The sequence below is a fragment of the Asaia sp. A2 genome (assembly GCF_057319415.1).
This window is the reverse complement of the sequence record NZ_JBXWTO010000016.1, coordinates 1-57671: the sequence shown is the minus strand read 5'-3', so window position 1 is coordinate 57671 and position 57671 is coordinate 1. Positions and strand designations below refer to the sequence as shown.

The window sequence follows — 57671 nt, the reverse complement described above, 5'->3', positions numbered from 1 at the left end:
AAGAGGGGGCGGTGGCACCTAGATTGAAGGCGCGGGACTTTCACTGAGATAGAGACTTGTTTCTTCTTTTTGGAAAAAACTAAGCAATCTTTTGGTCTTTCTGTTATCTTCAAGCATAGATTTGGGGACAGGATAAGATAATGAATTATGATCCTGCTGTTTTGCAGAAAATACTGACAATACCGGAGCTGGCGGAATTTGATTTGTCCTTCAAGCCCATGTTCGGCGGGATCATGGGATATGCCGGCGGCAAGGTCTTTGCTTCCCTCTCCAATGTCGGCCTGGCCCTGAAGATGAGCGGCAAGGATCGTGAGGCTCTTCTGGCACTCCCCGGTGCCTGTGCCCTACGTTATGAACCGGAAAGCGCTCCCAGCAAGACCTATGTCGTTGTGCCGGAGTCTCTGCATACGCGTCCGGATGAGCTGAAAATCTGGGTAGAGCGCTCTATTGCGGCGCTTCCTGCAGCAAAGCCACGCCGCTAGGAAAGAAAGGCAGGGCGTTCGTGCTGTTGCCGTGTTCGGCTCGAGGTGAAATTTGCTGCTTTCCCGCAGGGGGGCGAGCCTCTTCGCTGACGGTCGATCACGCTGGGAGGTTGCAGGGCTTACCTATGCTCGCCATGATTATGAACTCTCTGACGCAGCCTTACATCTGGTCTTTGCAGAGTGTGTGTCAGCATCGCAGAAAAGACTGTGCAAAATCGTAACGGATGGGCACTCTTGCCTGATGCGCTGTTTCTTGCCTCTGACTGCTCTATTTTTTTCCTCTTCGACGATGGCGGCCACTGCGCCCTCCCCTGCGCCGAGTCCTGCCGAGATTGTCGATGCCGCGCCCGCCACAGCGTGGCGTGATGTGGCACCAGAGCGTTTGCTCATCATGAAGCTGGCCGATGGGGACCGCGTGGTGATCGAACTCGCGCCTGAATTTGCCCCTGTGCATGTGGCCAATGTCGTGCGTCTTGCCCGGTCCCATCAATGGGATGGCGGTGCGATCACCCGAGTGCAGGATAATTATGTCGTGCAGTGGCGTGTGCATGACAAGGCGTCCCCCTTACCCGAAGGGTTCGTGGCTCATCCGTCTGCCGAATATGAGCGGTCTCTTGAAGGGCTGGACTACACACGACTCCCTTACCCTGACCCCTATGCCGCAGAGTCCGGCATAGCATCGGGCTGGCTCGTCGGGCGCGAGGGCGCGCAGGTCTGGCCAGCGCAATGCTATGGTGTGGTCGGTGTCGGGCGGGACATGCCGCCCGACACCGGGGATGGGCGTGAACTCTATGTAGTCAATGGCGAGGCACCGCGTCAGCTTGATCGCAATCTGGCTGTCGTCGGGCGCGTGCTGCAAGGCATGGAGCATCTGAGCGCCTTGCCAAGAGGTGCCGGGAAACTCGGTTTCTATACTGATCCGCATCAGAATGTGCCGATCGCAAGCATGACGCTGGCTGCGGACCTCCCCTCTGGGGAGCGTCCGGTCTTTCAGGTAATGCGTGTCGAAAGCAGAAGCTTTTCACGCTATCTTGCTGCGCGCGCTGCTCGTCAGGATCCTTTCTTTGTGCGGCCTGCCCATGGAGTGGCCTTGTGCAACGCGCCGATCCCTGCTCGGGAAAAAACTGCAGATCATTCGTGACCCTGCACCTGATTTCAGGCTGACAATCGATCAAGGCCTGCTCACGCCGTCATATCTGGTTGCGCGGGTCATTTTTATGGGGCCATGCCATGCAGATGGTGAGGCTTCAGATGATCATTATAGCCGGCTCTCCAACACTGGAGCGTCGCCGAGGTAGTATCTTGCCGGGTGCTCTATCAAGCGGAGAAGAGGGCGAAGCCCTGAACGGTCGACCCGGGTGCAACAACGACCAGAAGCTCTCGATCAGGCTGTGTCTAAAATGTCTTGATGCAGCCCCATTTCCGTTATAGCGCCATTAATTCCTTTTTCGTATCGATGCGTATCGTTAATGCTTCTCTCTCTTCCGTTATTGATGGCGGAGGGTACCGTAGAGGCGCATTAACGTGTCATTCAGATTTCAAGCAGCATCCATATTCTTCATGGCCCTTTCAGGTTTGGCGGCAGGGCAGGCTTTGGCTTCCTCACTGCCCGATGGGTATCAGCCTACTGTCTCCGCACGCGTCGGTACGCTTGGTATCGGTCCCGAGGTCAGTATCCGTATTCCCAATTCACATTGGGGATTTCGCGGAAACATGAATTTCTTCACCTATAACGATTCTTCTATTTATCATCATCGCTTCACAAACAATGATCCTGCAACCGGCTATGATCTTGATGCGCAGTTCGGCGGGTCGTTCAGGTTCTTCAACGGCGGGCTGACTACCGATTTCTATCCTCTTGGTTCCGGTCTGCGCGTTTCGCTTGGTGTTTATGGTGTGGGTAACCGCGTTACGGCGCGCGCAACACCGACGGGTGACGCCCGCATAGGGCGTCGTATTTATGACGTGCAGGATGCCGGTAGCGTTTCGCTCAAGGCAATTCCCAATCAGGTCGCACCTTATATCGGGTTCGGTTACGCAGGCCGTATTGTGAGTAATATCGTCTTTTCGGTTGATGCCGGTATTCTGGCCGAAGGTAACCCCAAGGTTTCCATGACAACCGCAGGGCCGGCTGCTTCCCTGCCTTCATTCACAGACAGTGTTGAACGGGAGCGACGTCGTATCCAGCACGATGTCAATATTCCGGTCTATCCGGTTCTGGAACTTGGTCTGGGCTATCGTTTTTAGAGTTTAGGAAGAGCCCCAAATCCTGCCTTGCCAGTCTGATGAGCGGCTGACCGTCAAGGCAGGGTTTGTGTCGGTAACGCGACCAAGGCCGCCGGACTGGCTCCGATGGTCAGGTCAGGTTCTACGCTCGGCGCTGATTATAGACATCGACGCAGACGGCACCGAGTAGCACCAGTCCCTTGAGCACCTGCTGATAATCGATGCCAATACCCAGGATCGACATGCCGTTATTCATGAGACCCATGATCATGGCACCGATCACGGCGCCTCCAACGCGCCCGACACCACCATAGGCGGAGGCCCCGCCGATGAAGCAGGCGGCAATCACGTCAAGCTCGAAGCCAAGTCCGGCCTTGGGTGTGGCGGTGTTCAGCCTTGCAGCAAAGATCAGGCCGCCAAGAGCAGCCAGTACGCCCATATTCACGAAAGTGAGGAAGGTGAGGCGCTCGGTGCGTATGCCCGAAAGCGCTGCGGCGCGCACATTACCACCCACCGCGTAGATCTGCCGCCCCAGCGTGGTGCGGCTGGTCATGAAGCTGTAGAGCGCGATCAACATGGCCATGATGATCAGAACATTGGGCAGGCCACGATAGCTGGAAATCAGGGTTGCGAGATAAACGATGATCCCGAAAACGGCGATGTTTTTGCCGATGAAGAGCGGCATGGGCTCGACATCAATGTCGTTGCGCTGATAACGCGCCCGCGCCCGGACCGAGCCAAGCACCATGGCCGCCGCCACGATGACGCCCAGAATGAGCGAGGTCGGGTTGTAATGCCCGATTTTGGGCAGAAACTCGGGAATGAAGCCGGAGGAAAGCTTCTGGAAAACGGTCGAGAAAGGCCCGAGGGACTGGCCGCCCAGCAGGGCCAGGGCCAATCCCTTGAAAACCAGCATCCCTGCCAGTGTCACGATGAAGGACGGGATCTTGAAATAGGCTATCCAGTAGCCCTGTGCCGCCCCGATCAGCGCGCCAGTGGCCAGACAGGTCAGTGTCGTCACGACGACGTTGCAGTGCCATTGCACCATCAACACCGCTGCCACGGCCCCTGTAAAACCAGCGACCGAGCCGACCGACAGATCGATATGGCCCGAGATGATCACCAGCAACATACCCAGCGCCATGATGACGATGTAACTGTTCTGGAGCACCAGATTGGTCAGGTTCAGCGGACGAAGCAGGGTCCCGTTGGTCACGATCTCGAAAAACAGCCCGATCGCGACCAGCGAGATGAACATGCCGTATTCGCGCAGATTATTGCGGATGAACCGCCCCATTGCGCTATTGCCCAGCTTGTGGCCACCCGGTGCACCACCGGTGGGGCCGGTATCGCCAGCAGGAGAGAGCGGATTGCCGGGGAGGAGAATATGTTCGCTCATGGTTGTTACGTTCCCGCAGCGAGAGAGGAAACAGCGAGATTGGCTGTCTCGCCTGGAATGGTGGCAATCGGCATGGATTCAGATGTGCTGCGCACGATGGCGCGCATGATCTTTTCCTGACTGGCTTCCTCGCGGGTGAACTCACCTACAAAGCGCCCTTCATTCATCACGCAGATACGGTCGCATATGCCGAGCAATTCAGGCATTTCGGATGAAATGACCACGCAGCCCCGACCGCTATCGGCCATCTGCTGGATCAGGGCATAAATCTCGTATTTGGCCCCGACATCGATGCCACGCGTGGGCTCATCCAGAATGAGCACGTCGGGATTGGTGAAGAGCCATTTCGACAGCACCACTTTCTGCTGGTTGCCGCCCGAGAGCTTGCCCGCCATCTGCTGCACATCGGGCGAGCGTATGCGCATCTTGTTGCGATAATCCTGCGCGATACGCAGCTCGGCAATGTCATCAATGACGCCATGATGAGCGATGCCGCGCAGTTCGGCCAGGGAGATGTTGTGGCGTATCTCGTTGCTCAGATGCAGCCCGAGCTCCTTGCGATCCTCGGTGACATAGGCGAGCCCGACCGCAATGGCGCGGCTGACAGTAGAGACATCGACCGCCTTGCCGCGCATGGTGACATCACCCGATATACGCGTGCCGAAGGAGCGCCCGAACAGGCTCATGGCAAATTCCGTGCGCCCCGCACCCATGAGGCCGGCAATACCCACGATCTCGCCTGCGCGGACGTGGAAATCGACATGGCGTATGACCTGACGGTCGGGGTGGAGGGGGTGCCAGGCCGACCAGTCGTGAACCTCCATCAGCATTTCGCCAATGCGCGGCGTATGCGGTGGGTAGCGATGTTCCAGATCGCGATTGACCATGAGACGGATGATCTCGTCTTCATCCGCAGAGCCGTTGCGGCAGTCGATTGTGCCGACACTGCGCCCGTCGCGCAGTACGGTGATACGATCAGCCACGCGTGAGATCTCATTCAGCTTGTGCGATATAAGAATGGACGACAGCCCCTCTGCCTTGAAGGCAAGGAGCAGATCGAGCAGGGCTGCACTGTCACGCTCGTTCAGGCTGGCTGTTGGCTCATCCAGAATGAGCAGGCGCACCTTTTTCGAGAGCGCCTTGGCAATCTCGACGAGTTGCTGCTTGGCCACGCCCAGATGCGTGACGAGTGTTTCGGGTGCATCCGTCAGCCCGACCTGACGCATCAGATCACGTGCCCGCACACGCGCTACGTCGCGGTCGATCACGCCAAAGCGGCCCGGCGGGTGGGTAATGAAGATGTTTTCCTGCACCGAAAGCAGCGGAATAAGCGCCAGTTCCTGATGGATGATGATAATGCCAAGCGCCTCGGAGCCGTTGATATCGGCAAAGCGGCGCTCTTCACCATCGAACACGATCTGCCCGTCATAGCTCCCGGCGGGGTATACCCCGCTCAGGATTTTCATCAGGGTCGATTTGCCTGCGCCATTTTCGCCGCAGAGTGCATGAATCTCGCCAGGCTCGACCGAAAAACTGACATCGCTCAGCGCCTTTACGGGACCGAAACGCTTGGCGATTTTCCTCATTTCAAGAATGGGGCTCATGGCGCTACTCGATCTGGCTTGCGGTGTAATAGCCGCTGTCAATCAGGGTCGGACGGATGTTGGCCTTTGTCACCACAACAGGCGTCAGGAGATAGGCGGGCACGATCTTGACACCGTTATTGTAGCTCTTGGTGTCATTCACAGGCACGGTCTTGCCAGCCAGCATGGCATCGACCATATCGGCCGTCACGCCGGCGAGCTTGCGCGTGTCCTTGAAGATCGAGGAATACTGGTCACCCGCGAGGATGGATTTGACGGAAGGAATTTCGCAGTCCTGCCCGCTGACATAGGCCATCCGCGTGTCGCCACTGCCATAGCCTACGCCCTTGAGCGAGGAGATGATGCCAATGGAGATGCCGTCATAGGGCGACAGCACGGCGTCGAGATGACGGTCGGTGTAATAGGCGCTCAGCAGGTTATCCATGCGCGATTGCGCTGTAGCGCCGTCCCAGCGCAGGGTGGAAACCTTGTCCATGGTCTTCTGGCCGGACGGAATGACCAGCTTGCCACTATCCAGATAGGGCTTGAGCACCGACATGGCGCCATTGAAGAAGAAATAGGCATTGTTGTCGTCCGGTGAGCCACCGAAAAGCTCGATGTTGAAAGGCCCCTTCGCGTCGGGTAGCCCGAGTGCCTTTACCAGAGAACCTGCCTGGAGCACGCCCACCTGAAAATTATCGAAGGTGGCGTAGTTGCTCACATCGGGTGAATTGCGGATCAGGCGGTCATAGGCAATGACCTTCACACCACGCTGTGCGGCCTTGTGCAGTGTGTCGGATAACGTGGTGCCGTCGATGGCAGCGATCACCAGAACTTTGTCACCCTTGGCGACCATGTTCTCGATTTGCGAGACCTGATTGGGCACGTCGTCATCGGCATATTGCAAATCGGTATGATAGCCGCGCGATTGCAGGGTTTTGACGATGTTGTTGCCATCCGCAATCCAGCGCGCGGACGACTTGGTAGGCATGGCAATGCCGACGGTGGGCTTGTCGTCGGCATTGGCGCGCCCCAGACCGGCCGGGCCAAAAAGCGCGGTGGTAACGAGGGCAAGAGAGGCAAGACCGGTACTGATTCTGCTCATGACGTGACGTCCAAAATTCCGGTCACAAGCCGCGCTGGGCATGATGCGGGCTGCGACAGAGATAACGGCGGGAGAGAGAGGTCGAGATTTTATGAAAGGATGCGTCGGAAAGCTCTCGCGCTCCCCTAGGGCAGATTGATAAGCAAACCGACGCTCGAGAGAAAATCCGGCAGGGAGGGCGATCCCTGTATGCAAAAAGCCTTCTGCAAAGGTGATTATGTTACGCCTCACGAAACAAAAGAGTGTAACATGAAATGAGTTAATCATATCATTTTGACGTTATAAATAACATAATTAACGTTTCACGCTAACGTGATAAGGATATTCCGATACGGTCTTCTCGCCTGATGCCTGATGCCTGATGCCTGATGCCTGATGCCTGATGCCTGATGCCTGATGCCTGATGCCTGATGCCTGATGCCTGATGCGGTAGCAACCTGCATGTGGCGTCTGGGGATCTTTACGTTAACTACCGTAAAAAAAGAGTCTCTGGTCGGATGCGTAAATCGACCTGTTCTGCAAATTCTCAATGGAATTCTTTAAAAATTATGATTGGTAGAAATTATTGATTGATAACTACTTTGTAATTAGTAAACATTCAAAACGAGCGCACCGATATGTGAGCATAGTACAAACATATAATATTATTACCATTAATTATTGAAACATTCACTTATTTACTATACGAACATAATTTGTCTAAACATTAGTAAATCGACGCCCAGAGCGAAAGATACCAGATTCATGAATACATCTACTGATGCCCAGTTTGATGGAAGCCAGACCTATGCAATCGATGGCGGTATTTTCTTGATCAAGACATCTGATCTACCTACCAGCCTGTCATTTTATGAATATGAGCTGGATATTGGCGCCGAGGGCGGAACAGTTGATGTCGACGTCAACATGCTGACTGCCCCTGGGCAATACTGGGTGATCAACGTCAATTTGCCGCCGGGGAGCACCGGGGTGGATTTTTATTTTCGAGTGCTCAACAACGCGAACGACTCAATATGGGTCTCGACGAGTTATGATCGCCAGAGCAATACGACGAGCATGTTTTTTAGCACCAAGAACATGTCGGGCGAACCTTCCTATATTGAACTTGTTCTGCCTGGCCGTCCTTTCAGTAATTCTTATGGCCCCAATGGTTTTCTGCCGCCGGGTACCGAAATGTACAATGTGGGCCCGGCTTACTGCTTTCTTGAAGGTGCAATGATCGAGACAGATAGCGGTGAAGTGCGTGTCGAGAACCTTGTTCCCGGTCAGAAGGTCATGACCTACGACGCCCTTGGTTCACGACTGGGCTTGCGTGACATCACCTGGACGGGGCGGGATACGGGTACGATCGGGCATACCGGGCATGATGATCTCGACCATCGCCCCATCTGCATTCTGAAGGATGCGTTTGCCAGGGGCGTGCCGCATGAGACACTGCGTGTGACCCCCGAACACTGCTTCCTGATCGACGGTGTGCTGCTTCCGGCCCGGATGCTGGTCAATCACCGGTCTGTTTTCTATGTGACAGATGTGGTGCGCTATCCCTATTTTCATTTCAAGACCGAAGGTCATGCCATTGTCAGGGCGAATGGTGTCCTGACCGAAACCCTGCGTGATGATGTGCGCCAGTTTGTGCGTCGCAGTCCCGGAAGGAAGCCTGAAGATGCAGGGCTGAATGCGTTGACCGAGGCGGCGTTTGCGGCACCACTATGCACGGATCACGGGCTGGCCCGGATCATTCATACCCGTCTGGATGAACAGGCAACGGCCATGGGTTTGCAGGCGCACACCTGCATGAGAATGCTTGAGCATGATGCCGGACTTCATCTGGTTCTGGCAGATGGACGTCGCCTCGACCCGATCCGTCTCAATGAACGCTGGGCGGTGTTCTCTTTGCCTGCGGGTCAGAGTGCCATTCAGATCGTTTCACGCCATGCGCGCCCTTGTGACACACACGGCCCCTATCTGGATGACAGGCGCGACCTTGGGGTGCGCGTGGGCGAGGTCACCCTGTTCGGGTCTGACACAACGCGCTCTGTCACAGCCCATCTCGACAATCACGCTGTTCCGGGCTGGTATGATGAAGGGGCAGGCGTACAGTCGCGCTGGACGAATGGCCGGGCTTTGCTGCCCCTCGGTGAGGCGCTGGGTACACAGGCTCTTCTGACAATCGAGGTGCTGGAGACGGCGCTGTATCTCCAGGATTATTCGACAGGGACGGTCGCCAGCGAGCAGGTTGCGGCCTGACGTGAATCCGGATGGGACAGAAGGCAGAATCTCCTGCCTCTTGCCTCCCTGTCCTGCACGACATGGGCGGCATCAGGCATCGTGTTCTCGTGCCGCATGATCTCGGTGCAAAAGGCAGTCCACCTGTTGCTTCAGGGAGGCTGATCGTTCCCTGTTTCGCCATGGGTCAGAAAGTCGACAGGGCGAACAGGACAGGCGGCATGGCCAGACAGGGCCCTGCTGGACGCCATGAAAAATTGTCGAAAGGATATGCTCGGTCAGGGTGAGCACGTCCCGGTTGATGATGAGGCCAAGCAGAGGCCAGTGTCGTCTGACGGCAAGGCGTAACGGGTGCATGAGGAAACACTCCTCGTATCATCGAGACATATTATGGGGGGATGCGGGCGCGCGGGTCTCAGTGCCGAACCGGCCCCCTCGGTCTGGACGATGGGCGTGTGAAAGGCATCGGCAATCAGCCGGAGAGCGGTCGGGTGATGAGGCCCGACCTGTGCATCTCCTCATCCATCAGATTCGCTGCGAGATGGAAGGCGCGCCGGGCATGGGCGTAGGGCAGCCATTGCCCCATCATGTTCCATGGCATGCCGTTATTATAGGTCGCGATGGCCATAAGCGTGCTTCCGTTGCGCGCATCAATGGCCAGAAGTTCCTCGCTGGCACCCCCCGGTGCTGGCGGGGGAATGGGGGGCAAGCCGCCTCCTGCGGCGCCAGCCGCAAATCCGGCGATAATCGGCAAGGCATTATAGTACCATTGGCTGCGACGCAGATTGGTGATGGCTGCTCTGATGCGGATTGTGCCAGGCGGCAGGGTGGCAAGGCCGGTCTCGTTCAGAATCACCAGATCCTTGCCCAGCGTCTTGTGCAATTCGTCCTCGAAGGCCCGTATTACGCGTTGCTGTGCTTGAGGGGAGAGATGGGCGGCCTTGCTCGTCGGGCGCCATTGCACTGGCTCGATCACTGCATAACGGTAGATGACCCCGGCCGGTGCCTTGGGAGCAAAAACCAGATCATCACCGTGATTGTCAGGATGGGCCATCAGCCCATAGGTCTCAGGCGCAATGAAACCGGTCTTCGTGGTTCCCTGTCCGGCGCAGGCGGTCAGCGCCATCATGCCGGTTATCAGGACGGGATACAGTAAACCGGGGTTTATCCGCCGTGGTGAGGTGGGTTTGCGGGCCAGAGAACGGGTGAGGGAACGAATGGCGTAAGGCAGGCGAAACATGGTCAGGCGCGTCTCCCGGGCAGGAAAGGCGGCGCAATCTCCTGACAGACAGGGGACGAGCCGGGTGATTTCCCTCTTTCTGCCAGTCGCGTCTTTCTGCGTTATGTCCCGTCTGTGGCCATGTGGAAATATTGGCGTCTTTCAGTCGGAAGCGGGCAACAGAACACGCACACGCAATCCCCCTTCCGCCCGGTTATCGATGATGATATCGCCGCCCAGACCGCGCATGACGGTACGGGCCGATGTGAGACCAAGCCCAACCCCGCCAGTCTGCCGGTTGCGCGACTTGTCCAGCCGGAAATACGGTTCGAACACGGCATCGAGCGCGTCGGGTGGAATACCTGGGCCCTGATCGAGAATGGTGACGACCCAGCCCGTCGCCCGAATCCCTGCGGGTGATGCGTCTGTCATATCGCCTGGTGCGAGGGTGATTTGCGGCGGCGTTGCATATTTGATCGCGTTCTCGACCAGATTGGTGAAAACGCGCTTCATGGCGTGAACCGGACCGCGATATCCCACCCTACCCGGATTGTCGTAACGCACATCATGCCCCTGATCGCAGAAATCATAGGCGACGGTTTCAAGCAGCCCGGAAAGATCGAAAGCCGTCTGTGTTTCATGGGAGGCATCGTCGCGGAAGAACGACAAGGCGCCATCGATCATGGCCTGCATCTCGTCAACATCGCGAAACAGCAGTTTCTGTTGCGTCGGGCAATCAATGAACTCTCCGCGTAGTCTGATACGCGTGAGCGGCGTGCGCAGATCATGCGAAATGGCAGCAAGCATCGTGGTACGATCAAGGATGAACTTCGCAATACGCGCCTGCATGGCGTTGAGCGTCACCGCTACCTGACGGATCTCTCTGGGTCCCGCTTCGCTGACACGTGCATAGTTTGGCTGCGCATCGAGCCGGCGGACTTCGTGGGCCAGATATTCGATCGGGCGTGAAAGCTGGCGTGAGGCGATGAGTGACACCGCGATGATCCAGACAAACAGCATTATGCCTTCCAGCATGAGGCGCTGAAAGGCGTAAAGCCCCCAGAAACGCTGAAGGGCAACACAAAGCACCCAACTGCCGTCATCGAGCTGGATCCCGACGAAATACGCGTCGTGATACAGCGAACGGTCATAGGGCAGGCCGGGGAGGGTAGAGACAGGGTTATCTTCCTGAAACACCGCGATGGCAGGAGGCTTTTGCCCCAGAAACGGGCTCAGGAAATGCCAGCTCTCCTCAATCTCGCTGCGACGGTAATGTCCCGCGGCCAGAGCCTTCGCGAGCGGCGAAGCTTTTGGGTACCACCCGAAATGGATCTGTCTTGATTGCGCTGCTGCCAGCAGCGTTTCCCTGTCAGTGGCGGGGGCTACCCGCACCATGCGAAGCACGGCCCCAACCTCTCTCACCATACCGGTGGCTTCAATATCAGGCTTGCTCCACGGGCCGCCAAATTCGACAAAGACCGCGAGCAACAGCAGCGTTATCCCGGCGGCAAGGGCCACGGTGACAATCAGGCGGCGGGAGATGGTGTCCTGTGTGAAAACGCGATCAGGGGGAAGCCTCGCCCATCTCATCGTTTCACCGCAGCGGTGAACATATAGCCGCCATTGCGTACGGTGCGTATGAGGGTTGGATTTCTGGGATCGTCCTCCAGCTTGGCGCGCAGGCGGCTGACCTGCACGTCGATACTGCGATCAAAGGCGGCATGGTCGGGGCCGCGAGCCATATCCATCAGCTGGTCCCGCGTGAGAACGCGTTGCGGGTGTTCGACAAAGGTCAGCAGCAGATCGAATTCACCCCCCGAGAGCGGGACGAGCGACTGGTCCTGCGCGCGCAGTTCGCGACGGGCAACATCCAGAACCCAGCGACCAAAACGAAGGACAGGGCGCAGCGACGGGGTTGTCTCGCCCGGCGTGGCAGCACGACGCAGAACAGCCTTGACCCGGGCCAGAAGCTCGCGCTGGTCAAATGGCTTTGTCAGGTAATCATCGGCCCCGATCTCGAGCCCCACAATACGGTCAGTCAGATCGGCCATGGCCGAAAGCATGATGACCGGGATGCGGGATCGGGCACGCAGGCGCTGGCACAGGCTGAACCCGTCCTCGTTGCGAAGCATGATATCGAGAATCACCAGATCGACCGGCTGCCTGCCCAGAATGGCAAACATGGTCTCGCCCGTTTCCGCCGTGGAGACCTGATAGTGATGCTTTTGCAGAAAACTGCCGAGAAGGGTCAGGATATCCTGGTCGTCATCGACAAGAAGAAGATGAGGCATTGGGGTCATCCCTCGATCGTATCACGCAGGCTCGTCCCCATGATGTCAGCAACGGACATGATGTTTCAAGTTGCAAACAATCGGATAGAACGACGCTCCGGGTCACAGGGGAAAGGCGCGCGTCGCCCTGTCCTCTCCGAGCTTTGCATCTCCTTTGATAAACCTGCTAGGAAATGAGCGACGGTGCCTCGCAAGGGGTGAAAAGGGAAGCAGGTTCGTGCCATGTGCATCAGTCCTGCGCTGCCCCCGCAACTGTAGGTGGTATGTCATTGCCGTCGCAGCCCACTGGTGACCATGCCGGGAAGGGGGCGGCAATGCCGGGCAACCGGGACCATGAGCCAGGAGACCTGCCGTCGCGTCACTGATTTCACGATCCGGCGGGGTGCCCGGAGCGCGACAGACCATGAACCCGCACCCGTCATCGCGGGGCGGCTTATGGCAGGCCGGGATATCCCGGCAATCATCCTAGTGCCCTGTTGCGCCCGTTCTACGGGCCTGGTCCGGGATTGCTCATGGCCGAACCGATAACATCTTGCGATACGCCTCCCGTCATTCATGTCTGCCTCACCTGCAGGGACGGGGGTGAGGCGCTGCACGAGGCCCTCTTGCAGCAGGCGACCATCGCCGGTGTGCGTGTCGAGGGGGTCAAATGTCTTGCGGCGTGCCAGCGGGGCTGCACCGCCACCCTGTCCATGCCCGGCAAATGGTCGTGGCTTCTGGGAGGGTTGAGGCCCGACCTGGCGGAGGATCTGATGATCTATGCCAAGGCCTATGAACACTCGCGCTCAGGAACGGTCATGCCTTCAAAGCGTCCTGAAAGCCTGCGCGATATCATTCTGGGGCGTTTTCCTGGCCAGTTGTCGCCGTCGGGCGAACCTCATCAACCCGCTGCACCTGCCCAACCTGTCGCATCTGAAAGACTGTCATGAGCAAGATACCTGTTACCATCATCACCGGCTTTCTCGGCGCGGGCAAAACCACCTTGCTGCGTCACCTGATCGAGAAATCGGATGGCCGCCGCATCGCGATAGTGGTCAATGAATTCGGGTCTCTGGGCATCGATGGCGAGACCCTGCGTGGGTGCAGTATTCCGAACTGCCCTGAGGAAGATATCGTCGAGCTGACCAATGGCTGCCTGTGCTGCACTGTGGCGGATGATTTCATCCCCACCATGGAAGCCCTACTCGATCGCCCGACCCCGCCCGATCACATTGTCATCGAGACCTCGGGTCTTGCCTTGCCGAAGCCGCTGCTCAAGGCGTTCGGCTGGCCGAGCGTGCGCACGCGCATGACGGTGGATGGCGTGATTACCGTGGTGGATGCCCCGGCAGTGGCCGATGGCCGCTTTGCCGATGACCCGGAGGCCGTGGCGAAGCAGCGCGAGGAAGATGAATCGCTCGACCACGATAACCCGCTGGAAGAGGTTTACGAGGATCAGCTGGATTCAGCCGATCTGGTCATCCTCAACAAGACGGATCTGCTGGATGACGCCGCCCTTACTGCGGTCGAGGCCGGTCTTGCTGCACGCAAGCGTCGGGTGCGCGTGATTCGTGCCCGTGAAGGGCGTGTCGATCCGGCTGTGCTGCTCGGCCTTGCCGCTGCGGCAGAGGACGATCTGGCAGCACGCCCCTCGCATCATGACGGGGCGGATGAGCATGAGCATGACGATTTCACGAGCTTCGTGCTGAGCCTGCCCGAGCAGGCCAGTGCCGAAGCCTTTATCGCCAGACTTGAGAAGGTGGCGCGTGAGCATGATGTGCTGCGTATGAAAGGCTTTGCCCGCGTGGCAGGCAAGAGCCTTCGTTTAAGCGTGCAGGCGGTGGGCGCGCGTATCCGACATGCCTATGAGCAGGGCGAGGCGCCAGAGGGCAGGCTGGTTGTGATCGGTCTGCACGGGCTTGACCCCAAGGCTGTGCAGCGCAGCTTCGACGCAGGCTGAGCCGTGCATATTCTCTTTCGGGAAACGCATGATCTGGATGGGCAGGCTGTGGCCGAGGACCTCGCCCACACGCCAGCCGATCTTGTCCTGCTGTCGTTTTCCGAGAGTGACCTGCTGGGCCTGCGCGATGTGCACAGGGCGTCAGACCCCAGTTTGCAGGTCGCCACCCTGTCGCGCCTGCGTCATCCCCTGTCGGTTGATCTTTATCTGGAGCAGACGGTTGCCCATGCACGTTGCGTGGTGGTGCGCTTGCTCGGGGGTACCGAATACTGGCGTTACGGCGTGGATGAACTGAGGCTCGTCTGTCGGGAAAAGGCTGTTCCACTGGCCTTCATCACCGGGGAGGCCACGCCGAATACTGCACTCGAAAGCCTCTCAAGCATCGCGCCCGCCCAGTGGGCCCGGCTCGACAGCCTGTTTCGAGAGGGCGGAACACGTAATCTGCGCTGTGCGCTTACCCTCATGGGGGCCATTGCCGGATTGAATGCGGATGACGGGGCCGAGGCCGAAAAGCTGCCTGAGGCCGGAATTTACCGTTGCCTGAACACGGGCGTCTCCTGTCGGGCTCTGGTCGTGTTCTATCGCGCCCACCTCCTTTCTGCCGATCTCGATGGGATCGATGCGCTGGCAGAGGCGATCGCAGCTGCCGGATGCGGGGTCGATCTGGTGTATGTCTCGTCGCTTCGCGCGGCCAAAGTCGTGCCTTTTCTCGACCGGTGGCTTGTGGACGAGCCCCCTGACATCATTCTGAATGCCACGTTCTTCGCCTCTCGTGGGGATGATGGCGGGGCATCGGTTTTAGAAGCAGCGGGTGTGCCCATCGTCCAGCTGCTCCAGCCGGGCACGACGCTTGAAGGATGGCGCAAGGCCGCCCGGGGGCTGTCACCGTCCGATCTAGCCATGCAGATCGTCCTGCCCGAATTTGACGGTCGTCTTTCAGGGGCACCCATATCGTTTCGCGATGAGGCACCGCCCGGCCTGCCAGCGCGGCGCGTGGCTTATGCCCCCGGTATTGCGCAAATTGTGCGCCAGATGCAGGGCTGGTTGCGTCTGGCAGCCGAAACGCCGGGCGAGCGGCGTCTGGCGCTTATTCTCTCTGATTATCCCGGTGCCGAAGGGCAGGCCGCCCACGCTGTTGGGCTGGACAGTTTTGCCAGTGTCGAGGCCATCGCCACCATGCTGGCCAGTGCGGGATACGACGTGCCACCTCTCGTCGCATCAGAGCTGCCAGACAGATTGTGCCGCGCCGCGCCCACTCTCATCATGAGCGCCGACGCCTATCGGGCGGCTTTCGACACCCTGCCTGAGCCGTTCCGGCAAAAAGTCATTGCGACATGGGGGATGCCCTCTCAGCCGGTCAGTGTGCGCTTTCTGCGCGTCGGCGCCCTCATTCTCGCTCTTCAGCCCGGTCGTGGTCAGGAATCTGACCGCAAGGCGCAGTATCACGACCCCGATATTGCGCCCTGCCATGCCTATATCGGCTTCTATCTCTGGCTGCGCCGCATAGGCGATATCAGTGTGATCGTGCATCTGGGCACGCACGGCACGCTGGAATGGCTGCCCGGCAAGGCCGTGGCACTTTCACCCGAATGTGTCCCCGTTGTGCTGCTGGACGGGGTGCCGGTCATCTACCCTTTTATCGTCAACAACCCTGGTGAGGCGGCTGCGGCCAAGAGGCGTCTCGGTGCGGTGATGATCGGTCACATGACCCCGCCCGTGCAGCGTGCAGGGCTCGACAGCGCCATGGAGTCCCTCGAACGCCTGATCGACGAATATGCCGAGGCAGACGGGCTGGACAAGCGACGCGGCACCATGCTGCGCCGTCAGATTCTCGATCGGGCTGCCGATCTGGGCGTGCTGGCCGAGAGCCATTCAGGCGCTACCGGCCGGGAAGGGGCCGACGGGCGCAATGCACGCGTGAGAACGCCTAAGGATGATCCGGCGGATGAGGCCGAGGCGCTGGCGCGGCTCGATGCCTATCTGTGCGACGTCAAGGACCTCCAGATACGTGATGGCCTGCATGTTTTCGGCTGTACGCCGCCCCGCCATGATGCGCTGGTCGCCATGCTGTCCGAGACAGCCCATGTCCCCCCGGAGGCGGTGCGGTCGCGTCTTGATGTCTGTCCCGAGGCCGAGCGTCTGGCTCTTCTGGCGGCGCTCGACGGTCGTTTCATCCCCCCCGGCCCCTCGGGCGCACCCACACGCGGGCGTCTGGATGTGCTGCCGACAGGCCGCAACCTGACAACGACTGACCCGCGTATGGTGCCCACGCGGGCCGCCCTGCTTCTGGCCCATCGCACGGTCGATCTGCTGCTGGCACGGCATATCCAGGAGGAGGGCGAAAACCTGCGTCATCTCGTGCTCGATCTGTGGGGCAGCGCCACGCTGCGCACGGGGGGAGAGGATATGGCGCTGGCTTTTCTGCTCATGGGCGTGCAGCCCCGGTGGGATGCCACAAGTGGCAGGCTTTGCGGCTTCGAGATCGTGCCGCTCACCGTGCTTGACCGGCCCCGTGTGGACGTCACCTTGCGTATATCGGGGCTGTTTCGCGATGCCTTTCCGGGGCTGATCGATCTGTTCGATCAAGCCTCACGTGCCGTGGCCGCGCGTGCAGAAGACGCGGAGTGGAACCCGCTCACTCTCGACCCTGACAGTTCGCGCATATTCGGTGCGGCACCGGGGGCCTATGGCACAGGGCTCGAGGCGTCACTGAGCCAGGGGGGCTGGAAGGATAGAGACGAGCTTGGCCGTCGCTATCTTGAAGGGTCACAATGGAGCTATGGCGGCGGTCGGGAAGGCGTCAGGGCCGGGGCGGAGCTTGCAAGTCGTCTCGGCCGGGCAGAGGTCGTGCTGCACATGCAGGACCATGCCGAGACGGATCTGCTCGAAAGTGTCGACATGGCAGCGCATGAAGGCGGGCTTGGTGCCGCAGCGTCCAGCCTTGGGAATTCACCGATCCTGCTTCATGGCGATACCAGCCAGCCCGATACGCCCCGGCTGCGCGATGTGGCGCAGGAAGTGGCGCGTGTGACGCGGGGCAGACTGGCCAATCCGCGCTGGATTGCGGGCATGATGCGCCATGGCTATCGGGGTGCCGCGGAAATGGCGCGTAGTGTCGCCGCGCTTCAGGGCTGGGCGGCGACCCTGCCTACACGGCTGGACCGACAGATCGATCTAGCTTTCTCGGCGCTGTTGGAAAACGAGGAATGCACCGCGTTTCTGGAGGCCCATAACCCGGAGGCGCTGTCAGACATGAAGCATCGTTTTGCCGATCTGCTTGATCGCGATCTATGGCGGCCGCGCAGCAACGCGGTGGCGAGAGTGCTGGCGAGCGACCATGAGCCGGTCTGATCTGCGAAGAGGGCTAACCCGGTCCAGCACGCCTGCGGTTCTGATGAGGAAGACTAGGCTCATGAACGCATCCATCACGAGGGAGAGCCCATGACCCGTATGCTGATGGTGGCAGCCCCGCGCTCCGGTTCGGGCAAGACCACGCTCACCTTGTCACTCATTACCGCCTTCCGCCGCAGGGGGCTGAAGGTGCGGGCGCTCAAGACAGGCCCCGACTATATCGATCCCGCGTTTCATCAGGAGGCATCAGGGGCACCCTGTGCCAATCTCGATAGCTGGGCGATGACACGAAGCCAGATGGCCGCAGGGCTGGCCCAGGCGGCGGAAGGAGCGGATCTGGTCATCGTGGAATCGTCCATGGGGCTGTTCGATGGTCTCCCCCTTGAGGACGGCGCGCGTGGGGCCGCCTCCGATATTGCCTCGCTTTTCGCCATGCCGGTTCTGCTGGTGCTTGATGCGAGCGGGCAGGGACAGACCGTGGGTGCCATTGCACAGGGTATGGCCGGATGGGTGCCTGATGTGCGCATTGCCGGTACCGTTGTGAACAATATCGCTTCGGACCGTCATGAAAGGCTCTGCCGTGTTGCCTTGAGGCATCCTCCTCTGGGCGTGTTCCGGCGCGACAGGGCTATCGTGCTGCCCGAGCGTCATCTCGGTCTGGTGCAGGCGCGCGAGCGTGGCGATCTGGCCGGTTTTTTCGCCGCTCTGGCAGACAAGGCCGAGGCCGAGCTCGATCTTGACGCCATATTGGCCTTGGCTGCGGCGTATCGCCCGATCGCGCCGCAGGACAGGGTCACGCTCAGCCCCCCGGGGCAAGTGATTGCTCTGGCCGATGATGCTGCCTTTTCCTTCCTTTACGCCCATCACGCCCGGACATGGCGCGAGGCCGGGGCGGAAATCCTGCCCTTTTCGCCTCTGGCTGATGAAGCGCCACCAGAGCATGCGGATTGCTGCTGGCTGCCCGGCGGTTATCCCGAGTTGCATGCGGCGGCACTGGCAGCAGCCAGCCGCTTCAGGGTAGGTATGACGCGTTTTGCGGAGACACGACCGATCCACGGCGAGTGCGGAGGGTATATGGTTCTGGGCGCAAGCCTTGAGGATTCATCCGGCACGACCCATTCCATGCTGGGGCTGCTATCGCACCGGACCTCCTTCGCACGCCGCAGGATGGTGCTCGGCTATCGTGAAGCGCGACTGCGCCATGATGGTGTACTCGGCGCGGCCGGACAGGTGCTGCGTGGGCATGAGTTCCATTATGCGAGTGTCACGGATCGTGGATCGGACGAGGCTTTCGTGACGCTGCGTGATGGTGAGGGGCAGGATCTGGGCGAGGCGGGAAGCCGCCGTGGTCAGGTTTCGGGCACGTTCTTTCACGTGCTGTCTGGTCCCAGACCGTCGTCAGACACGTGACACCGGCTTTTTCCATGCTGCTGGCGCGCCACCCTGCGGTGCAGGTGGCGGCGGGGCTGTGCTACGGGCGGCTGGACGTTGATCTGGCCGCGGGCTGGCAGGATTGTGTCTCCGGTTGGCAACGTATCTGGTGCAACGGCATGGCCGCGCGATCCTCAGGCACGATGGGGACTGCTTTGTCCTCTGAAATCCGGGTGTTTCATGCGCCTGCATCACGTTGCACGCTCTCTGCCCGGGTTCTGGTCGAGGTATCTGGACAGGGTGCTCAGGCAGGGCAGAGGCTGATGGCGTGTGAGAGCGATTCCCGTCTGGCCGAGCTGGATTTTGGCACCTGGGAAAACCGTCTCTGGTCAGACGTGCCCCGTGATGCGCTGGATGAATGGGCAGCCAACCCTATGGGCTATGCCCCGGGTGGGGGCGAAACCGTGCAGGCACTGTTGCACCGTGTGACGGGTTTCTGGCAGGAGCGCATGGCGGCGGCACAGGATTGTTGCATCGTCACACATGGTGGCCCGTTGCGCGTGATGCTGGCGCTGGCGGAGCGCCGCCCTTTCGAGGTGTCAGACCCGGCCCCTGCACAGGGTGCGGCAATTCTGTTGCATTTTTTCAACAATCCCTGTGGGTTTGTTGCGCAAAAGTCGCCGATACGTTGACAAACTGCAACAGACGAATGAGGAGTGTGGCAATCCTGAATCAACGGTAAGGTTTGTCATGCTGTTACGCTCCCATACCCTCCTGCCATCAGTTGCGCGCAAGGGGGTGTTTTTCCTCATTGCCTCGACGTGTCTGATGTCCTGCGGGGGTGAGGCGCTGGCGCAAACAGCCTCTGCAGATCCCGCGAGCAGCATGGCGGCCCCGGCCAAACCGGTGGCCAGCCATGCCGGCAAGAAAAATGCGCTGCGCACGCGCCAGTCTGCGCCGGTTCACGCTGGCGATGCCGATGGTGGCAGTGAGGCCATCGTGGTGACGGGCACGCGCGAGATCGGCAAGAAGGCGCGTGATTCCATCGCGCCGCTCGATATCGTGTCGCACAAGCAGATTGCCGCCACCGGGCAGGGCACGCTGCGCGATGCGCTCTCGCTTCTTCTGCCGTCGCTCACCACCCCGACTGCCGGTTTCGATGCGGGTGCGATGACGGACACGATCAGCCTTCGTGGCCTGAACCCGAACGAGACGCTCGTGCTTGTTGATGGCAAGCGTCGTCACAACACGGCCAATATCTATTCCAACCCCGGCCCGCAGCAGGGCTCGACGGCATCTGACATCGACATGATCCCGATGTCGGCGATCGACCATGTGGAAGTGCTGCGTGATGGTGCCTCCGCCCAGTACGGCTCGGATGCCGTGGCAGGGGTGGTGAACATCATCCTGAAGAAGCAGGCGCGTGGCTTTCACGCCCAGAACATCACCGGCATCACGTCAGAGGGCGATGGCTTCCAGCAGGGTGTCTATCTCGATGGCGGGGCCGGTCTGGGCTCACGCGGCTTCGTGCATGTCAGCGGTGATTTCGTTCATCAGGATCACACTTATCGCAGCGCTGCCGATAACCGCACCGGCACCTATCAGAACAATATCCTGAGCCAGCCGGAGCAGACGCGCGAGAGCGTTTCCGTCAATGCAGGCTATGATCTGACGGACAACATCCAACTTTACGCGCTTGGCACCTATGCCCATCGCTATGCGCAATCCTACCAGAACTACCGTCTGGCCTCATCGCTGAATGCCTATCCCGCCTACAAGGCGATCTATCCCTGGGGCTATTCCCCGGTCGAGACGCTCAACGAGAACGACTATGAACTCAAGGCCGGCATCAAGGGTGATTTCCGTGGCTGGCACTGGGACGTGTCGAGCGTCTATGGCCGCGATTACGACGATATCGGGCTGATCAACTCGGTCAATCTCTCGACCAACAAGGCGACTGGCGCCACGCCGACCTCATTCAATGTCCAGGGTTTCAACAACCAGCAATGGACGAATGATTTCGATTTCAGCCGCAAATTCACGTTTAGTGGCTGGCCGCACAGCGTGAACTTCGCCGGTGGCGCGTCCTATCGCTATGAAGGCTATTCCGTGGGAACGGGATCGCCGGGGTCGCTCTATGGTAACGGCTCCGATGCTCTGGCGGGTACCAATCCGGGCAATGCAGGCAATTACAGCCGCGATGTCGCGGCGGGCTATCTCGATATCTCGACCTATCTCGCCAAGGGACTGCAACTCGACCTGGCCGGGCGGTACGAGCACTATACCGATGTGGGCAACACCCAGAACGGCAAGGTCTCGCTGCGTTATGACATCACGCGCCGTATCGCCCTGCGCGGCACGATCAGCAATGGCTTTCATGCGCCGACATTGGCCCAGAAATACTATTCGGCCCTCAATATCTCGCCGACTGCAGCGCGTGGCCTGATCGGTGCGGGCTCACCCGGTGCGCTGGCCAATGGCTCGTCTGGCCTGAAGCCGGAGCGTTCGACCAATGCCGAGGGTGGGTTTATCGTCGAGCCGATCCGCAATCTGCATGTCACGACCGATATCTACCAGATCAACATGCGCGACCGGATCATGCCGGGGGGCAACATCTCGGGTGCGACGGCCATCAGCGCCATGCAGATGAACGGCTTTGCGTTGCCCGCGGATATCAGCAGCTGGAACCAGAGTGCGATCACGGCCAACTGGTTTGCCAATGTGGCCAGCACCCGCACGCAAGGTCTGGATATCACGGTCACCTATCTGACGAAGCTCGGCGCCTATGGTCGTATCGACTGGGATGCCGCGATCAACCTCAACCGCACGCGTCTGTCGCATCAGGCGAGCAACCCCGTCACGGGCGCGCCGCTCCTGAATGCGGCCTCCGTCGCTTATCTCACGACAGCTTACCCGCGCAGCAAGATCATTTTTGGTGGCAACTGGACACACGCCAAGTGGATCATTGGCCTGCACGAGATCCGCTGGGGCCAGACGACCAACCAGCTGACCTATTATGCGCCGGGACCTTATCAGTTCAGCACGACGCATTTTCTGGAGTACCAGAACAAGCCGAAATGGACGACCAATCTGGATGTGTCCTACCGCATCACCCCGCGCTGGACGGCCACGATCGGCGGCAACAACATCTTCTCGGCTTATCCGACGCGCGTACCTGACGGAAACCGCTATCTCGGTGCCCCGCAATATTACATGAGCACGTCGCAGCTTGGCATTAACGGCGGCTACTACTATTTCCGCGTAAATTATGACCTCTGAATCGACGATTAACGCGACGCTTCCCCCTGCCGTGACCGGCTATGCCGGTCCAGCAATGATTTGTCATGAGGGCTTTGCATCAGATTTAACGGTGTTTTTTCCCCGTCAGTGGTGGTCTGCTCACGAAACCGGCATAAAATGACGACTCTCAGGGTCCAAAAAACCTGTCAGTTTTCTTAAAAGACGGTCATCTGTTCACAGGGAGCTTGAGCCAGACATTGTCCTCTACCGTCCTGCGCTTCTTTTCCGCCTGCCTTGCCGTTTCCTGCCTGACCCCCGCGGCTCATGCCCAGCAGGCAGCAACGATGACAGCATCCGCACAGACGGGCCCCGCCGTGGCAGCGAACGCCGTTCCTGCACCCGCCGGGCTCGGTGCGGTCAATGCGGGTCAGCAGCCCTCTGCCCTGACACAGGCATCACTGTCCGAGTTGCACAAGGACACGACGGTCGCCCCCCTGCCCAAACCGGAGGCAATTTTCGTCAATCCTCTGGGCATCAATGCCTGGCTGCGTGAACGCGGTATTGCGATCCTGCTCGACAATACGAATGAAATGTCAGGCATGCTCAATGCCCCGACAAAAGGCCTCGGTCTGCGTCAGGGGGCCAGCAATGCCGGGCAGTACTCGATGGAAAACGATATCGACTGGGAGCGTCTGGCAGGCTGGACCGGATTCTCCACCCATGACGTGATTGTCGGGCGTTACGGTATTCCGGCCAGCCGCATGTTTGGGGACAATCTGAACCCCAGTCAGGAAATCTATGGCGGCGGTGGTAACGTCTTCGTCCACCTCGTTTACGCCTATGGCGAAGAGACCATGTTCAACGACCGCTTCGATGTCGCAGCGGGACGCATGTCCTTCCTGTCAGATTTCTCGGCCAACCCGCTCTACTGCAACTTCATGAACAATGCGTTCTGCGGTAATCCGAAAGCGTCGAGCGATAACACAGCCCATGCCTCTTATCCCGACGCCAACTGGGCAGCCCGCTTCCGCCTGAGACCGACCGACAACACGATCTTCCAGTTCGGTGTCTATTTCACCCAGACACAGGCCATCTATGGCAATGCCCAGATGCGCACAGGCTTCAAGTTCAATGGCGCGACGATTGATGGCGAGGCCATGCCGGTCGAGTTCATCTGGGAGCCGCGTTTCGGCCATGACCATTCCCTGCCGGGCCATTACAAGGCGGGCTTCGCCTATGACACGGCAGACCACAAGGACAATTACTACGACGGCAACGGCAATCCCTTCGCCTTGAGCGGTCTCAAGCCACGCGATGTGCATGGTGCCTGGGCCGCCTGGGGGCTGGTTGACCAGATGGTCTATCATCATCCCGGTCAGGCCCCTGACGCCGGTGTGACCCTGATCGGGGCCGCCTATTTCAACAAGGCCCAGACACAGACCCGTGCCGACCAGCTTTCATTCGGTGTGCTCGATCGCGGTTTCTGGAAGTCGCGCCCGCTCGATGCGGTCGGTGTGAATTTTTCATGGACACATGTGTCGGATGATCTGACGCGCTCCCAGCGTCTGTACGCAGCGCAGGGCCTGCCTTTGCCCAATGGTTCTCTGTTCCCGCAGACCAGCGCGTATGTGGTGGAAGCGATGTATCAGATCCATGTGCTGCGCGGTGTCACCTTCGCGCCTGACTTCCAGTATTACTTCAACCCGGGTGGCCAGAAACAGCTTCGCAATCAGGCCATGCTGGGCTTCAAGAGCCACATAGAAATCTTCTGAAAAATACCGCGGGGCAACCTTGCCCCTCTCTCGATTGTTGCAATGGCCCGACGAGACTGCCTGGCCATCGCCGCGGCCTGTCAGCTCAGCATGATCGAGAGAGAAGCGCCCATGACGCACGACCTTCCCGCACTGGCCAGGGAGCTCTCTCCCGCAGGGCCCCTCGACGGGTTCTGGCCAATCGAGGATTATGCAGCCCTTGGCGACGGCCGTTGTGTGGCGCTGCTGGCGCCGGATGGCAGTGTGGACTGGCTCTGCGTTCCCAATATCGACTCACCGCCGATGTTCGATCGTCTCCTGCATCGTGCGGGCGGCTTCTTCCAGATACGCCCTGTCGGCGCCTACAAGGCCACGCGGCGCTATCGTGAGGACAGCAACGTTCTCGAAACCCTGATCGAAACCGAGACGGGCTCGGCCAGGCTTACAGAGTCGCTCAACAGTACCTTCGCCGGGCGTCTGCCCTGGACCGAATTTGCACGGCGTATCGAGGGGCTGACGGGGCGCATGACATTCATCGTGCGTTTCCGGCTCGGCACGCGCTGTGGCACTGTCGCGCCTTGGATCCAGACCACACAGAACGGCAATATCTTCCATGTGGGGTCCGTGCTCGCCCATATGGTGCATACGCCAAACATGCGTATCCTTCGCGAAGAGGATGAGGCCATCGAGGCCGAGATCGTGGTGGGTGAGAAAACCCATGCCCTCGTGGCGCTGGTCGCAACCGAAAACGAGCCTCTTGCCGTACCGAGCGTTGAGGAGATCGACGGGCGCATCGAGACCAGCGATGAGGCGTGGCGCAGCTGGGCCAACACGCTCCATTATGACGGCCCTTATCGTGAGCAGGTCCGGCGCAGTGCACTGGCACTCAAACTGCTGCTTTATTCATCGAGCGGGGCTATTGCGGCGGCAGCCACGACCTCGTTGCCCGAACGGCTGAAGGACGGCAAGAACTGGGATTACCGTTACGCCTGGATACGCGATGCCGCCTATGTGGCGAATGCGTTCCTGCGGCTTGGCGCGGTGGCAGAGGTCAAGGCCGCGCTGGCCTGGCTGGTGCATCACCTCGGCGAGTCAGGCCCGATGGTGGTGTATGGCCTCTCCGGGCAGAGTGTCGATGACGAGATTGTCTATGATGAGGTTGAGGGCTATCGCGGCATAAAGCCTGTGGTGAGCGGCAACCGCGCAGCGGGCCAGCATCAGCATGGCATTTATGGCGATATTTTCGAGACGGCGGCGCTGTTCGTCTCGCGAGGTAATTTGCTCGACCAGAAAACCGCCGCGCTTCTGGCCGATCTCGCCGATCGCTGCGCCGATCACTGGCGCCAGAAAGACGCCGGGATCTGGGAGCTGACCGAGGACCAGCACTACACGATGTCCAAGATCAGCTGCTGGCAGGCACTGGATCGCGCATGCCAGATGGCCGAGCGTGGGCATCTGGCCAAGGACCGCGCGCCGCGCTGGGCGCGTGAGAAAGAGCGTATCCTGGAATGGATCGATCGTGAGTGCTGGTGCGACAGACGCAAGGCTTATCTGTTCTACCCCGGATCAGACGGTCTCGACGCATCGATCGCGCTTGCCGTGCCCTTTGGTCTGGACAGGCGCGATCGTATGCTTTCAACCCTGCGTGCGATACGAGAGGAGCTTGGCCACGGACCGTTCCTGTTCCGCTATACCGGCATGCGTGAGGAAGAGGGCGCCTTTCTGGCCTGTAGCTGCTGGATGGTCGAGGCGCTTTATCTTCTTGGGGAGAAAGACGAGGCCGAGAGGCTTTACGCCAGTTTCCTCGAACGTCTGCCGAGCAATACCGGCATCATGGCCGAAATGATCAATCCCGAGACAGGGATGTATCTGGGCAACACGCCGCAGGGGTTGAGCCATCTCGGCGTCATCCACGCAGCCTGTGCGCTTGCAGGCAACAGGATGAAGGCTTTCGATTTGTCCTGAGGCGAGCACCTTGCCAATCGGGTTGGGCTGTTTACGTTCCGGTGGAGGCTGAATGGCTCAATCCTGTCGCCTGGCGTTCTGTCGGTCCGTTACCTGGCTCGGTGCAGGAGCGAGATAGGACTGACTGTGTGCAGGACAGAATCAGCCACGCCCTGTCAGAGTCCACGCCTCGCGGGCAAGTGTCAGCGCGTGCAGACGGGCTGCAGGGGCATAGATCGGCGCGCTGATCATCAGTTCATCGGGCGCATGGCGGGACATGAATTGCTTCATACCCTCAGCCACCTTTTCGCATGTGCCTATCAGGCTGGTGCCCTGCATCGTATCGAGTTGTGCACTGACCTCTGGAGGCCAAGGGAGATCTTCTGGCGGGACAGGGGGCAGAATGTGTCCGGGTTTCCCCTGACGCAGGGCTGCCACGAACAGACGCCGTGATGTGGCAAGATAATCGGCTTCTTCTGCTGTATCGGCGGCAATTACATTGACCGCAAGCATCACATAGGGTGCGGCCAGATGGGCTGAAGGCCGGAAGTCGCGACGATAAAGCGCGATCGCCTGCTCCATCATCTGCGGTGCAAAATGCGATGCGAAGGCGAAAGGCAGCCCCAGCGCCGCAGCAAGCTGCGCCGAGAACAGCGATGACCCCAGCAGCCAGACCGGCACGTTTGCTCCGGCGCCCGGCGTGGCCACTACGCCATTGGCGCTGCCTGCTGGCGAGAGATAGGCCATGAGCTCGAGCACATCATCGGGGAAGCGTTCGGCGTGGTCGATATGACGCCTCAGCGCACGCATGGTGCGTTGATCGGAACCCGGTGCCCGGCCAAGCCCCAGATCGATGCGCCCGGGAAAAAGCGCCTCAAGCGTGCCGAACTGCTCGGCAATGACGAGCGGCGCATGGTTGGGCAGCATGATGCCCCCCGCCCCAATACGCATTGTCGAAGTGGCGGCGGCCAGATGGCCGATCACAACGCTCGTGGCCGCTGAGGCGATGCCGGGCATGGCGTGATGTTCGGCCACCCAGTAGCGATGAAAGCCAAGGGCCTCCGCATGAACTGCCTGATTGCGGGACTCCAGGAGAGCATCCCGAACCGTGCCGTCTTCGCGAATGAAGGAGAGATCGAGTACTGAGAGCGGTGTCATGATCCCGATATGGGATGCTCTCTGGCGCTCTGAAAGCCCCCGGAGCGATCCGGGGGCGAAGACTGGCAGCGTTTCAGGTTATTGGGGCGTCGTGTATCCGCCGAGCTCCAGCCTTGGATCAGGCTTCGTGGGGCTTATCGCCCGGTTTCCTATTGTTTTCCTCGGCCAAAGTCTCGATGGCAGGACTGGGGTTGGGGCTGCTGCGCGTGTAGATCGGGGCAGGGGCAGCGCTGTGGGAGGCTTCCATAAAGCGGTCGGCCAGCGCGCCATAAAGCGCGTGCTTGCAGATCATGCGCGAGACACCGAAAGCGAGAAAGGACGTGGCCATCAGGGCAAGCGTCACCTGCTGGTTGTCGCACATCTCCATGACAATGACCGTCGCTGTCAGCGGGGCCTGCACCACGGCAGAGAAATAGGCCACTGTCCCCAGCAGCACCACGGCGCCGGCGGTTGTGTGGGGCAGATATTGCGCGATCCAGCCGCCAATTCCGGCACCGACGGACAGGGAGGGAGCGAAAAGCCCGCCCGGAATACCCGAGCAATAGGACACGACAGTCGCGATGAATTTCAGCACGAAGAACGACGCCGGATAATGCTCTGAGCCGTCAATGATCGCGCGGGCCTGGGTATAGCCTGTGCCATAGGTCGCGCCGTGAGATACCAGCCCGAGCAGCGCCAGAACCAGACCGCACAACGCCGCAAAGGCAACTGGTCGTGCCTTGATCAGCGCCCCGATGCGCCCCGGCAGGCCTTTGGAGAAGCGGATGAGCAGCGCCGAGAATGTTCCGCCCGCAATCCCCCCGACGATGCCGCAGGTTAGTACCGCAATCCAGGCTGTGCCAATGGGGACATCGACATCCGTATGCCCGAAATACGAGTAATTACCGACGAGAGCGATGGCCGTCACACCGGAGAGCACGACACCGGTCAGCATGGTGCCCGATGTTTTCTGCTCGAAGGAGTGCGAGAGTTCCTCAATAGCGAAAACAATCCCGGCCAGAGGCGTATTGAAGGCAGCCGAGACACCTGCGGCACCGCCAGCGAGAATGGCACCGCGACGGGCTGCCACATTCGAGATGCCAAGCACCCGCGAAAAGCCGTGCATGATTGCGGCACCAACCTGCACTGTAGGACCCTCGCGGCCGATGGATGCGCCAACGAGCAGGCCAAAACAGGTCAGGATGATCTTGGCAAAGGCGATGCGCAGCGAGAGAACACGATTAACGATCGAGAAATTTTCGATATGCAGTGTGGCGATGGTCTGGGGAATGCCGCTGCCTTGCGCTCCTGCAAAAAAGCGACGGGTGAGCCAGGTTGAAAGGGCCAGACCTGCGGGCACGACGACCAGCATGACATAAGGATCCCAGTGCAGCAGACGGCCTCTGACACGCGCGGCCCAGTCCGCTGTACCAGCGAAAGCAACAGCTATGACGCCCACCAGAACTGCGCCCAGCCAATAGGTGAGGGTGCGTCGCCATTGCGTGGTGGTTCGGCGCGCAGAGCGGCGCAGATGCAGAATCCGGTTCTTTTGCCGCAAAGCGGTGCTGGGGCGCATGGGTTCTCGCCTGGCTGAAGATCGGGAGGCCCCGACCGATGAGGAACGCTCCTGCCAGCACCCCGGGCACCTGGTCAAGGAACTCTTGTCATGAAAAAACGTAACGGGCGTCACCCCTTCGGGTTCGCTCGCACGGTCTTCAAGCCAGAACAGGGATGCCGGTCTGCTTGGCCTTTTCCTCGGGCTCGACATGGATATGAATGAGGGCGCGTCCAATATGACGACGCAATGCGTGTTCAACCCGGTCGCAGATATCATGCGAGTCCGATACCGTCATGGTGCCGGGTACCACGAGATGAAATTCGATGAAGCTGACACTGCCTGCGGTGCGCACCCTAATGTCATGGGCCTCGATCGCGCCGCTGGCATGTTCAGAGATGACTGCGCGGATCATCTGGAGTGTGTCCGTGTCCGGCGCTTCGTCCATCAGCCCGGCAATGGATTGCTTCATCATGTCGAATCCGACGCGCAGCACATTCACGGCGACAAGGGCCGAGAGAATGGCATCGAGACGCGTGTAGCCAGTGAGCGGGATAAGCGCGATGCCAATCACCAGGACGACTGTGGTCCAGACATCGGAAATGACATGCCGGCCATTGGCGGTAAGGGCGGGCGAGCGGCGCATCCGGCCCTGACGCACCAGAACGAGCCCCCAGACCAGATTGACCACGCCGCCAAGTGCGTTGAACACGATGCCACGCCACGGGGCGAGATCATGATTGGGTGCCCACCAGCTCTGCCACGCGACCCAGGCGATCCCTATGGCGGTGAGCACCACCAGAACAGCCTCGCTCACGGCAGAAAGATATTCGGCCTTGTCATGTCCGTAGGTATGGTTCTCATCCGCTGGTCGCTGCGCCACTTTCAGTGCCCACAGAGCTCCCAGAGCGGCAGCGACATTGATGATCGTTTCAAGCGCGTCCGACAGCAGGGCAGAACTGCCACTGACGCGCCAGGCCACGTATTTCAGCCCGAGGGCAACGAGGCTTACGAGCAGCGAGAACCAGCCAAAAACGATCTTTTCGGGCTGCTTCAGCATGAAACGACACCCTGGCAGGCAGGATTGTCGCCGCATGTCGTCCCGTGATCATGAGGGCTACAGGGGAAAGGTGACCCGGCCGCCTCGATCTGGAAGGTCGCATGGCCGATCCTGAAGCGCCTGGCGAGCATGGTGGTCGCCTCCCGCAGGATACCGGCCTGCCTCGTCGCGTCGGCATTGCTGACAAGATGAACGGTCAATGCGGTTTCAGTCGTGCTGAGCGACCAGACATGCAGGTGATGGAGGCCCTCAACATCGGGCAGTGCCAGCAGGCCGGCTTCGACCTCATCCAGACGGATCTGCTCGGGCACGCCATCGAGTGCCATATCGAGTGAGGCGCGCAGGAGGGACCACGTACCGATGATGATGGAGACACAGACCAGCAGGCTCACGATGGGGTCAAGAATGGTCCAGCCCGTCATCATGATGACGAAACCTGTGACGACCACAGCAAAGGACATGAGCGCATCGGCGGCCATATGCAGGAAGGCACCGCGCAGATTGAGGTCATCCTTGCCGCCTCGCATGAAGAGCAGGGCTGTCGCGCCATTGACCAGAATTCCCCCGAACGCCACCAGCATAACCACCCGCCCGGCAACCTCTCCCGGCGCGACAAGCCGCGTGATAGCCTCCCAGATGATACCGCCGGTTACCAGCAGCAGCAGTACCGCATTGCCAAGGGCCGAGAGGATGGTGGAGCGCTTGAGCCCATAGGTAAAGCGCGTGGTCGGCGCACGCCGGGCCAGACTATGGGCGAGCCATGCGGCCCCGAGTCCGAGTACATCGGAGAGATTATGGCCGGCGTCCGAGAGTAGCGAGAGGGAATGAGCCAGTAATCCCCATATGGTCTCGGCTACGATATAGGCAATGTTCAGCGCCATCCCCAGAAGGAACGCCGCGCCGTAACTTGCGGGCTCATGAACATGGTGGTGTCCCCCATGCCCATGCCCATGCCCATGCCCATGCCCATGCCCATGCCCATGCCCATGCCCATGCCCATGCCCATGCGTTTCGTGATCGTCATGACCGTGTTCATGCGCACCCGCGTCATGTCCATGGGCATCAGGATCATGGTGATGGGCATGGTCGCAGGCGTGTTCGGCCATGAAGTTGCTCTCGATAGAAATTGCCACAGGGATTGTGCTGGTCAGGGATCATATAGGACATTGACACGATACCCGCCAAGGCAAAGCCGAACTGTAGACGAGAGATGGCGTATGACGCACAATATGGGTGATTGCAACTCAAGGATTAACGTAATTATAAATTCTTTACTATGAATAACTTTGTAAAACAGTAATGTATAAATTTTCCAAATATATAAATGTAGGAGATTTGTGATAAAATCGTAGAATGATAAGTGAGTGGCTCGGACGGTTATTCCGTACGGAAAAGGTTTGTCATCAAATCATTCAAATTCATTATTGAATTATCGGCTTTCCTGAGGTGGTATGCGTGGCACAATGTTGGTCTACTGGCTGTTAATGTATTTTTAACGTTATTAGGTATTCTGGTGAAGGTCTCTCAGCTTTTCCGAGCTTGCGCTTCGGCTTTTACGGTTTCCGAAAGGGCTGTTCCGGCCATGCACAGCAAGATCCGGTCGTTTGTCAGGCAGGTGAGCCACAGTGCCGCGGTGTCACCGTTTCAAGGTCCGGTTTTATCCGGATATCTTAACTCCCAGAAGGGCAGTTTGTCTTCTCCGGTGGGAACAAAGCACAGGATCCGGAGCGGAATTGCCGCTCGTTACCCTACCATCACCATGCCGCTTTCAGCGGAGCCGCGTGACCGAGACGTTATCGCGTCCCACAAAAGCAAGGAAAACATGATGCGATCGCTACGCCCTTCTGTTGCAGCCCTCATCATCGGAACGGCTCTGACCGGAATGCCGGCCCTTGCGGCTGTACCACTGGTCTACGCGCCGATGGAGCCTGGCCGTATGTCGGATGTCATTCGCACGCTCGCATCAGATCCGTTCGAGGGACGAGCGCCCGGCACGATGGGAGCGATACGGACAGTCAATTACATTGTCTCCCAGTTTCAGGCAATTGGTCTGGAGCCAGCGGGGGAGAATGGGAGCTGGACCCAGGAGGTCCCGATGATCCATACGCGGATCGCACCCGACTCCCTGATTCATTTCAAGACTGGTGGGGCAGAAGGGCTCGATTTCCATCAATCGGAGCAGATCTATCTCAATACAGGGACACCCGCTTCACAGATACGCATTACGGACGCGCCGCTCGTGTTTGTCGGGTATGGTGTCACCGCACCGGCCCGCGACTGGGATGATTTCAAGAATGTGGACCTCAAGGGCAAGGTTGCGGTCATTCTGATCAACGATCCTGACTTCAAGGCCGCTGCGGATGAACCTGTGAAGGGCCGCTTCGGCGGCCGGACCATGACCTATTATGGCCGCTGGACCTATAAATATGAGGAAGCGGCCCGCAGGGGTGCCGTTGGCGCGCTGATCGTTCATGATACAGAGGCCGCGTCCTATCCCTGGAGCACGGTCATTGCGGCGGGGGGAGAGGCCTTCGATCTCGAGCGCAAGGGCAAGCCGGAATCCCTGGTCGTCAAAGGCTGGCTGGAGGGGCAGGCGGCTCATGACCTGTTTGCTCGTGCGGGTCTCGATCTCGACAAGCTGAGCGTGCAGGCACGTCGCGCCGATTTCACGCCTGTCACCCTGCCGGGTGTTACCATGACCACGACGCTGGATGTCACCACGTCGCATCTGCAAAGCCGCAATGTTCTGGCCAAGCTTCCGGGTAGCACGCATCCTGACGAGACGATTGTTTACGGCGCACATTGGGATGCGTTCGGCAAAAGCCGCGGCCCCAATGGCGAGGCTCTGATAAGGCGCGGCGCCATTGACGACGCTTCCGGCATTGCGGCGGTCATGGAAATTGCCCGTGCCTTCAAATCCGGCCCGCAGCCCGAGCGGACAATTCTCTTCAGTGCCTGGACAGCAGAGGAGCGCGGGCTTCTGGGTTCTGCCTGGTATGTCGAGCACCCCCTGATCTCCCTGCCCAAGACAGTTGCGAATTTCACGATCGACGTGCTGCAAATGGGTGGTCTTTCGCGCAATGCTTTCCTTGTCGGGGCAGGGCAGGACAGTCTTCAGGATGATTTTGCAACGATCGCTACTGCGCAGGGGCGCGTGACCGTCAATGAAGCCCTGCCTGAACGCGGGGCATTCTATCGCGCCGATCATCTGCCTTTTGCTCGCGCCGGTGTGCCCGTGCTGCCGATCATGGATCTGGCAGGGTACCCGGACCTTGTGAAAGGGGGCGTTCCGGCAGGTCGCAAATGGCTTGAGGGCTATATGGCCTGCTATCATCAGCCCTGCGATGCCTGGAGCGCCAGTTGGGATCTGCGTGGCGCGGCTGAGGACGCCGCGGCTCTTTATGAGGTCGGCAGAAGTCTGGCCTTCTCGCGCATGTGGCCAAGCTGGAAGCAGGGTTCGGAATTCAAGGCAATCCGTGAACGCACGGAGTCGCAGCGCCCCGCACTCTGACGGGTATGGAGGCCGGGAACGGCCTCAGCCCTGCCTTCCATAGGGCTATCAGCAATGCAGTGGGCACGTATCCCGACGGCGCTGGCACAAGGTGACATTGTGCAGAGCAGACCTCGTCCTGCCGGTATAGCCCTTCAGATCGGGACCGATCGCGCTATTCTTCTTGACAAGTCACGCCCAGTTCGTGACTTGCAGCCCACATGATCCGGCTAACAGAACTCAGGCTCCCTCTCGACCATTCAGACGATGCCCTGCGCGAGGCCATTCTCCAGCGTCTCGGTGTGCCATCCGAGGCATTGACGGCGTTCACCATTGCCCGGCGTGGCTATGACGCCCGCAAGCGTGGGCGCATCATGCTGATCTACAGCGTCGATTGCGCGGTTAGGGATGAAGACGTCGTTCTCGCCACCCATGAAAACACGGTCTCGGTCATGCCGACGCCAGAGATAAGCTACAGGGCGCTTTCGGCTGAACCGGGTCCTCTTCGTCCCGTGGTAATCGGCGCCGGGCCATGCGGTGTGATGGCGGCGCTGGTTCTGGCGCAGGCCGGTCTCAAGCCCATCGTTATCGAACGCGGAAAGATCGTGCGTGAGCGCACGGTGGATACGTTTGCCCTGTGGCGTCGCTCTGAACTGACTCCTGAAAGCAATGTGCAGTTCGGCGAAGGTGGGGCAGGGACCTTCTCGGATGGCAAGTTGTACAGCGGCGTGAGCGATCCTCGCCATCTGGGCCGCAAGGTCATGGAAGAGTTCGTCAAGGCAGGCGCACCGGAGGAAATCCTTTACGTTTCCAAGCCTCATATCGGGACATTCCGGCTGGTCTCGATGGTGGAGCATATCCGTGCCGAGATCGAGCGTCTGGGGGGTGAGTATCGTTTTGGTGTGCGTGTGGATGGTCTGCGTATCAAGGGCGAACCACGACGCCTGACGGGACTCGTTCTTTCCGATGGTAGCACGCTCGATACCGACCGGGCCATTCTGGCGGTCGGTCACAGCGCGCGCGATACGTTCGAGATGCTGCGTGACGCGGGCGTGGCCATGGTGCCCAAGCCGTTCTCCATCGGGGTGCGTATCGAGCATCCGCAATCGCTGATCGATTGCGCACGCTTTGGCGATCAGGGTGGTCACCCGCTTCTGGGGGCAGCCGACTACAAGCTTGTGCATCATGCAAAAAACGGGCGGGCAGTTTATTCCTTCTGCATGTGCCCCGGTGGCACGGTTGTCGCAGCCACCTCCGAACCGGGGCAGGTCGTGACAAATGGTATGAGCCAGTATTCACGCGCCGAGCGTAATGCCAATGCCGGTATTGTGGTGGATGTCTCGCCCGAGCGTGACTATCCTGGGGATGTGCTTGGCGGCGTTGCGTTCCAGCGCCACTGGGAACGGGCTGCCTTTGTCGCAGGTGGCGGGGATTATCGCGCGCCCGCCCAACGCGTCGAGGATTTTCTGGCCAATCGCCCCTCGACCCATCTGGGTGAGGTGGTGCCCTCCTATAAGCCTGGCGTGACACCGACCGATCTGTCGCTCTGCCTGCCAGATTTCGCGGTCGAGGCCATTCGCGAGGCGCTGCCGGCTTTCGAGCGCAAGCTCAAGGGGTTCTCGATGGGCGATGCCGTGCTGACCGGCGTGGAAACACGTACCTCGTCGCCTATTCGTATGCCGCGTGACGAAACGGGGCAGAGCCCCGGGCTGGTTGGCCTTTTCCCGGCGGGTGAGGGCGCAGGCTATGCCGGAGGTATTCTTTCGGCAGGTATCGATGGCATACGCGCTGCCGAATGGGTGATCGGGGATCATCAGGGCGCTCAGACCAGTGCCGAGGGCTGAGTCTCGGCGGCGGCGCATTGGTGCATACGAAGGGATGACACCTGTTCTGCCTGAATCGGTGTAATTTCGCTGCGCCTGCGGTCCGACCCACGAGTTGCATGGCAGCGCGATAATAAATAGGCAGAACCGCATCGTTCTGCCGCCGTTGCAGGCTCGTCATCTTTCGAGAAGTTGAGCCATCATGACCCTTATCGATCCCCGCACGCGTTATCCCCGCCCTCCTTTCGAGGTGCAACCGCAGGAATTTCCGGGTGTCTCCGCAAGGATGAAGCCCGAGCCCGATTACGGTGATGAGAGTTATCAGGGCAGTAATCGCCTGAGCGGTCTCGTCGCCCTGATTACAGGGGGTGATTCCGGCATTGGGCGCGCTGTGGCTGTTGCCTATGCGAAGGAAGGGGCAGACATTGCCCTGTCTTATCTCGAGGCCGAACAGCAGGACGCGCAGGATATTGCGCGATCGGTGGAGAAGGCCGGTCGTCGTTGCCTGCTTCTGCCTGGCGATATCCGCGAGAAAACCCATTGTGAGCATCTGGTGAGCCAGACAGTTGAGGCTTTTGGTGGGCTCGACATTCTGGTCAACAACGCTGCCTTCCAGCACCCGAGAGAGAATTTTCTTGAGATTGAGGATGAGGAATGGCGCCGCCATTTCGACACCAATATTCATGCGATGTTCTACATCACCAAGGCAGCCCTGCCGCACATGAAGCCTGGGGCCTCGATCATCAATACCTCATCGGTCAATACACGCACACCGATGCCTATCCTCATTCCCTATTCTATGACGAAGGCAGCTATTGCCAATTTTACCGTCGGACTGGCCGGAAGTCTGGTCGAGAAGGGTATCCGCGTGAACGCTGTGCTGCCCGGCCCGATATGGACACCCTTCATTGCAACCGGGATGCCGCCCGAACAGCATGAGGATTTTGGCTCGCAGGCACCCATGGGACGCCCCGGCCAGCCAGCCGAACTGGCGGGCGCCTATGTCTATCTGGCAGACCCGAACAACACATACACAACAGGTGCCCTGCTGCCGGTACATGGTGGTATGCCTCAGCTCTAAGGTCGATCACACGTAGTTTCCATATGACGGGCGCCTGGCTTGGAATAAAATTCCAGCTGGGCGTTTTCGTACATTGCTCACTATATGGAGACCAATAGAAAAGATTGGGCAGTTCATTGCAGGTAATATTTATATTTATAGCAGTATTAACAATTGATATTTATATATGAAGATGTAGTTTATGTAATTTCTATAATTTCGCGAATTATTGCATTGAAATAAAAAGTCATATAACGCTCATTGTTAGAATAAGTAAGTTCCTTGATGCAAGGATTGTATCCGGTTATTAGTCAGTCCCGTTACGAAATAGGCAGTGATGTTATCCGTACAACAGGTCGCGCGACTCTGATTGTTTGTTTCTGACGGGCGAACAGGTCATTCTGTAACACGGATATAGGCGTTGTGTTTCGCTGCAGCCTGGTGTCATAGCCCGAAAACCGGACGTGACACGATGCACAGGTGCTTGAAGGAGCTTCGCGATGACCACGAACATTTCAGGAAGATGGTCTGCGGTCGTCGATATCAATGGTCGTACTGTCTATCAGAGCAACGGCACCACCTATGATGGTCCTGTCCAGCTTGTGGGTGGGGCCACGCTCTACATCACATCTGGTGCGATTGCAGAAGGCGTGACCAACTCCGGCAACGTGCCCTATATCATCATTTCCTCAGGCGGAATCCTTCTCAGTTCGACCATCACCAACGGCTATGTGTCTGCTCTGGGCGGTGCGACCACGAGCGCAAGTCATTTCAACTCTGACCCGGTCCGTTATTACAGCGGCGCGCAGTCGATAGGCGACTCGTTTTATGCATCCGGCTATGGCGCAGACTCAGCCTATTTCAGCGCTGGGTCGATTATCACCAATGTCACCGCGTCTGCCGGTGGCCCGATGATCTTCTACTCGGGCGCAACAGTAAACGGTGTCACTGTGTCATCGGGTGCGGTTGCCACTTTCAGTTCGGGGTCGGTCGTTTCCGGATTGAACATCATGTCGGGCGGTTCGGCCTTCATCAGTACGATTGTAGGTGTACCGGGCAATGCGACGCCGGTAATGCCTGCCAGTGGTGTCACGATGATGACGGGTGTCTGGTCGGCCGTTCTGAGCGGCACCAAAACGATCTACAAAAATGCTGCCGGGACAAGTGCTGTTGAGGCGCCAGTTCGCATCAGTGGCGGCACGCTCTATATCGGCAGTGGTGCGACTGTATCGGGGCTGCTGGCGCTCGGGGGAACGCCTGTCATCTCCGTCTTGTCTGGGGGTATCCTGCTCAATTCCCAGATCAACAACGGGTATGTCTATGTCGACGGGGGCGGGCTAACCAGCGGAAACCTGCTGAATTCAAATCCGGCACGCTACAGCGCGGGTGCGAGTTCAGTCAGGGATATATTCCTTGCCAGTGGATATGGTGCGAATATTGCCTATGCGCTCAGCGGGGCAACAATCATCAGTCCGCAGCTCTCCGATGGTGGTCCCATGGTGGTCAGTAGTGGTGCCATAGTGACGGATCCCGTGGTGACCTCGGGAGGGCAGCTGACGATCTATGGCGGCAGTGTCACGACCTGTTTCCTGGCCGGAGCCATGATTGAAACACCTGCCGGGCGGCGTGCGGTCGAGACGCTGTGCGTTGGTGACGAGATCCTGGTATATCGTGGCGCAGGTGTCTGTGTTGAGAAGCTCTCACGCGTTCACAAGGCACATGCCTCCGTTCAAATGCTGCGCGATGACGATATGGCAGGTTACCCTGTCCGCCTTTGCGTCGGAAGTCTGGGCTCTAATATTCCGGATCAGGATTTTCTTGTGACAGCAGAGCATTGTTTCTACTTTGAAGGGGGCTTTGTACCGATACGTATGCTCGTGAATGGTCAGTCCATCCGTTATGATCGCGACTTCAAAACCTATGAATATTACCATGTCGAACTCGCCAGCCATGAAATCATACGAGCGAATAACGTTCTGACCGAAAGCTATCTCGATACCGTAACGATGCGGGCCCAGGCCGACAGTGATGGGCAACCTTGCTGCCGGAGCTGGGCCTCTCACGGTGCTGCCCCGTTGCGTGTTGATCGTGCCTTTGTCGAGCCAATCTACAGGTCAATCATCACGCGTCTGAATGCCGGGCGGAAAGCGGTCATAAACCATGAGCACGATCATGGTCTTTACCTCGTGACAGATAGTGGCCAGCGTATCGAGCAGAACCGACGTTCCGGGGATCAGGTGCTCTTCGCAATTCCACCAGGTATTGACTGCGTACGTCTTGTTTCACGCAGTGCCCGGCCCTTCGATATTGAGGGGCCATTCGTGGACGATCGGCGCGAACTCGGTATTCTGGTGAGCGACGTAACGCTATACCGTCCTGGCGGGACACACAGTATACGCGCCCATCTCGATCGCACCGATCTGCCCGGCTGGGATGCGAACGGGGGAGGCGATTGTCGCTGGACGCTTGGGCATGCCACCTTGCCGATCGAGTTGCCCATACAGGATGATCCGGCTCTGCTCTGTGTGCGGATCATGGCTGCCGGGCCTTATCGTAAACGTGAGCCATCCACCGAGCTGCTGGCGGGCTAGCCCATCATATGGCGCTGGTTGCCGAGCACCCATAGCGTTCCACCCACCATCAGAATGACGATCAGCAGCGAAAACAGGATCAACTGCAGGTCGTCACGATGAGAGCGTGACAGGTCGATGTGCAGGAAGAACCGGAAATGCACTACGACCTGAGTGAGCCCCAGCAGGGCGATGATCCAGATCAGGCTCGGGCGCGGCAACAGTCCCAGCATGACCCCCGCAAAAGGTATGGCGGAGAGGAGTAGTGCCAGGGCCAGGCCGATGATGTAGCCGTGTAGTTCCTGACGGCGCTCCTGCGCATGACGATCGCTCATGACAGGGCTCCCAGCAGATAGACGATCGAGAAAATCCCGATCCAGACAATATCGAGAAAATGCCAGAACAGGGCCAGGCGCATGAAGCGAGTCTGCACCAGCGGGTCGAGGCCGAATTTCGCAACCTGCGCAAACATGATCACCATCCAGATGCAGCCACTCGTAACATGCAGACCATGTGTGCCGATCAGCGCCCAGCTTGCCGAGAGCCAGCCGGATCGCGACGGAACACCGCCTTTGTGCGCCATGCTCAGAAAGTCATGCAATTCAAGAGACAGGAACACGATGCCCAGCGCCAGGGTGATCGCAAACCAGAATAATGTCTTGCCGGTCGAGCGGTCATAACGCATGGCGAGCGTCGCAAGACCGCAGGTGAAGCTGCTCAAAAGGAGGGCCACGGTCTCCCACGCTGCGGAGGAGAGATCGAACAGCTCATGCGGGCCGGGTCCACCGGCCAGAGAGTGCCCCATCGTCGCATAGGTGGCGAAGAGCATCGAAAAGATGATGAGGTCGCTCATCAGAAAGACCCAGAACCCGAACAGGGCTTCCTCGGCCTGGGAGCGCACGGCTTCCTGATGTGATTCCGGTGCTGAATGGCTCAGACGGATACCGATATGGCTTGGCCCCTTGCCGTGAACATCTGCCGCCATCAGACAGGCTCCCTGACCAGACCGCGATTGGCGGTCGTAAACATGGCATCATTGGAAACGGCCGGGCTTTCGCGCAGGGTCAGCAGCCAGCGTTCCTCGGTCGCCCGTATTTCCGCAGCCGGGATCACATAGGATGTATCGCGATTGAAGCTGCGTACGATGATCGCCCCGAAAAATACCACAGCGCCCAGCAGGACCGCCCACCAGATGTGCCAGACAAGCGCAAAGCCGAACACGCCGCTGGCCACGCAGCAGACAAACCCGACCGGCGTGCTCGAAGGCAGTTCGATATCGTGATAATGCTCGGGTGCGCGCCACGCCGTATGCTGCTTCTTCGCCTGATGAAAGGCATCGACACTGTCGATCTGGGGAATGAGCGCAAAGTTGTATTCGGGTGGCGGTGATGACACCGACCATTCCAGGGTGCGGCCATTCCACGGATCGCCTGCCGGCACGGCAAGGCGCTGGCGATCACGGATACTGGCCCAGAGCTGAATGACCATGCTGGCCAGCGCACACAGGACCAGTAGCGCTCCGCAGAGCGCGACCCAGAGATAAGGGCGATAGACTGCCTCAAAGAATTCCTGGCTCCGTCGCGGCATGCCAAGGGCACCCACGATATAGAGCGGCATGAAAGCCAATATAAAGCCGCCGACCCAGCAGCCGAAAATCACCCGGCCCCAGCCTTCATGCAGCCGGAACCCGAATGCCTTGGGGAACCAGTAGTGATAGGCGCTCAGCATACCGAAAAGCAGGCCGGGAATGAGCATGTTATGAAAATGCGCTACGAGAAACAGGGTGTTGTGCACCTGATAATCGAAGCCCGGATTGGCGAGCATGACACCGGTTGCACCACCGACCACAAAGAGCACCATGAAGGCGCAGGCATAGAGCATGGGGACGCTGGTGCGTATGCGCCCACACACCATGGTCAGCAGCCAGTCATACACCTTCACCCCGGTGGGGATGGCAATCAGCATGGTGGCAATGCCGAATACAGCATTGACGTTCCCATCCTGCCCCATGGTGAAGAAATGGTGCAGCCACACCGTGAAGGACAGGACGGCAATGGAGATCGTGGCCCAGACCAGCGAGGTGTAACCGTACAGGCGTTTGTTCGAGAACGTTGCGATGGTTTCGGAATAGACGCCAAAGGCGGGCAGAATGAGGATATAGACCTCGGGGTGACCGAACAGCCAGAACATGTTGATGTAGTTCATCATGTTGCCGCCAAGCTCGTTCGTGAAAAAATGCATGCCCAGATAGCGATCCATCGCCAGCATGAGTGTCGCGACCGTGAGCGGCGGCATGGCAAAGATCATCAGGATCGAGATGCACAGCGCCGTCCAGGCAAAGAGCGGCATACGGAACAGGGTCATGCCCGGCGCACGCTTCTTGTAGATCGTGACGGCGAAATTGATACCGGTCATCGTATTGCCAATGGAACTGAGCGTGAGCGCCCATATCCAGTAATCAACCCCCACGCCGGGGCTGAATGACAGCTCCGTATAAGGGGGATAACCGGTCCAGCCTCCTGTCGAGAACTTGCCTACACAGAGCGAAACCATCATCAGCACCGCACCTGCGCTGGTCAGGCCCAGACTGATGGAGTTCATAGCGGGGAAGGAGACATCCCGTGCGCCGATCTGGAGTGGCATGGCGAAGTTGTACACGCCAATCAGGAACGGCATGGCCATGAAGAAAATCATGATGGTGCCATGCGTGGTGAAAAGCTGGGCGAAATGTTCCGGCGGAATGAAGCCGGGGTTGTTGTAAGCCACGGCCTGTTGTGAACGCATGACAGCAGCCTCGACCACCGCACGGGCCAGCATGACGAATGAGACCACCACGTACATGATGCCGATGCGCTTGTGGTCCACGCTTGTCAGCCATTCGGTCCAGAGCGCCTTCCAGCCTTTCAACCAGGTGACAAAGACCAGTACGGCCAGAGCCCCCAGCACCACCACCGATGCGGCAACCGTTGCGATTGCGCTATAAAATGGCAGGGCGTCATAGCCGAGCTCACCAAAAAGAAAATGGCGCAAAAGCGGGTCTCCGGTCATGGGGGCGTTGGATGGACAACGGCAGGGTCACGGCAGTTCAGCCGTGATCATGGGGCGTGGAGTCGTCGTAGCGGCTGACGATGTCATGAAAGAAGGTGTCGGGAACGGCCGAAAAGCTGGCCATGGTGGCACTGGAATCATGCAGTAGCGTCTGCGCGGTCTTGCGGCCATTTTCCTGTTTGCGCACGGCATCATAGGTTTGCGTATCGAGATGCAGGGCGCTTTGGCCGGCCTGTGTCAGAAACTGCTCAAATTGAGCAGGCGGCACCACGTCGACGGCAAATTTCTGATCCTGAAAGCCCATGCCGTTGAACTGGGTATTTTCGCCCAGATACCGGCCCTGTCGGTCGGCCAGCAGATGAAGCCGGGTGACCATGCCCGCCATGGCGTAGATCTGGCTACCCAGGGACGGGATGAGGAACGACTGCATGGTCGCGTCAGAAGTGAGGTGAAAGACGATTTCGCGTCCTTTGGGCAGCACCAGATGGTCAAGGCTTGCGACATGCGCATCGGGATAAATAAAGAGCCATTTCCAGTTCAGAGCCACCACATCCACGCTAAGAGGAGCACCCTCGGTAATTGGCTGTTCCGGGCTGTAACGGCGTTCCGGCCCCCAAACGAGCAGGGAAAAGGCGATCACAACGACCGCGGGAAAGCCCCAGACGAGAAATTCGAGGGGTAGGGCGAAATCCCAGTCTGGCCGGAAGGTCGCTCGTCTGTTTTCGGCGCGGTAGTGCCATAGGCAAAAAGGTACGCCGATCAGTACGGGCAAAATGACCAGAATCAGGCCCGCAACCAGAAGCTCGAACCAGTGTCTCTGCAATGCTGCAATAGGGCCTGCGGGGGCGAGAAACGAGATATGATCTGTCTGACACCCGCCGAGCAGGAGGAGCGGCAGCGCCATGGCTGTCAGGGCAAGGACACGTCGGCCAAGGCGCAGGGCCGACCTGTTCGGGGCGAGGCGTGGCACGAGGGGCGTGTTCCATGGCAAGGGTTCTGGCTGATAACTCTGAATCGTGATCAGCGTTTCCCTCATCCCTCCTTAAAATGTCTTTTCATGTCTGATGTTTTTGCCTCCCGAGGCGCTGGAACGCCTACTGGCTGGGTGATAGGCAGGCGCTCCCATCGGCGCTACACTGGGCTTCAGGCAACTGCGCGGTGGCTGAGACGTCTGAACAGCAAGCCTGAGCGAACAAAAAAGGAGGCGAAGGTCATGACCCCACGTTCTTTTGCGGCTTTTGCCGCGTCACTCCCCCTGTGTTTCCTCGCCACGACCGCTCATGCGTTGCCCGGTATGGCGACATCCGCCCTGCCGCAGGAAAAGCCAGCCGACGCCGCCACGACTGATTCCACCATTTCCTTCAGCCTGAAAGAAATCGGGGGTGGCCTAGGGTACGAATGGGGCAAGGGGACCCTCCATCATAATGGCCGCGATTATGCCTTTGAAATTGGCGGGGGCGGGATCGCGTCTCTTGGTTATATCACCGTCAAGGGTACGGGCACGGTCAAGGATCTGGCCCGCCTGGATCAGTTTGATGGGACGTACTGGACGGTCAAGGCGGATGCCGCCGTTGGCTCCGGTGTCGGGGCTGCGGTGCTTGAAAACCAGTATGGCGTCAAACTCAACCTGACCATGAGCATCAAGGGTGCCCATGTCGGGGCCTCTGTGATGCGTCTGCGGTTCAGGATCCTTCCCGACAAGACCGACAAGCTGGCGGCCCAATAGACGCCGCCCCATAGCGACGAGCCGGGGCAGAGGGCGGGCTACCTGGTTCGCAAGACCCGAACCGTCGCCTCGTCCCTTATCATGATCCCCTCAGCTATCGAGACTTCTGCGGATGGAAATGACCGGCTGGCGCCTGACCGGCGCAGCGCTGAGCTTTATCGTTCAGATGATCTTTATCGGGCGCGCCCTGATGCGCCCGCATCGTCAGCCTGCCTCACGAGTGGCCTGGGTCGCGATCATTGCGGCGCTGCCCATTCTGGGTACGCTTGCCTATCTGATGCTGGGCGAGACCAATATGGGCAGCAGGCTGGTGAGCCGCATCACCGAAGCCCGCAAGACCCTGCGTATTCCCGGCAAGACCAGCGAAGCCCTGATCGACGCCGAGGAGAAATATCATTTGCCGCCGCGCCTTGCGCCGCTGTTCAGGGTCGGCCAGTCAGCAAGCGGTTACCCGCCCGAGGGAGGAAACAAGGCGCGCCTGCTGCCTGATTCCAACAGTGCCGTAGACGCAATGGTATATGATATCGATGCGGCCCGTGAGCATGTTCATATCTGCTTCTATATCTGGCTGACCGATCATAACGGTACCAGGATCATTGATGCGATCTGTCGTGCCGCCTCACGCGGTGTGACCTGCCGTGTGATGGCCGATGATCTCGGCTCGCGTCGCCTGATCCATAACGAGGCATGGGCACGCATGAAGCAGGCCGGTGCGCATCTGGTGCGTGCCATGCCCCTTGGCAACATCGTGACCTGGCCCCTCCATGGCCGCATGGACATGCGCAATCACCGCAAGATCGTGGTGATCGATAACCGGGTCACCTATTGCGGCAGCCAGAACTGCGCCGATCCGGAATTTCGTGTGAAGGCGAAATTTGCGCCCTGGGTCGACCTGATGACGCGTTTCGAAGGACCGGTCGTGCTGCAGAACCAGCATCTCTTTGCGACGGACTGGATGGCGCATACGGATGAGGATCTTGGTCCGCTTCTGGCCTCTGCCCCCCTGATCGAGGGGGAGGGGTTTGTGGCGCAGGTGATCGGCACGAGTGCCGCCCTGCGCTATGCGGCCATGCCCGAGATATTTGTCTCGCTCATGAACGCTGCGGCAGATGAGCTGACCGTCACGACGCCCTATTACGTGCCTGATGAACCCATTCAGGCCGCGCTCTGCGCTTCGGCCCGACGGGGTGTGAAGGTGACCATGACAGTTCCGACGCGAAACGATTCATGGATCGTCGCCGGTGCAAGCCGCAGCTATTACAAGGAGCTGCTTGAGGCCGGGGTGCGTATCTTCGAATATCCGCTCGGTCTGCTTCATACCAAGGCTTTGACGCTCGATGGCACCATGGCGCTCATTGGCTCGGCCAATCTCGACCGACGCAGTTTCGACCTCAATTTCGAGAATAACATCCTGCTTGCCGACCCGGATTTCACCCGCCAGATACGTGAGCGTCAGCAGAGCTATCTGGATGCAGCGGTGGAAATCACGCTGGACGATGTCTGTGCCTGGCCGTGGTACCGGCAGCTCTGGCACAACACCCTCGCGATGATTGGCCCGGTTCTTTAAGTGACTGCGTCAATCGGGAGGACGCCTCGCTTCGAGGCGTTTGCCGGTCATTCTGTAAAGAGCGCCGCGCTGAGTCGTGCTGTCCAGTCTGGGCGCAGCCGCAGTGCATGGCCCGTGATGGATTTTACCTCACGGATGGACAGGCTGCTGACCAGCCATGCCGCTTCGGTGCCCATGAGGGATGCGGTTGTCAGGCGGAATTCGTGGCACAAGCCAGCTGCTATCAGGGCCGCACGTACCGTGCCGGGCAGGGCGCCATCCATCAGGGGCGGCGTGACCAGGCGCTCGTTTTGCAGGACGATCAGGCTGGCCGCACTCGCTTCGGCAATGTGCAGATTATCTGATGACAGGAGGAGGGCATCGTCAGCGCCAGCCTCCTGCGCTTCGATGCGAGAGAGGATCTGCGGCAGGTAGTTGAGATGTTTGACACGCGAGAGCGGCGAGGCCCCGTCGCGCCGATAGCGGCTGACATGAAGGGCGCAGGGCGGCAGGGCCGCCGCACGCGGGGCCTGGGTGATCAGCAGGGTCGGTTGCGGGTTGGCAGGCGGTATGATGCCACGTGGCCCGGCACCCCGTGTGAGGGTAAGGCGTAGGGCGCCCTCTGTTTCACCATTGGCCGTGATCAGGCTGGACAGTGCATGGCGAATTGCGGGTTCACCCGGCATCGGCAGATGAAGTAGCGCCGCCCCTTCTGCCAGCCGCGACAGATGCGCCTGCAGGCGAAGCACCCGGCCATGATGCAGGTTCATGGTTTCGAACAGCCCGTCACCCAGCGTAAAGCCTCGGTCGGCGGGATCGATCTGAAGCTGTGCTACGGGGCACAGTCGTTCATTCAGCCAGGCCTGTTTCATGCGCCAAAAAGCCCGAGCAGGGGGGCTGCTTTCAGGCAGAGCTCGTCATATTCCCGTTCCGGGTCCGACAGGGTGGTTATGCCGCATCCGGCACCGAGGCTTATGGTATCGGGTTTGAGCACGAGGCTGCGAATGATCACGTTGCTGTCGAGCGCACCATCGGCCCCGATGCGAAACAGCGTTCCACAATAGGCACCGCGGGCGGCATGTTCCGTCTGGTCAATCACCTTGAGCGCATGGTGCTTGGGGGCTCCCGAGACCGAACCGGGGGGAAGCGTGGCACGCAGCAGATCGAGCGCCGTCATGTGTGGGGCCAGACGTGCCGTGACCGAGGAGACGAGATGATGCACATGGGCAAAGCGCTCGACCTCGCACAGCACGGGCACATCCACCGAACCGATCTGTGACACACGCCCGATATCATTACGCATCAGATCGGTGATCATCAGGTTCTCGGCATATTCCTTTTCGTCACGAGCCAGAGCGTCGGCAATGGCGGCATCTTCCGCCGCATCGCGACCGGGGGCGGCGGTGCCCTTGATCGGACGGGTTTCGATACGCCCGTCACGGTCCATGCTCAGAAAGCGCTCGACCGAGGCGCTGAGCAGCGAGAAGCCGGGCAGGGTGAACAGCGCTCCGAATGGTGCGGGAGAGGCCCGCCTCAGCTTGCGATAGACAGCCCCTGCGGCAAGCGGGGAAGCGCATCGTGCGCGAAACTGCGTGGTGAGGTTGGCCTGAAAAAGCTCTCCGCGATTGATACGCGCGATGATCTGGCGCACGCCTTCGCAATAGGTTTCGCGGTCGGCATCGGCCACGAAGTCGAGTTTCGGCAAGGGCACAGGTTGTGTCGAACACTGGGGAAGGGGGACGGGCATGGCCGCGCCGCAATAGCTGCTCCACCAGAGCCGCTTTTCCCGACGATCAAAGACGAATGCGCCCTCATAGAGCGCTGCGCTGACACCGGGGATGAAGGGTTTATGACGCGAGACAATATTTTCGAGCGCAAGCCCGGCCTCATAGCTCGCCAGACCAATGATGCCGCCTGAAAAAGGCAGGGTGCCCTGCGGCGGGACAGAAGGAAGCAGCGCATCGAGCTTTGCCCAGGCTGCCCTGTCATCTGTGGTGAGCGTCGTGACCGGCCGGCAGCAGAAAAAGCTCCAGCGGCTTCGTGCGCCTGCGGGGCCGCCGCTATCGAGCATGACCGCCCAGGCCTCATCGCCATAACCGGCGATGAATGAGTCGGGCGAGCGCCAGGGGAGTTCCTGCTCCAGCATCACAGGAATCCCTGCGGATGCCGTCTTGCAAAGGAAGAAGCACCAAAGACACAGGACGGGTGGGTGAAATGCCGCATCAATCGGCCTTACCGCGCCTGAATGGTCCCGTCCAGAAATTGGGCAGGACCATACGGGTGCGGCTGGTACCTTAAATCCGAGACTGGCTGATGCAGCAGGTTAATCAGGTGTTTTTCGGGTCGATGGTCCTGAAACCATAGGTGACATAATCGGGGATGACGCGGCCCTTTTCGACACGCACCACCAGATAACCTTCTGGCGTGCCAAGGCGGGTCCCGTGCCACCAGTTACCCGAGACGGCGCCGCCGGTGATATAGGGGACGCCATGCCATGTGACGGTTTCGAGCACATGGGTATGACCCTGAAACACGCCGATCACGTTGTAATGGTCGAACAGTTCCAGCACCTGCCACGCATTCCTGACGCGTGTGCCCTGATGGGCCGGGGCCTTGCCCGGTGGCGGGGCGTAATCCTCGACGGCGGTGACGAGCGGAATATGGGTGGACACGATAACCGGCATACCCGCCGGCATGGAAGCGAGATCGCGGCTGAGCCAGTCGATCTGCGCCTGATCGATAAACCCCTCATAGGAACGGTCAGCCGTGATGCCAATCGAGTCCAGCACTACGAAATGCACACCCTTGTGGTTGAAGGCGTAATAGGGGGCGCCAAAATTATCGGTGTAGTATTTCTTGCCATAGAGCGGGTCGCTCGGCTCGATGCCGCTCTTAGTATAGATGCCCATCACGTCGTGATTGCCCATCGTATTATAAACCTGATGGCCCAGTGTGTCGGCCGTCTGCTTGTACAGATCCATCAGGCTCAGGGCGCGTGACTTGGGAACGCCAAGAGCATCGAAAACGTGGTCGCCGCCTTGCAGGGTAAAATCGGCATTGGCGCTGCGCACCTGACGAAAACAGTCGAGACAACCCTTCGAGGCATCGAGCTCAGGCTGGATATGCGTGTCGGTCAGGAACACGAACGAGAAATCATCATGCCCGAGTATCGCCGGGCGCTGGGGTGCGAGCGCTAGCGCGCGATCTGTCAGGCCAATAGTGCCCGCTGCAAGGCCGGTCAGGGCGGCGGAACGGAGAAACCGGCGTCTGGGTAGCAGCATCGAAAGCCCCTTGCACAATCAGGATGAGGCGCGTGACAGGATGCAGCAAAGCGAAATCTGACGCGCACGGGATAACAGACCGGCAGCCATAGCCCGCCATGCAAAGAGGCGGGATTAAGTTTTGGTGACAGTGTGTCCCAGCATCGCGTGTTGAACGGGTACGATTTCAGTCAAGTGCTCCCGTCTTTCCAGCGTGTGGCGAAACCTGGTTCGTCTGGGGCGAGGTGTCGATCTGGCGCAGGGCAGAGAGCGCCGAGACGGTGCTGGTATCGACGAGTGACAGGAACAGGTTCTGCGCTGATCGGCTGTCGTTTTCGCGTCGATAGAGACGCTGCGCCTCGATGAAGGCTGTCGTCCAGCCTGTGACAAGGAGCGCCGCAGCCAGATGCAATGAAGGGTTATCGGGCGGGCAGGGCAGGGCTGCAGACAATGCCTCGCGCAGGTCATCCGTCATGATATCGCGCAGGGCGCGTGCGCGTGATTTCAGGGTTTCGCTGGCTGTCAGCGTATCGATGAAGCCCTGGGTCTGGGGGGCAAAGCGCAGAAAAGGCGCGTTTTTCGATACCATCTCATGAGCCAGCTGGCGCAGCACATCGAGGGGGTGGCCTGAAAGCGGCCCCGTGAGCGCATTGCGTATGATCTGCCTGATTTCGTCTTCACGATCGAAAAACAGGTCTTCCTTGCGGGCGAAATGATTGAAAACCGTCATCCGGCCCACATCCGCCGCCTCGGCAATGGCGTCGATCGTCACGTGATCGAAGCCATGGGTGGCGAAGAGCGCCGTGGCGATATCGGAGATGCGCTGACGCGTGGCCTGACGTTTTCGGCCTTGCCGGTTGATGCATGTTGACATGCCGCCTTCATATCAGAAAACTGTACCCGGTACAATTATGGATTCGGTCTATGGAACATGTCGATGTTGTCATTGTGGGCGCTGGGCCTGTGGGGTTGCTCCTGGCCATCGAGCTTTCGGTAGCAGGGGTCGGTTGCGTGGTGCTGGAGGCGCGAGACACTGCCGAGGACGTGCAGAAGGCCTTGTCCATCGGTCCGCTGGGCGCCGAAGCCCTGATGCGACGAGGGATGAGTCAGGCGCTCGATGCAGCGGAGGCGCAGACGCAGGCCCTGGTTGCCCCGTTTCTTGCCGAAAACCGCGGTGGCTGGGCGCAGGGCGCATTCTCTCGCGAGGGTCACGATGCGCCTGCGGACATGCGGCCTCGAAGAAATCAGTTTGCTGGGCATTTCGGCAGCATCCCGCTGCCTGCCCAGCCTGTCGATGCACGTCGCCCGACACGGCTGATCGACCAACGCTATCTGCAACAGGCGCTCGAAACCGAGGCGTCTTCCCGCGGCATTGTCATTCGCCGTGGTTGTGCGGTGTGCGATGTGCAGAGCGACAGTGAGTGCGTCACTCTCGCAGTCCACGGGTGCGACGGGGAACGACCGGTACAGATCGCGGCACGCTATGCCGTGGGGTGCGACGGTGCTCGCAGTACGCTGCGCAAGAAGGGTGGTTTCACCTTCGATGGCACGCCTCCCAGTCTGAAATTCTATCAGGTTTCGGTCACGTTTGCCGCGTCTGACAGCGCGTTTCCCTCTGGCTGGCAGATGCAGCCGGGTGGCGTTACGGCCTATGGCCCCGTTCCCGGCAGGCTCTTCATGATCGATTTTTCCGGCCCTCCGGAGGCGGGACAGGAAATCCCCGACCGTGCCGATGTCGAGGCCGCCCTTGCGCGCATCTGTGGTCGGGCTGTGCCTCTGGCCGCTTATCACGGTGGGCGCTGCTGGGCCGACCATACCCGTCTGGCAGATCGCTACCGCAAGGGTCGATTGTTTCTGGCCGGAGATGCGGCGCATATCCACGCCCCTTTCGGGGGGCAGGGGCTTGGGCTTGGGCTGGTCGACGCGGCCAATCTGGGCTGGAAACTCGCCGCAGTGCTGCGGGGAATTGTGACGGGTGTCGAGGCCGAAGCCCTGCTTGAAAGCTATGAGACAGAACGGCGCCCGGTGGCTGAATCCGTACTGGCCAACACGCTGGCGCAGGCCGCCCTCATGAGGCCCGATCCACGGTCACGCGCCTTGCGTGATGTCATGGTAACTATGCTGGCCAATGCGGATATAGCCGCCGCATTGAGCGCGGACATGAAAGGGTTTTCCATGCGCTACGCGCTGGATGAGAACGCACCGGAGACGGGCATGGCATGTGACGATGATACCCTTGGGGGCCTCGCGGAGGACAGGACTCTGGCCAACGGCCGGACGCTCTATGGTCTGATGCAGCATGGGGCTGGGGTATTCGTGCTCTCTCCCACCATGCGGCAGGAGTGTGGTTTAGCCATTCTGCCCCCCAATCTGGTCCTTGCAGATACGCTCGAAGAATATAGCGCGTTGTACCGCCCGGATGGCTGCCTTGTCTGGCGGGGTATCGAGGCCACCCCCGCTCTGACCCGTGCCTTGTCACGCTGGTTCGGTTTATCATCGGCCCAGAGATGATGCGGGCGGCTCTCTGACCATTCATGCGACCTGTCCGCCGCGCACCCTCCAACCGTTATCCGGACCGCTGCGCCAGATGACGGACGGCAGGGTATCGTCTGGTCCTCCGTCGTCTGATGCATCCGGGAGGCGTTGACGGATGCGGATGATCGGTTCGTTATGCGGGCGAACCGGTTTTTCAGGAGGCATCATGCGCAATCAGAACGGGATCTCGGCAAGGGGCGGGCTGGCCCGGCTCAAGGGTGTGGTCCTTGGGAGCGTGGCCCTTGGGAGCATGGCCCTTATAGGCGTTCCCGGCGCGGCATTGGCCGATGATATCGGTCATATTGTCCGTGATTACGATGCCTTTACCACCACGCTTGACCCTGTTTCTGCTGCCTCGCGCGGTGATCAGGCTGCCGCCGAACTCTGGCCTGATGACAGCCCGAAGGCCGAGCAGACGCGGCTTGCGCAACGTCTGGCGTTCAGAACCCGACTGGCGGCGCTCGATCAGAAGGCGCTGCATGGTGAGGATCTGCTCAATGCCCGCCTGATGATCTGGGAGAATGATCTGGCAATCGAGAGCCAGAAATTCGATCCTTCGCGCATGCCGTTCACCAGTGATGAAGGTTTTTATCAGGAAGTCGGCTACGCTGCCGATAACACGCCCCTGCGCAGCGAGGCAGATGCGCGCCACTGGCTGGTGCGCATGAACCGTATCCCTGATTTCAATGAGCAGCAGATTGCCAATATGCGGCGCGGCATCCGCACCGGCTTTGTTCAGCCGAGGCTGATTGCGGACATTGCCGCCCATACCGTGCAGGCCCAGGCCGATCTGCCCGAGCCTGAAAACCCGGCCCTGCGGCCTTTCGACTCACTCCCCTCCACGATGCCGGAAGCCACGCGTCGCGAACTGCGTGCGCAGGGAGAGCGCATCGTCCATGAGCGTATCAAGCCTTCGGAAAAGGCTCTGGCGGCGTTCTTCGCAAAGGAATATCTGCCTGCCAGCCGGTCGACCCTGGGGGCATCGTCCTTGCCTGACGGACGCGCCTATTACGCCTATCTGGTGCGACAGGAGACCACCACCACCCTGAGCCCTGACCAGATCTTTGCGCTTGGGCAATCCGAAATTGCCCGTATCCATCGCGAGATGCAGCGCCAGATGGACGCCGTCGGGTTCAAGGGGGATTTCAAGGCCTTTGTGGCTCACATCAAGGCAGACCCGCAGTTCTATGTCACGACACGGCTTGCCCTGCTGGAAAAGGCGAGTTTTCTGGCCAAGAAGATCGACAATGAACTGCCCCGTCTGATCGGCAAGCTGCCTCGGCTGACCTATGGCGTGCGTGAAGTGCCCCGCGCCATTGAAGAGGGCTATACGACAGGGCGTTACGATCCGGGCAGCCCGGCGCTTGGCATTTCGGGCGGGCTGATGATCAACACCTCCCATCTGGACCAGCGGCCTCTTTACGAATTGCCCTCACTGGTGGCGCATGAGGGGGTGCCCGGCCATCATATCCAGATCGCCCTGGCGCAGGAAATGACCGATCTGCCGGGTTTTCGTCGTGATTATGCCACGACCGCCTTCGTCGAGGGCTGGGCTTTGTATTCCGAGCAGATGGTAAGCGAGATCGGGCTTTACCCGACGCCCTATGAGCGTTTCGGACAGCTATCCATGGAGATGTGGCGCGCCTGCCGTCTGGTCATGGATGTTGGCATACACTGGAAGAACTGGACGCGAGACCAGGCGCTTTCCTGCCTGCGTGACAACACGGCCCTTGCCGAGAAAAATATCCAGAACGAGACCAATCGCTATATTTCATGGCCGGGTCAGGCGCTGGGCTATAAGATTGGCGAGATGACCATTCTCGATTTGCGTCATCAGGCAGAGAAGGCACTGGGTACCGGCTTCGATGAACGGCGCTTTCACGATCAGGTGCTGGATGAGGGCGCGATGCCGCTCGATCTGCTGCGCCAGCGCGTGCAGGACTGGATTGCAGAAAACCGCCACGCAAAACCCTGAACGCGTCACATTGCTTTATCGCAACCGGCCTGTCCCGGCTGCGATAACGCTGTCAGTTTTCTGGCGCAGCACAAAGGCGTGCTGCGTCAGAAGATCCCTCAGTGCAGGCCGCCCGAGGCGAGCAGGATCTCGCCGGTCAGCCAGCGTGAATCATCCGAGGCCAGGAAAACGGCAAGCGGTGCGATATCCTGCACCTCGCCGGTGCGCCCGAGCGGTGTCTGGGCAATGATGGCCTGTTCCATTTCCGAGCCAATGACGCTGGCCGTGGTGGTTCCTTCGGTCTTGACCAGACCCGGATTGATGGCGTTCACCCGGATCTGACGCGGGCCGAGTTCCTTGGCCAGCGAACCGGTAATGGCGTCAAGAGCGCCCTTGGTGCCGCTATAGACCGCCGCATGCGGCGGGGTGACGCGCGTCACAATGGAGCTGATATTGATGATACTGGCTCCGGCATTAAGATGCGGGCTTGCCGCCTGGGTGACAAGGAGCGGGCCGAGCACATTGACATTGAACTGATGGTGAAAATGCGCCTCGGTGATGTCCTCGATCCCGGCAAATTCATACACGCCGGAATTGTTGACCACGATATCGAGACGCCCGTAGCTCTCGATGGCCTTCGCGATAATGGCCGCGGCCTCTTCCCTGTGTGATACATCGCCCTGCACGGCCACGGCCTTGCCGCCCGATGCGGTAATGGCCGAAACGACCTTGTCAGCGCCTTCGCGGCTTGAAGCATAATTGACGACAACAGACGCGCCGGCCTCGGCCAGTGCCTGGGCAATGCCAGCACCGATACCCTTTGAGGCGCCGGTCACGACAGCGACTTTTCCTGCGAGTTTGCTCATGATCTTCTGACCTGTCCGGTTCGGTCATGGCTGCCAGCGTCCCGTTGGGGGATCGATACGGGCAGCACAGATGACGGATAAAATGGGAGAGAGTGGAGGCGTTGAGACTTTAATTGTGGAGCAATCGCTCCAATATCATGCATATGATAGGGCGCAGCCCGGTTTCAAGGATTTATGGAGCGATGACACCAAAAAAAAGCGAAGGCCCTTGTCGACCCCGAGGCCGCCCTCCGGCCTTTGACCGTGCCACGGCCCTTTCCAAGGCGGTGAAACTGTTCTGGGACCGGGGTTATGAGGGGACGAGCTTTGATGATCTGATCACAGCCATGGGGATAAGCGCGTCGAGCTTCTATAACAGCTTTGCCAGCAAGGAGGCGCTCTATGTCGAGGCGATCGAAGCCTATGCGGAAGAGCAGGGGGCCTGGTTTGTCGAGGCCCTGTCGACACGGGGGACCAGCCGCCAGGCTTTTGCCGCCATGTTCGATGCGGCTGCAACAGCTTTCACCCGTGAAGATGCACCGGCTGGCTGCATGATTGCCGCGGCCGCAACCCAGTGTTCACCGGCGCAGCTTAGGCTGCGTGACCTGATGATCAACCAGCGTCATCTGGCTGAGCAAGCCATCCATGCCCGGCTGGAGCGGGGGGTAGAGGAAGGCGATTTGCCTCATTCTATTGATCCCGGTGCTATGGCAGCCTGTTTCGGAGCGGTTCTGGGAGGTATGGGCATTCAGGCCCGCGACGGGGCCTCGCGAGAAAAACTGCAAGCCGTGGGGAGAGTCGCGCTTGAAACACTGCCGAATATCAAGAGACCATACAAGATTTGTTAAAATTCAAATTAATTCATATATTACTCAAGTTATCGATAACATTTGAAAGAAAATAAAGGCAAACCTGCGTTGCGAAATCGCAGGTTGGGCTCTAGATGTTGGTTTTTAGCTAGCACGATAATCTTGCGGGATTGTCTTCGGCAAATAGTAGGGGCTCATTCTGAATCGAATGAAGTCCATCAACTCTGAAGAAGGTGAAGACGCGGCCTATGTCCACTGACAACCCAGCCTCTGCATCTGAAGGCGAAACCCCGCCGGCAGTCCGGCCACAGCAGGCACCGGTCGCCAATCCCTATATCCTGCCACCTGAAATGCCCAGTTGTGATGGAGGGCAGGGACTGCACTTCGACTTCAACTGGGGTGCTCGTGTCCTTCTGCCGAAGCAACAGGATGGGCGCTGGCGCGCGACCCTTACTGACCTCGACAACTCGACCATCATTTTCCAGGGTGAACTGGAAGAGGGGCATCTCTCCTCGACAAAGAAATTTTACATACGATTTGCCGTGGATGTCGAGCGTATCGCGCCTGATGGTACGGAAACGAAGGTTTTGCATCACGAATTCGATGCGCGTGACAAGCTGGTTCTGGTCCAGCTTCCTGTCGGAACGCTGGGCGACACGCTTGGATGGTTCCCCTATGTCGCGCGCTTCGCAGCGCAGAGCGGTGCGAAGGTCATATGCTGTCTGGCCAAGGTATTCATACCCCTCTTTGCCGAGGCCTATCCGGAAATCCTGCTTACGACGAAAGAGGATTTCGAGAAGAATCCGATACGGTCACAGATCTATGCGACGTATAATATCGGTCTGTTTTTCGATGATACCGACAATATTCATCAGCCTTGCGATTTCCGCTATGTCGGTCTGCACCGCACGGCTGGTTATATCCTTGGCGTAGACCCGACTGAGGAGCCACCGAAAATCGTTCTTGAGGATGACACGCGGCCCATTGAGGAGCCTTACGTGTGTATTGCCACGCAGGCCTCGGCGCAGTGCAAGTACTGGAACAATCCGGGTGGTTGGCTCGGCGTGATCGCGTTTCTCAAGAAGCAGGGCTATCGTGTGATCTGCATCGATCAGAAGCCGTTCAGCGGAACAGGTATCGTATGGAACCAGATCCCGAACGGGGCAGAAGATGAGACCGGAAACCGCCCCCTGAGCGAGCGCGCACGCTGGCTGAAACACGCTGATCTGTTCATCGGTGTCAGTTCCGGCCTGTCGTGGTTGGCCTGGGCTGCGGGAACGAGAACATTGATGATTTCAGGCTTCACCCACCCGAACAATGAATTCCATACACCCTGGCGTGTCATCTCGTGGCACTCCTGCAATTCGTGCTGGAATGATCCAAGACATCAGTTCGACCATAATGACTTTCTGTGGTGCCCGCGCCATGCGAATACTGATCGTCAGTTTGAATGCTCCAAGCTGATCTCCACGGATGTCGTGAACAAGAACGTCGCCCTCGCGCTCGGCATTTGATCGAGCCACGCGAGGGATATCACCTGCCCCGGCGTATGGCCCCAGTCCGCAAGGTATTTTGCAGTTATAAAAATCACGTTTGCCACATGCCGACCTCGTCGGGGGCATGTGGGTTCAGAACTGCACGTCTATAACGAGATTGTCGCTGTAGCTGTCTGTGGCAGGCGTAGTCTGGCTGGTCAGGATATGAGCCGTATAGGCAAAATTCTGCACGGCGATACCATCCAGCTTGTCGGCGTTGGTCTCGGCGGTAGCGTTGCTGCGCCGGGCCGATCCGGTTGATCCCCATGCTTCGGTGCCTGATTTCTTGTAGATCTCATAGCGCAACAGGACACCGGTGCTGCTGCTCATGGCCCGGCTGATACTGTCGGCGTGACTGCCAGCACTGATCCCCACTGTATAACTCTGGCCCTTTGTGCATCCTACACTCAGGGATTGATGGACATCCGTGAAACTGGAAACGAAGGGGCTCGGGGTAAAGACCACGTCAGGCGCTGAAAGACGGCAATCAGCTGTAACCGTGAATTCAACGGGTATCGTGATGAGAACGGGGGTATTCTGTACGTCCTGGCCTATGCATAGCCCCAGCAGGCCAAGGCCCCAGCAGACATTCCAGGTCCAGCCAATCGTGACGGAACCGTGATACAGCCCCGGGCTGACATTATAGGCGCCGGGCGGGATGCGCAGGTAGAGGGGCAATGTCCCGCCCACACCGTTGAACAGTCCGAGCAATCCGATCAGACTGGTCGTTTGCCATGAAATCACCTGCCCCGTCGTATAGGGAGAGGCACAACTGGCTGAACCGCAAACCTGTACAGGCAAGGTATCGCCTGTTCCATTACTCAACGCTGTGATGGATTGGATGCGGGCATTCACTGTTTGCGTATAAACCACCGAGAGTAACCCGCCTGTGCAGGCAAAGCCCGACGAGACCAGGGTGGTGTTTCCCAATGCGCTGAGCGAGAGCGACGACAATGCTCCAAGGGACGTAGTGCCGGGCTGCGTCACGGCACAGGCGCTATGGGCAGCGGGCGTGTTCAGGACCGCCATCAGAACGATTGCCAGCATGGTCAGCAGTTTCATGTCATGCACCTTCACGGCAGCAGCTTGCAGGCGAGGGGGGCGAGCCGCCTCATCCCTTTCACAGCGACAGGAAGTGTACGGATTTCTGCCACGCAGGTTTTACCTGCGGTCAGCAATGCTTTCAGATGATGCACGCCTGTCAGGTCCGGCAAATAGGATAGCCCTCCCCACCCGATATAGATGGTGCGGCCACCGGCCTCGACACGCGTGCCAACGGGTAGAGGACGCCCCTGTTCGTCATTGAGGTGGATCAGCGCCATTTATAGTGCAACCTCCTACGATGCGGGCGCTGACTGACATGGTTGTCGTTGTTGCTGCATGAGAAAGCGGCATCTGACAGGCAGCGATGTGCAGAAGGAAAACCATGCAGCTCGGGCGCATGTTGCCCTGCTCAGAACGAGATGGAGGGTTCGAAGAACCCACTGGTTTTGAAACCAGCTCTGTGATTCCATTCGTCCGGTTCTGACTGAGGGAATGGCGCTATGAAGCAGTGTGGTTTCTTTGACGTTGAGGAGCGGCTTGCCCGGTT

General features: G+C 59.3%; 45 protein-coding genes and 1 riboswitch (1 of these 46 running past the window's edge). Of the genes, 23 read left to right on the top strand and 22 right to left on the bottom strand.

What is annotated here, in order from left to right:
* The 4 genes from ACWNRM_RS12660 to ACWNRM_RS12645 form a co-directional block, all read left to right on the top strand.
* Positions 1 to 47: the final stretch of an error-prone DNA polymerase gene (locus ACWNRM_RS12660; protein ID WP_485171120.1), read on the top strand. 3109 nt of this gene lie to the left of the window's left edge; 47 of the gene's 3156 nt are visible here — the last part of the coding sequence; the start codon falls outside the window, past its left edge; the stop codon is at positions 45 to 47.
* A 93-nt stretch (positions 48 to 140) separates the two neighbouring features.
* Entirely contained in the window at positions 141 to 482 is a 342-nt protein-coding gene (locus ACWNRM_RS12655; RefSeq protein WP_485171121.1) for a TfoX/Sxy family protein, read from the top strand.
* A 289-nt stretch (positions 483 to 771) separates the two neighbouring features.
* Complete coding sequence (locus ACWNRM_RS12650; protein ID WP_485171122.1) at positions 772 to 1623, top strand: peptidylprolyl isomerase; 852 nt, start codon at positions 772 to 774, stop codon at positions 1621 to 1623.
* Positions 1624 to 2042: 419 nt separating this feature from the next.
* Positions 2043 to 2729, top strand: a complete 687-nt coding sequence (locus tag ACWNRM_RS12645; protein WP_485172223.1) for a hypothetical protein — start codon at positions 2043 to 2045, stop codon at positions 2727 to 2729.
* A gap of 121 nt (positions 2730 to 2850) precedes the next feature.
* Here ACWNRM_RS12645 and mmsB read toward each other — a convergent pair whose 3' ends face one another.
* Genes mmsB through chvE form a run of 3 tightly spaced genes read right to left on the bottom strand, consistent with a single transcriptional unit; the run spans position 2851 to position 6795 of the window.
* Entirely contained in the window at positions 2851 to 4107 is a 1257-nt protein-coding gene (gene mmsB, locus ACWNRM_RS12640; protein ID WP_485171124.1) for a multiple monosaccharide ABC transporter permease, read from the bottom strand.
* Positions 4108 to 4112: 5 nt separating this feature from the next.
* Positions 4113 to 5711, bottom strand: a complete 1599-nt coding sequence (mmsA, locus tag ACWNRM_RS12635) for a multiple monosaccharide ABC transporter ATP-binding protein (RefSeq protein ID WP_485171125.1) — start codon at positions 5709 to 5711, stop codon at positions 4113 to 4115.
* Positions 5712 to 5715: 4 nt separating this feature from the next.
* A complete protein-coding gene (gene chvE / locus ACWNRM_RS12630) occupies positions 5716 to 6795 on the bottom strand; it encodes a multiple monosaccharide ABC transporter substrate-binding protein (RefSeq protein ID WP_485171126.1) in 1080 nt (359 codons plus the stop codon).
* Positions 6796 to 7539: 744 nt separating this feature from the next.
* Here chvE and ACWNRM_RS12625 point away from each other — a divergent pair.
* Positions 7540 to 9042: a Hint domain-containing protein gene (locus tag ACWNRM_RS12625; protein WP_485171127.1), complete on the top strand. Its 1503-nt coding sequence runs from the start codon at positions 7540 to 7542 to the stop codon at positions 9040 to 9042.
* Between the two features lie 451 nt (positions 9043 to 9493).
* Here the strand turns inward: ACWNRM_RS12625 and ACWNRM_RS12620 are convergent, their stop codons facing one another.
* The 3 genes from ACWNRM_RS12620 to ACWNRM_RS12610 form a co-directional block, all read right to left on the bottom strand.
* Positions 9494 to 10261, bottom strand: coding sequence for a DUF3313 family protein (locus ACWNRM_RS12620; RefSeq protein WP_485172222.1), 768 nt, complete (start codon positions 10259 to 10261; stop codon positions 9494 to 9496).
* Positions 10262 to 10402: 141 nt separating this feature from the next.
* Entirely contained in the window at positions 10403 to 11830 is a 1428-nt protein-coding gene (locus tag ACWNRM_RS12615; protein ID WP_485171129.1) for a HAMP domain-containing sensor histidine kinase, read from the bottom strand.
* On the bottom strand, positions 11827 to 12540 hold the full coding sequence (locus ACWNRM_RS12610) for a response regulator (protein WP_485171130.1): 714 nt from the start codon (positions 12538 to 12540) through the stop codon (positions 11827 to 11829). The genes ACWNRM_RS12615 and ACWNRM_RS12610 overlap by 4 nt, the downstream gene beginning before the upstream one ends.
* 155 nt (positions 12541 to 12695) lie before the next feature.
* Positions 12696 to 12900, top strand: a riboswitch (cobalamin riboswitch).
* Positions 12901 to 13043: 143 nt separating this feature from the next.
* On the opposite strand from ACWNRM_RS12610, the gene ACWNRM_RS12605 reads away from it, so the two are divergent.
* The 8 genes from ACWNRM_RS12605 (at position 13044) to ACWNRM_RS12570 (ending at position 26148) form a co-directional block, all read left to right on the top strand.
* Positions 13044 to 13460 carry a DUF1636 family protein gene (locus ACWNRM_RS12605; protein ID WP_485171131.1) on the top strand — a complete coding sequence of 139 codons (417 nt, stop codon included), beginning with the start codon at positions 13044 to 13046 and terminating at the stop codon, positions 13458 to 13460.
* A complete protein-coding gene (gene cobW / locus ACWNRM_RS12600) occupies positions 13457 to 14470 on the top strand; it encodes a cobalamin biosynthesis protein CobW (protein WP_485171132.1) in 1014 nt (337 codons plus the stop codon). Before ACWNRM_RS12605 ends, cobW begins: the two co-directional genes overlap by 4 nt.
* A 3-nt stretch (positions 14471 to 14473) precedes the next feature.
* Positions 14474 to 17821: a cobaltochelatase subunit CobN gene (cobN, locus tag ACWNRM_RS12595; RefSeq protein ID WP_485171133.1), complete on the top strand. Its 3348-nt coding sequence runs from the start codon at positions 14474 to 14476 to the stop codon at positions 17819 to 17821.
* Between the two features lie 90 nt (positions 17822 to 17911).
* Positions 17912 to 19231, top strand: coding sequence for a cobyrinic acid a,c-diamide synthase CobB (locus tag ACWNRM_RS12590; RefSeq protein WP_485171134.1), 1320 nt, complete (start codon positions 17912 to 17914; stop codon positions 19229 to 19231).
* A complete protein-coding gene (locus ACWNRM_RS12585; protein ID WP_485171135.1) occupies positions 19228 to 19884 on the top strand; it encodes a histidine phosphatase family protein in 657 nt (218 codons plus the stop codon). The genes ACWNRM_RS12590 and ACWNRM_RS12585 overlap by 4 nt, the downstream gene beginning before the upstream one ends.
* Before the next feature lie 136 nt (positions 19885 to 20020).
* Entirely contained in the window at positions 20021 to 22471 is a 2451-nt protein-coding gene (locus ACWNRM_RS12580) for a TonB-dependent receptor plug domain-containing protein (RefSeq protein ID WP_485171162.1), read from the top strand.
* Between the two features lie 206 nt (positions 22472 to 22677).
* The gene (locus tag ACWNRM_RS12575; RefSeq protein ID WP_485171136.1) at positions 22678 to 24204 is read left to right on the top strand and encodes a carbohydrate porin; all 1527 of its coding nucleotides are present in this window, start codon (positions 22678 to 22680) and stop codon (positions 24202 to 24204) included.
* 111 nt (positions 24205 to 24315) lie between these two features.
* Positions 24316 to 26148, top strand: coding sequence for a glycoside hydrolase family 15 protein (locus tag ACWNRM_RS12570; protein ID WP_485171137.1), 1833 nt, complete (start codon positions 24316 to 24318; stop codon positions 26146 to 26148).
* 141 nt (positions 26149 to 26289) lie between these two features.
* On the opposite strand, the gene ACWNRM_RS12565 is transcribed toward ACWNRM_RS12570, so the two are convergent.
* The 5 genes from ACWNRM_RS12565 to ACWNRM_RS12545 all read right to left on the bottom strand — a co-directional run bounded on the left by ACWNRM_RS12565 (position 26290) and on the right by ACWNRM_RS12545 (position 30963).
* On the bottom strand, positions 26290 to 27285 hold the full coding sequence (locus tag ACWNRM_RS12565) for an LLM class flavin-dependent oxidoreductase (protein ID WP_485171138.1): 996 nt from the start codon (positions 27283 to 27285) through the stop codon (positions 26290 to 26292).
* Positions 27286 to 27403: 118 nt separating this feature from the next.
* Complete coding sequence (locus ACWNRM_RS12560) at positions 27404 to 28840, bottom strand: chloride channel protein (protein WP_485171139.1); 1437 nt, start codon at positions 28838 to 28840, stop codon at positions 27404 to 27406.
* Positions 28841 to 28979: 139 nt separating this feature from the next.
* Positions 28980 to 29879 carry a cation diffusion facilitator family transporter gene (locus tag ACWNRM_RS12555; RefSeq protein ID WP_023979167.1) on the bottom strand — a complete coding sequence of 300 codons (900 nt, stop codon included), beginning with the start codon at positions 29877 to 29879 and terminating at the stop codon, positions 28980 to 28982.
* Positions 29873 to 30760: a cation diffusion facilitator family transporter gene (locus tag ACWNRM_RS12550; protein ID WP_485171140.1), complete on the bottom strand. Its 888-nt coding sequence runs from the start codon at positions 30758 to 30760 to the stop codon at positions 29873 to 29875. Before ACWNRM_RS12550 ends, ACWNRM_RS12555 begins: the two co-directional genes overlap by 7 nt.
* Positions 30751 to 30963 (bottom strand): hypothetical protein, encoded by a 213-nt coding sequence (locus ACWNRM_RS12545; RefSeq protein ID WP_485171141.1) that lies wholly within the window; start codon positions 30961 to 30963, stop codon positions 30751 to 30753. Before ACWNRM_RS12545 ends, ACWNRM_RS12550 begins: the two co-directional genes overlap by 10 nt.
* 738 nt (positions 30964 to 31701) lie before the next feature.
* On the opposite strand from ACWNRM_RS12545, the gene ACWNRM_RS12540 reads away from it, so the two are divergent.
* The 4 genes from ACWNRM_RS12540 (at position 31702) to ACWNRM_RS12525 (ending at position 38843) form a co-directional block, all read left to right on the top strand.
* Complete coding sequence (locus tag ACWNRM_RS12540) at positions 31702 to 33390, top strand: M28 family metallopeptidase (RefSeq protein ID WP_485171142.1); 1689 nt, start codon at positions 31702 to 31704, stop codon at positions 33388 to 33390.
* A gap of 200 nt (positions 33391 to 33590) precedes the next feature.
* Complete coding sequence (locus tag ACWNRM_RS12535) at positions 33591 to 35213, top strand: NAD(P)/FAD-dependent oxidoreductase (protein ID WP_485171143.1); 1623 nt, start codon at positions 33591 to 33593, stop codon at positions 35211 to 35213.
* A 181-nt stretch (positions 35214 to 35394) separates the two neighbouring features.
* Positions 35395 to 36273 (top strand): SDR family oxidoreductase, encoded by an 879-nt coding sequence (locus ACWNRM_RS12530; protein WP_485171144.1) that lies wholly within the window; start codon positions 35395 to 35397, stop codon positions 36271 to 36273.
* Between the two features lie 479 nt (positions 36274 to 36752).
* Positions 36753 to 38843, top strand: a complete 2091-nt coding sequence (locus tag ACWNRM_RS12525; RefSeq protein WP_485171145.1) for a Hint domain-containing protein — start codon at positions 36753 to 36755, stop codon at positions 38841 to 38843.
* Here the strand turns inward: ACWNRM_RS12525 and cyoD are convergent.
* The 4 genes from cyoD to ACWNRM_RS12505 are packed head-to-tail and all read right to left on the bottom strand — an operon-like array spanning position 38840 to position 42906.
* On the bottom strand, positions 38840 to 39157 hold the full coding sequence (gene cyoD / locus ACWNRM_RS12520; RefSeq protein WP_023979160.1) for a cytochrome o ubiquinol oxidase subunit IV: 318 nt from the start codon (positions 39155 to 39157) through the stop codon (positions 38840 to 38842). The two genes, ACWNRM_RS12525 and cyoD, sit on opposite strands and share 4 nt — an antisense overlap.
* Positions 39154 to 39807 (bottom strand): cytochrome (ubi)quinol oxidase subunit III, encoded by a 654-nt coding sequence (locus ACWNRM_RS12515; protein ID WP_485171146.1) that lies wholly within the window; start codon positions 39805 to 39807, stop codon positions 39154 to 39156. Before ACWNRM_RS12515 ends, cyoD begins: the two co-directional genes overlap by 4 nt.
* A complete protein-coding gene (locus ACWNRM_RS12510; RefSeq protein ID WP_485171147.1) occupies positions 39807 to 41870 on the bottom strand; it encodes a cbb3-type cytochrome c oxidase subunit I in 2064 nt (687 codons plus the stop codon). The genes ACWNRM_RS12515 and ACWNRM_RS12510 overlap by 1 nt, the downstream gene beginning before the upstream one ends.
* Before the next feature lie 37 nt (positions 41871 to 41907).
* The gene (locus ACWNRM_RS12505) at positions 41908 to 42906 is read right to left on the bottom strand and encodes a cytochrome c oxidase subunit II (protein WP_485171148.1); all 999 of its coding nucleotides are present in this window, start codon (positions 42904 to 42906) and stop codon (positions 41908 to 41910) included.
* Positions 42907 to 43083: 177 nt separating this feature from the next.
* Between ACWNRM_RS12505 and ACWNRM_RS12500 the strand changes: the two genes are divergently transcribed.
* Both ACWNRM_RS12500 and cls read left to right on the top strand, forming a co-directional pair.
* Positions 43084 to 43596 carry a hypothetical protein gene (locus tag ACWNRM_RS12500; RefSeq protein WP_485171149.1) on the top strand — a complete coding sequence of 171 codons (513 nt, stop codon included), beginning with the start codon at positions 43084 to 43086 and terminating at the stop codon, positions 43594 to 43596.
* Positions 43597 to 43714: 118 nt separating this feature from the next.
* Entirely contained in the window at positions 43715 to 45163 is a 1449-nt protein-coding gene (cls, locus tag ACWNRM_RS12495) for a cardiolipin synthase (protein WP_485171150.1), read from the top strand.
* A gap of 47 nt (positions 45164 to 45210) precedes the next feature.
* On the opposite strand, the gene ACWNRM_RS12490 is transcribed toward cls, so the two are convergent.
* From ACWNRM_RS12490 to ACWNRM_RS12475, 4 genes are all read right to left on the bottom strand, one after another.
* Positions 45211 to 46014, bottom strand: coding sequence for an aminotransferase class IV (locus ACWNRM_RS12490; protein WP_485171151.1), 804 nt, complete (start codon positions 46012 to 46014; stop codon positions 45211 to 45213).
* Complete coding sequence (locus tag ACWNRM_RS12485) at positions 46011 to 47288, bottom strand: anthranilate synthase component I family protein (protein ID WP_485171152.1); 1278 nt, start codon at positions 47286 to 47288, stop codon at positions 46011 to 46013. The genes ACWNRM_RS12490 and ACWNRM_RS12485 overlap by 4 nt, the downstream gene beginning before the upstream one ends.
* Positions 47289 to 47469: 181 nt before the next feature.
* Positions 47470 to 48423, bottom strand: coding sequence for a metallophosphoesterase family protein (locus ACWNRM_RS12480; protein ID WP_485171153.1), 954 nt, complete (start codon positions 48421 to 48423; stop codon positions 47470 to 47472).
* A 166-nt stretch (positions 48424 to 48589) separates the two neighbouring features.
* A complete protein-coding gene (locus ACWNRM_RS12475) occupies positions 48590 to 49276 on the bottom strand; it encodes a TetR/AcrR family transcriptional regulator (protein ID WP_485171154.1) in 687 nt (228 codons plus the stop codon).
* 50 nt (positions 49277 to 49326) lie between these two features.
* On the opposite strand from ACWNRM_RS12475, the gene ACWNRM_RS12470 reads away from it, so the two are divergent.
* Positions 49327 to 50913 (top strand): FAD-dependent monooxygenase, encoded by a 1587-nt coding sequence (locus ACWNRM_RS12470; protein ID WP_485171155.1) that lies wholly within the window; start codon positions 49327 to 49329, stop codon positions 50911 to 50913.
* 190 nt (positions 50914 to 51103) lie between these two features.
* On the top strand, positions 51104 to 52912 hold the full coding sequence (locus ACWNRM_RS12465; protein WP_485171156.1) for a DUF885 domain-containing protein: 1809 nt from the start codon (positions 51104 to 51106) through the stop codon (positions 52910 to 52912).
* A 98-nt stretch (positions 52913 to 53010) separates the two neighbouring features.
* Here ACWNRM_RS12465 and ACWNRM_RS12460 read toward each other — a convergent pair whose 3' ends face one another.
* Positions 53011 to 53757: a glucose 1-dehydrogenase gene (locus tag ACWNRM_RS12460; protein ID WP_485171157.1), complete on the bottom strand. Its 747-nt coding sequence runs from the start codon at positions 53755 to 53757 to the stop codon at positions 53011 to 53013.
* Positions 53758 to 53939: 182 nt separating this feature from the next.
* On the opposite strand from ACWNRM_RS12460, the gene ACWNRM_RS12455 reads away from it, so the two are divergent.
* Together ACWNRM_RS12455 and ACWNRM_RS12450 are read left to right on the top strand one after the other, a co-directional pair.
* Positions 53940 to 54584, top strand: a complete 645-nt coding sequence (locus ACWNRM_RS12455; RefSeq protein ID WP_485171158.1) for a TetR/AcrR family transcriptional regulator — start codon at positions 53940 to 53942, stop codon at positions 54582 to 54584.
* A 209-nt stretch (positions 54585 to 54793) separates the two neighbouring features.
* Positions 54794 to 56059 carry an autotransporter strand-loop-strand O-heptosyltransferase gene (locus ACWNRM_RS12450; protein ID WP_485171159.1) on the top strand — a complete coding sequence of 422 codons (1266 nt, stop codon included), beginning with the start codon at positions 54794 to 54796 and terminating at the stop codon, positions 56057 to 56059.
* 114 nt (positions 56060 to 56173) lie between these two features.
* Here the strand turns inward: ACWNRM_RS12450 and ACWNRM_RS12445 are convergent, their stop codons facing one another.
* The gene (locus ACWNRM_RS12445) at positions 56174 to 57142 is read right to left on the bottom strand and encodes a Csu type fimbrial protein (RefSeq protein WP_485171160.1); all 969 of its coding nucleotides are present in this window, start codon (positions 57140 to 57142) and stop codon (positions 56174 to 56176) included.
* Between the two features lie 11 nt (positions 57143 to 57153).
* Positions 57154 to 57402 carry a FimD/PapC C-terminal domain-containing protein gene (locus ACWNRM_RS12440; RefSeq protein ID WP_485171161.1) on the bottom strand — a complete coding sequence of 83 codons (249 nt, stop codon included), beginning with the start codon at positions 57400 to 57402 and terminating at the stop codon, positions 57154 to 57156.
* Positions 57403 to 57671: the final 269 nt, after the last annotated feature.

Bases quoted from the DNA above. Each gene is read 5' to 3' on its own strand.
- ACWNRM_RS12655 (WP_485171121.1), top strand. From the start codon at position 141: ATGAATTATGATCCTGCTGTTTTGCAGAAAATACTGACAATACCGGAG.
- ACWNRM_RS12650 (WP_485171122.1), top strand. From the start codon at position 772: ATGGCGGCCACTGCGCCCTCCCCTGCGCCGAGTCCTGCCGAGATTGTC.
- ACWNRM_RS12645 (WP_485172223.1), top strand. From the start codon at position 2,043: ATGGCCCTTTCAGGTTTGGCGGCAGGGCAGGCTTTGGCTTCCTCACTG.
- mmsB (WP_485171124.1), bottom strand. From the start codon at position 4,107: ATGAGCGAACATATTCTCCTCCCCGGCAATCCGCTCTCTCCTGCTGGC.
- mmsA (WP_485171125.1), bottom strand. From the start codon at position 5,711: ATGAGCCCCATTCTTGAAATGAGGAAAATCGCCAAGCGTTTCGGTCCC.
- chvE (WP_485171126.1), bottom strand. From the start codon at position 6,795: ATGAGCAGAATCAGTACCGGTCTTGCCTCTCTTGCCCTCGTTACCACC.
- ACWNRM_RS12625 (WP_485171127.1), top strand. From the start codon at position 7,540: ATGAATACATCTACTGATGCCCAGTTTGATGGAAGCCAGACCTATGCA.
- ACWNRM_RS12620 (WP_485172222.1), bottom strand. From the start codon at position 10,261: ATGTTTCGCCTGCCTTACGCCATTCGTTCCCTCACCCGTTCTCTGGCC.
- ACWNRM_RS12615 (WP_485171129.1), bottom strand. From the start codon at position 11,830: ATGAGATGGGCGAGGCTTCCCCCTGATCGCGTTTTCACACAGGACACC.
- ACWNRM_RS12610 (WP_485171130.1), bottom strand. From the start codon at position 12,540: ATGACCCCAATGCCTCATCTTCTTCTTGTCGATGACGACCAGGATATC.
- ACWNRM_RS12605 (WP_485171131.1), top strand. From the start codon at position 13,044: ATGGCCGAACCGATAACATCTTGCGATACGCCTCCCGTCATTCATGTC.
- cobW (WP_485171132.1), top strand. From the start codon at position 13,457: ATGAGCAAGATACCTGTTACCATCATCACCGGCTTTCTCGGCGCGGGC.
- ACWNRM_RS12590 (WP_485171134.1), top strand. From the start codon at position 17,912: ATGACCCGTATGCTGATGGTGGCAGCCCCGCGCTCCGGTTCGGGCAAG.
- ACWNRM_RS12580 (WP_485171162.1), top strand. From the start codon at position 20,021: ATGTCCTGCGGGGGTGAGGCGCTGGCGCAAACAGCCTCTGCAGATCCC.
- ACWNRM_RS12570 (WP_485171137.1), top strand. From the start codon at position 24,316: ATGACGCACGACCTTCCCGCACTGGCCAGGGAGCTCTCTCCCGCAGGG.
- ACWNRM_RS12565 (WP_485171138.1), bottom strand. From the start codon at position 27,285: ATGACACCGCTCTCAGTACTCGATCTCTCCTTCATTCGCGAAGACGGC.
- ACWNRM_RS12560 (WP_485171139.1), bottom strand. From the start codon at position 28,840: ATGCGCCCCAGCACCGCTTTGCGGCAAAAGAACCGGATTCTGCATCTG.
- ACWNRM_RS12555 (WP_023979167.1), bottom strand. From the start codon at position 29,879: ATGCTGAAGCAGCCCGAAAAGATCGTTTTTGGCTGGTTCTCGCTGCTC.
- ACWNRM_RS12550 (WP_485171140.1), bottom strand. From the start codon at position 30,760: ATGGCGCTGAACATTGCCTATATCGTAGCCGAGACCATATGGGGATTA.
- ACWNRM_RS12545 (WP_485171141.1), bottom strand. From the start codon at position 30,963: ATGCCCATCACCATGATCCTGATGCCCATGGACATGACGCGGGTGCGC.
- ACWNRM_RS12540 (WP_485171142.1), top strand. From the start codon at position 31,702: ATGATGCGATCGCTACGCCCTTCTGTTGCAGCCCTCATCATCGGAACG.
- ACWNRM_RS12535 (WP_485171143.1), top strand. From the start codon at position 33,591: ATGATCCGGCTAACAGAACTCAGGCTCCCTCTCGACCATTCAGACGAT.
- ACWNRM_RS12530 (WP_485171144.1), top strand. From the start codon at position 35,395: ATGACCCTTATCGATCCCCGCACGCGTTATCCCCGCCCTCCTTTCGAG.
- ACWNRM_RS12525 (WP_485171145.1), top strand. From the start codon at position 36,753: ATGACCACGAACATTTCAGGAAGATGGTCTGCGGTCGTCGATATCAAT.
- cyoD (WP_023979160.1), bottom strand. From the start codon at position 39,157: ATGAGCGATCGTCATGCGCAGGAGCGCCGTCAGGAACTACACGGCTAC.
- ACWNRM_RS12515 (WP_485171146.1), bottom strand. From the start codon at position 39,807: ATGGCGGCAGATGTTCACGGCAAGGGGCCAAGCCATATCGGTATCCGT.
- ACWNRM_RS12510 (WP_485171147.1), bottom strand. From the start codon at position 41,870: ATGACCGGAGACCCGCTTTTGCGCCATTTTCTTTTTGGTGAGCTCGGC.
- ACWNRM_RS12505 (WP_485171148.1), bottom strand. From the start codon at position 42,906: ATGAGGGAAACGCTGATCACGATTCAGAGTTATCAGCCAGAACCCTTG.
- ACWNRM_RS12500 (WP_485171149.1), top strand. From the start codon at position 43,084: ATGACCCCACGTTCTTTTGCGGCTTTTGCCGCGTCACTCCCCCTGTGT.
- cls (WP_485171150.1), top strand. From the start codon at position 43,715: ATGACCGGCTGGCGCCTGACCGGCGCAGCGCTGAGCTTTATCGTTCAG.
- ACWNRM_RS12490 (WP_485171151.1), bottom strand. From the start codon at position 46,014: ATGAAACAGGCCTGGCTGAATGAACGACTGTGCCCCGTAGCACAGCTT.
- ACWNRM_RS12485 (WP_485171152.1), bottom strand. From the start codon at position 47,288: ATGCTGGAGCAGGAACTCCCCTGGCGCTCGCCCGACTCATTCATCGCC.
- ACWNRM_RS12480 (WP_485171153.1), bottom strand. From the start codon at position 48,423: ATGCTGCTACCCAGACGCCGGTTTCTCCGTTCCGCCGCCCTGACCGGC.
- ACWNRM_RS12475 (WP_485171154.1), bottom strand. From the start codon at position 49,276: ATGTCAACATGCATCAACCGGCAAGGCCGAAAACGTCAGGCCACGCGT.
- ACWNRM_RS12470 (WP_485171155.1), top strand. From the start codon at position 49,327: ATGGAACATGTCGATGTTGTCATTGTGGGCGCTGGGCCTGTGGGGTTG.
- ACWNRM_RS12465 (WP_485171156.1), top strand. From the start codon at position 51,104: ATGCGCAATCAGAACGGGATCTCGGCAAGGGGCGGGCTGGCCCGGCTC.
- ACWNRM_RS12460 (WP_485171157.1), bottom strand. From the start codon at position 53,757: ATGAGCAAACTCGCAGGAAAAGTCGCTGTCGTGACCGGCGCCTCAAAG.
- ACWNRM_RS12455 (WP_485171158.1), top strand. From the start codon at position 53,940: ATGACACCAAAAAAAAGCGAAGGCCCTTGTCGACCCCGAGGCCGCCCT.
- ACWNRM_RS12450 (WP_485171159.1), top strand. From the start codon at position 54,794: ATGTCCACTGACAACCCAGCCTCTGCATCTGAAGGCGAAACCCCGCCG.
- ACWNRM_RS12445 (WP_485171160.1), bottom strand. From the start codon at position 57,142: ATGAAACTGCTGACCATGCTGGCAATCGTTCTGATGGCGGTCCTGAAC.
- ACWNRM_RS12440 (WP_485171161.1), bottom strand. From the start codon at position 57,402: ATGGCGCTGATCCACCTCAATGACGAACAGGGGCGTCCTCTACCCGTT.